Source organism: Acinetobacter sichuanensis (assembly GCF_003024515.2).
Lineage (GTDB): Bacteria > Pseudomonadota > Gammaproteobacteria > Pseudomonadales > Moraxellaceae > Acinetobacter > Acinetobacter sichuanensis.
In genome coordinates this window covers 1-55,173 of sequence record NZ_PYIX02000028.1, presented here as the reverse complement: position 1 = coordinate 55,173, position 55,173 = coordinate 1, and the positions used below count along the sequence as shown (strand labels likewise).

At 37.6% G+C, this 55,173-nt stretch carries 49 protein-coding genes; 16 read left to right on the top strand and 33 right to left on the bottom strand.

Going from position 1 to position 55,173, the window contains the following annotated elements; translation table 11 throughout:
- The first annotated feature begins 212 nt into the window (after positions 1-212).
- On the top strand, positions 213-1,562 hold the full coding sequence (locus C9E89_RS15240; protein ID WP_107009191.1) for an MFS transporter: 1,350 nt from the start codon (positions 213-215) through the stop codon (positions 1,560-1,562).
- Between the two features lie 62 nt (positions 1,563-1,624).
- Here C9E89_RS15240 and C9E89_RS15235 read toward each other — a convergent pair whose 3' ends face one another.
- The 6 genes from C9E89_RS15235 to ribF all read right to left on the bottom strand — a co-directional run bounded on the left by C9E89_RS15235 (position 1,625) and on the right by ribF (position 8,120).
- Positions 1,625-2,128, bottom strand: a complete 504-nt coding sequence (locus C9E89_RS15235) for a lytic transglycosylase domain-containing protein (protein ID WP_228199050.1) — start codon at positions 2,126-2,128, stop codon at positions 1,625-1,627.
- A 387-nt stretch (positions 2,129-2,515) separates the two neighbouring features.
- Positions 2,516-3,058, bottom strand: coding sequence for an NADPH-dependent FMN reductase (locus tag C9E89_RS15230; RefSeq protein ID WP_107009190.1), 543 nt, complete (start codon positions 3,056-3,058; stop codon positions 2,516-2,518).
- A 143-nt stretch (positions 3,059-3,201) separates the two neighbouring features.
- Positions 3,202-3,684, bottom strand: a complete 483-nt coding sequence (locus C9E89_RS15225) for an FKBP-type peptidyl-prolyl cis-trans isomerase (RefSeq protein ID WP_107009196.1) — start codon at positions 3,682-3,684, stop codon at positions 3,202-3,204.
- Positions 3,680-4,219, bottom strand: coding sequence for a signal peptidase II (gene lspA, locus C9E89_RS15220; protein ID WP_107009189.1), 540 nt, complete (start codon positions 4,217-4,219; stop codon positions 3,680-3,682). Before lspA ends, C9E89_RS15225 begins: the two co-directional genes overlap by 5 nt.
- Positions 4,212-7,055 carry an isoleucine--tRNA ligase gene (ileS, locus tag C9E89_RS15215; RefSeq protein ID WP_107009188.1) on the bottom strand — a complete coding sequence of 948 codons (2,844 nt, stop codon included), beginning with the start codon at positions 7,053-7,055 and terminating at the stop codon, positions 4,212-4,214. Before ileS ends, lspA begins: the two co-directional genes overlap by 8 nt.
- A 63-nt stretch (positions 7,056-7,118) precedes the next feature.
- On the bottom strand, positions 7,119-8,120 hold the full coding sequence (ribF, locus tag C9E89_RS15210) for a riboflavin biosynthesis protein RibF (RefSeq protein WP_107009187.1): 1,002 nt from the start codon (positions 8,118-8,120) through the stop codon (positions 7,119-7,121).
- A gap of 207 nt (positions 8,121-8,327) precedes the next feature.
- On the opposite strand from ribF, the gene C9E89_RS15205 reads away from it, so the two are divergent.
- The gene (locus C9E89_RS15205) at positions 8,328-9,464 is read left to right on the top strand and encodes a TDT family transporter (protein ID WP_107009186.1); all 1,137 of its coding nucleotides are present in this window, start codon (positions 8,328-8,330) and stop codon (positions 9,462-9,464) included.
- A gap of 116 nt (positions 9,465-9,580) precedes the next feature.
- On the opposite strand, the gene C9E89_RS23840 is transcribed toward C9E89_RS15205, so the two are convergent.
- The 4 genes from C9E89_RS23840 to C9E89_RS15180 form a co-directional block, all read right to left on the bottom strand.
- Complete coding sequence (locus tag C9E89_RS23840; RefSeq protein ID WP_228199049.1) at positions 9,581-11,263, bottom strand: amidohydrolase; 1,683 nt, start codon at positions 11,261-11,263, stop codon at positions 9,581-9,583.
- A 260-nt stretch (positions 11,264-11,523) separates the two neighbouring features.
- Positions 11,524-12,828, bottom strand: coding sequence for a solute carrier family 23 protein (locus C9E89_RS15190; RefSeq protein ID WP_107009184.1), 1,305 nt, complete (start codon positions 12,826-12,828; stop codon positions 11,524-11,526).
- A 326-nt stretch (positions 12,829-13,154) separates the two neighbouring features.
- A complete protein-coding gene (gene ppc / locus C9E89_RS15185) occupies positions 13,155-15,845 on the bottom strand; it encodes a phosphoenolpyruvate carboxylase (RefSeq protein ID WP_107009183.1) in 2,691 nt (896 codons plus the stop codon).
- A gap of 169 nt (positions 15,846-16,014) precedes the next feature.
- The gene (locus C9E89_RS15180; RefSeq protein ID WP_107009195.1) at positions 16,015-16,632 is read right to left on the bottom strand and encodes a TetR/AcrR family transcriptional regulator; all 618 of its coding nucleotides are present in this window, start codon (positions 16,630-16,632) and stop codon (positions 16,015-16,017) included.
- A 210-nt stretch (positions 16,633-16,842) separates the two neighbouring features.
- Here C9E89_RS15180 and C9E89_RS15175 point away from each other — a divergent pair, with 210 nt between their 5' ends.
- The 5 genes from C9E89_RS15175 (at position 16,843) to C9E89_RS15155 (ending at position 23,487) form a co-directional block, all read left to right on the top strand.
- Complete coding sequence (locus C9E89_RS15175) at positions 16,843-17,949, top strand: efflux RND transporter periplasmic adaptor subunit (protein WP_107009182.1); 1,107 nt, start codon at positions 16,843-16,845, stop codon at positions 17,947-17,949.
- A gap of 8 nt (positions 17,950-17,957) precedes the next feature.
- Complete coding sequence (locus C9E89_RS15170; RefSeq protein WP_107009194.1) at positions 17,958-21,092, top strand: efflux RND transporter permease subunit; 3,135 nt, start codon at positions 17,958-17,960, stop codon at positions 21,090-21,092.
- Positions 21,093-21,227: 135 nt separating this feature from the next.
- Positions 21,228-21,605, top strand: a complete 378-nt coding sequence (locus tag C9E89_RS15165; protein ID WP_107009181.1) for a hypothetical protein — start codon at positions 21,228-21,230, stop codon at positions 21,603-21,605.
- A 93-nt stretch (positions 21,606-21,698) separates the two neighbouring features.
- Positions 21,699-22,817, top strand: a complete 1,119-nt coding sequence (gene dnaJ / locus C9E89_RS15160) for a molecular chaperone DnaJ (protein ID WP_107009180.1) — start codon at positions 21,699-21,701, stop codon at positions 22,815-22,817.
- Positions 22,818-22,923: 106 nt separating this feature from the next.
- Complete coding sequence (locus tag C9E89_RS15155; RefSeq protein ID WP_107009179.1) at positions 22,924-23,487, top strand: 5'-methylthioadenosine/S-adenosylhomocysteine nucleosidase family protein; 564 nt, start codon at positions 22,924-22,926, stop codon at positions 23,485-23,487.
- An 80-nt stretch (positions 23,488-23,567) separates the two neighbouring features.
- Here C9E89_RS15155 and C9E89_RS15150 read toward each other — a convergent pair whose 3' ends face one another.
- From C9E89_RS15150 to C9E89_RS15110, 9 genes are all read right to left on the bottom strand, one after another.
- Positions 23,568-24,179 (bottom strand): TetR/AcrR family transcriptional regulator, encoded by a 612-nt coding sequence (locus tag C9E89_RS15150; RefSeq protein WP_107009193.1) that lies wholly within the window; start codon positions 24,177-24,179, stop codon positions 23,568-23,570.
- 342 nt (positions 24,180-24,521) lie between these two features.
- Positions 24,522-25,319: an ABC transporter ATP-binding protein gene (locus tag C9E89_RS15145; RefSeq protein ID WP_107009178.1), complete on the bottom strand. Its 798-nt coding sequence runs from the start codon at positions 25,317-25,319 to the stop codon at positions 24,522-24,524.
- A gap of 10 nt (positions 25,320-25,329) precedes the next feature.
- Positions 25,330-26,151, bottom strand: coding sequence for an aliphatic sulfonate ABC transporter permease SsuC (gene ssuC, locus C9E89_RS15140; RefSeq protein ID WP_107009177.1), 822 nt, complete (start codon positions 26,149-26,151; stop codon positions 25,330-25,332).
- Positions 26,148-27,317, bottom strand: a complete 1,170-nt coding sequence (gene ssuD / locus C9E89_RS15135) for an FMNH2-dependent alkanesulfonate monooxygenase (protein ID WP_107009176.1) — start codon at positions 27,315-27,317, stop codon at positions 26,148-26,150. Before ssuD ends, ssuC begins: the two co-directional genes overlap by 4 nt.
- A gap of 18 nt (positions 27,318-27,335) precedes the next feature.
- On the bottom strand, positions 27,336-28,268 hold the full coding sequence (locus tag C9E89_RS15130; protein ID WP_107009192.1) for a sulfonate ABC transporter substrate-binding protein: 933 nt from the start codon (positions 28,266-28,268) through the stop codon (positions 27,336-27,338).
- Positions 28,269-28,343: 75 nt separating this feature from the next.
- On the bottom strand, positions 28,344-29,303 hold the full coding sequence (locus C9E89_RS15125) for a sulfonate ABC transporter substrate-binding protein (protein ID WP_107009175.1): 960 nt from the start codon (positions 29,301-29,303) through the stop codon (positions 28,344-28,346).
- 324 nt (positions 29,304-29,627) lie between these two features.
- Positions 29,628-30,983: an amino-acid N-acetyltransferase gene (gene argA / locus C9E89_RS15120; RefSeq protein WP_107009174.1), complete on the bottom strand. Its 1,356-nt coding sequence runs from the start codon at positions 30,981-30,983 to the stop codon at positions 29,628-29,630.
- Positions 30,984-31,110: 127 nt separating this feature from the next.
- Positions 31,111-31,461 (bottom strand): RcnB family protein, encoded by a 351-nt coding sequence (locus C9E89_RS15115; RefSeq protein ID WP_107009173.1) that lies wholly within the window; start codon positions 31,459-31,461, stop codon positions 31,111-31,113.
- Positions 31,462-31,656: 195 nt separating this feature from the next.
- Entirely contained in the window at positions 31,657-32,043 is a 387-nt protein-coding gene (locus C9E89_RS15110; protein ID WP_107009172.1) for an RcnB family protein, read from the bottom strand.
- Between the two features lie 214 nt (positions 32,044-32,257).
- Between C9E89_RS15110 and C9E89_RS15105 the strand changes: the two genes are divergently transcribed.
- A complete protein-coding gene (locus C9E89_RS15105; RefSeq protein ID WP_107009171.1) occupies positions 32,258-32,767 on the top strand; it encodes a hypothetical protein in 510 nt (169 codons plus the stop codon).
- Positions 32,768-32,857: 90 nt separating this feature from the next.
- Here the strand turns inward: C9E89_RS15105 and C9E89_RS15100 are convergent, their stop codons facing one another.
- From C9E89_RS15100 to ubiG, 5 genes are all read right to left on the bottom strand, one after another.
- Positions 32,858-33,256, bottom strand: a complete 399-nt coding sequence (locus C9E89_RS15100; protein ID WP_107009170.1) for an RcnB family protein — start codon at positions 33,254-33,256, stop codon at positions 32,858-32,860.
- A 259-nt stretch (positions 33,257-33,515) separates the two neighbouring features.
- Complete coding sequence (locus C9E89_RS15095) at positions 33,516-33,695, bottom strand: hypothetical protein (protein ID WP_107009169.1); 180 nt, start codon at positions 33,693-33,695, stop codon at positions 33,516-33,518.
- 173 nt (positions 33,696-33,868) lie between these two features.
- A complete protein-coding gene (locus tag C9E89_RS15090) occupies positions 33,869-34,615 on the bottom strand; it encodes a YciK family oxidoreductase (RefSeq protein ID WP_107009168.1) in 747 nt (248 codons plus the stop codon).
- Between the two features lie 36 nt (positions 34,616-34,651).
- A complete protein-coding gene (locus C9E89_RS15085) occupies positions 34,652-35,341 on the bottom strand; it encodes an HAD family hydrolase (RefSeq protein WP_107009167.1) in 690 nt (229 codons plus the stop codon).
- Positions 35,341-36,054, bottom strand: a complete 714-nt coding sequence (ubiG, locus tag C9E89_RS15080; protein WP_107009166.1) for a bifunctional 2-polyprenyl-6-hydroxyphenol methylase/3-demethylubiquinol 3-O-methyltransferase UbiG — start codon at positions 36,052-36,054, stop codon at positions 35,341-35,343. The genes C9E89_RS15085 and ubiG overlap by 1 nt, the downstream gene beginning before the upstream one ends.
- Positions 36,055-36,237: 183 nt before the next feature.
- Here ubiG and C9E89_RS15075 point away from each other — a divergent pair, with 183 nt between their 5' ends.
- A complete protein-coding gene (locus tag C9E89_RS15075; protein ID WP_107009165.1) occupies positions 36,238-36,846 on the top strand; it encodes a thiol:disulfide interchange protein DsbA/DsbL in 609 nt (202 codons plus the stop codon).
- An 80-nt stretch (positions 36,847-36,926) separates the two neighbouring features.
- Here C9E89_RS15075 and C9E89_RS15070 read toward each other — a convergent pair whose 3' ends face one another.
- A complete protein-coding gene (locus C9E89_RS15070) occupies positions 36,927-37,571 on the bottom strand; it encodes a TetR family transcriptional regulator (RefSeq protein ID WP_107009164.1) in 645 nt (214 codons plus the stop codon).
- 172 nt (positions 37,572-37,743) lie between these two features.
- Between C9E89_RS15070 and C9E89_RS15065 the strand changes: the two genes are divergently transcribed.
- Positions 37,744-38,781: a flavin reductase family protein gene (locus C9E89_RS15065; RefSeq protein ID WP_107009163.1), complete on the top strand. Its 1,038-nt coding sequence runs from the start codon at positions 37,744-37,746 to the stop codon at positions 38,779-38,781.
- A gap of 147 nt (positions 38,782-38,928) precedes the next feature.
- Entirely contained in the window at positions 38,929-40,068 is a 1,140-nt protein-coding gene (locus tag C9E89_RS15060; RefSeq protein ID WP_107009162.1) for a fatty acid desaturase family protein, read from the top strand.
- A gap of 58 nt (positions 40,069-40,126) precedes the next feature.
- Here C9E89_RS15060 and C9E89_RS15055 read toward each other — a convergent pair whose 3' ends face one another.
- Positions 40,127-40,414 (bottom strand): hypothetical protein, encoded by a 288-nt coding sequence (locus tag C9E89_RS15055; protein WP_116746701.1) that lies wholly within the window; start codon positions 40,412-40,414, stop codon positions 40,127-40,129.
- Positions 40,415-40,883: 469 nt separating this feature from the next.
- Between C9E89_RS15055 and rph the strand changes: the two genes are divergently transcribed.
- The 3 genes from rph to C9E89_RS23320 all read left to right on the top strand — a co-directional run bounded on the left by rph (position 40,884) and on the right by C9E89_RS23320 (position 44,407).
- Entirely contained in the window at positions 40,884-41,600 is a 717-nt protein-coding gene (gene rph, locus C9E89_RS15050; RefSeq protein WP_107009160.1) for a ribonuclease PH, read from the top strand.
- Positions 41,601-41,903: 303 nt separating this feature from the next.
- Complete coding sequence (locus C9E89_RS15040) at positions 41,904-44,069, top strand: phosphocholine-specific phospholipase C (RefSeq protein ID WP_107009159.1); 2,166 nt, start codon at positions 41,904-41,906, stop codon at positions 44,067-44,069.
- A 188-nt stretch (positions 44,070-44,257) separates the two neighbouring features.
- Positions 44,258-44,407 (top strand): ABZJ_00068 family colistin stress protein, encoded by a 150-nt coding sequence (locus C9E89_RS23320; RefSeq protein ID WP_171405147.1) that lies wholly within the window; start codon positions 44,258-44,260, stop codon positions 44,405-44,407.
- Positions 44,408-44,437: 30 nt separating this feature from the next.
- On the opposite strand, the gene C9E89_RS15035 is transcribed toward C9E89_RS23320, so the two are convergent.
- Entirely contained in the window at positions 44,438-46,303 is a 1,866-nt protein-coding gene (locus C9E89_RS15035; protein WP_107009158.1) for an LTA synthase family protein, read from the bottom strand.
- Between the two features lie 158 nt (positions 46,304-46,461).
- Positions 46,462-47,307, bottom strand: coding sequence for a carboxylating nicotinate-nucleotide diphosphorylase (gene nadC / locus C9E89_RS15030; RefSeq protein ID WP_107009157.1), 846 nt, complete (start codon positions 47,305-47,307; stop codon positions 46,462-46,464).
- A gap of 145 nt (positions 47,308-47,452) precedes the next feature.
- On the opposite strand from nadC, the gene ampD reads away from it, so the two are divergent.
- Positions 47,453-48,019, top strand: coding sequence for a 1,6-anhydro-N-acetylmuramyl-L-alanine amidase AmpD (gene ampD, locus C9E89_RS15025; protein WP_107009156.1), 567 nt, complete (start codon positions 47,453-47,455; stop codon positions 48,017-48,019).
- Positions 48,020-48,086: 67 nt separating this feature from the next.
- Positions 48,087-49,637 (top strand): murein biosynthesis integral membrane protein MurJ, encoded by a 1,551-nt coding sequence (murJ, locus tag C9E89_RS15020; protein WP_171405146.1) that lies wholly within the window; start codon positions 48,087-48,089, stop codon positions 49,635-49,637.
- A 64-nt stretch (positions 49,638-49,701) separates the two neighbouring features.
- On the opposite strand, the gene C9E89_RS15015 is transcribed toward murJ, so the two are convergent.
- The 5 genes from C9E89_RS15015 to C9E89_RS14995 form a co-directional block, all read right to left on the bottom strand.
- The gene (locus tag C9E89_RS15015; protein ID WP_107009154.1) at positions 49,702-50,394 is read right to left on the bottom strand and encodes an FKBP-type peptidyl-prolyl cis-trans isomerase; all 693 of its coding nucleotides are present in this window, start codon (positions 50,392-50,394) and stop codon (positions 49,702-49,704) included.
- A 41-nt stretch (positions 50,395-50,435) separates the two neighbouring features.
- Positions 50,436-51,143: an FKBP-type peptidyl-prolyl cis-trans isomerase gene (locus tag C9E89_RS15010; protein WP_107009153.1), complete on the bottom strand. Its 708-nt coding sequence runs from the start codon at positions 51,141-51,143 to the stop codon at positions 50,436-50,438.
- 182 nt (positions 51,144-51,325) lie between these two features.
- Positions 51,326-53,506, bottom strand: coding sequence for a polysaccharide biosynthesis tyrosine autokinase (locus tag C9E89_RS15005; RefSeq protein ID WP_107009152.1), 2,181 nt, complete (start codon positions 53,504-53,506; stop codon positions 51,326-51,328).
- A gap of 21 nt (positions 53,507-53,527) precedes the next feature.
- On the bottom strand, positions 53,528-53,956 hold the full coding sequence (locus tag C9E89_RS15000) for a low molecular weight protein-tyrosine-phosphatase (protein WP_107009151.1): 429 nt from the start codon (positions 53,954-53,956) through the stop codon (positions 53,528-53,530).
- Positions 53,956-55,059 carry a polysaccharide biosynthesis/export family protein gene (locus tag C9E89_RS14995; protein WP_107009150.1) on the bottom strand — a complete coding sequence of 368 codons (1,104 nt, stop codon included), beginning with the start codon at positions 55,057-55,059 and terminating at the stop codon, positions 53,956-53,958. Before C9E89_RS14995 ends, C9E89_RS15000 begins: the two co-directional genes overlap by 1 nt.
- Positions 55,060-55,173: the final 114 nt, after the last annotated feature.

Genomic DNA, 55,173 nt, shown 5'->3' with positions numbered 1-55,173 from the left:
TTCTATTATCTTTTAAAAATCACTTAGTTACACTTTTCATATAAAACATCATTTTTATTGATAATGAATATAAGTTAGTGGTGGCATTTTATACCAAAAAATAAATTTAATACTATTTAGGTATATATTTATGTTTATAAGGTTTTAGACAAAAAATGAACAGCCATTCATTGTATGTTGAAATTAAGTCTCACAATTGGAGGTGAGTAAAAATGACAGCGCAAACAATGAATGTAAATGCTGTAGTGGATCATGCAAAGTTAAAGTCATTCCACATAAATATTATTCTTTGGTGTTTATTTATCGTCTTATTTGATGGTTATGACTTAGCAATTAATGGGGTAGTTTTGCCTTTATTAATGAAAGAATGGGGCATGACAGCCGTGCAAGCAGGAATGCTTGCGAGTACTGCATTAGCAGGAATGATGTTTGGTGCAATGTCATTTGGGATGTTAGCAGATAAGATCGGACGTAAAAAAGTGATCTTAATCTGTGTTTCATTATTTAGTGTATTTACTTTTGCAGGTGGATTTGCTTCAAATCCAACTGAATTTGCAATTTTACGTTTTATTGCAGGTTTAGGTATTGGTGGTGTTTTACCAAATTTAGTTGCTTTAACAGCAGAATATGCACCTCAGCGTTTAAAAAGTACTTTAGTTACAACAATGTTCAGTGGCTATGCTGTTGGTGGAATTATGGCTGCATTATGTGGTTCATGGTTTACAGCAGATTTTGGTTGGCAAATCATGTTTTATATAGCAGGTATTCCTCTATTATTTGTGCCTTTCTTTATAAAATTTTTGCCTGAATCTTTAACTTATTTAGTTAAAGCTCAAAAAAATGATCAAGCTCGTTATTTTTTAAAGAAAATTGAACCAAATATACAGCTTACAGAGAATACAAAATTAGTATTATCTGCAGATGACCAAACTCAAAGTGCGTCTGTTAAAGCATTATTTACAGAAAACCGTGCTAAAGGAACTTTATTATTTTGGGTTGCTTTTTTCATGTGTTTATTAATGCTTTATGCGTTAGGCAGTTGGTTACCAAAATTAATGATGGCAGCAGGTTACTCTTTAGGAAGTAGCTTGATGTTCTTACTTGCACTTAATATTGGTGCTGTAATTGGTACTATTGGTGGAGGGATTCTAGCAGATCGCTTTGATTTTAAACCAGTTTTAATTAGCATGTTGATCGTCGGTATTTTATCTTTAGTAGGTTTGGGCTTCAACTCACCTCAGCCAGTGATTTATTTATTGGTGAGTTTAGCTGGTGCCTCTTCAATTGGAACAAGTATTTTACTTTATAGTTATGTTGCACAATATTATCCTGTAGCTATTCGTTCGACTGGCATTGGCTGGGCATCTGCAATTGGTCGTACAGGTGCGATTGTTGGTCCAATTGTGATTGGTATGCTTTTAGGTATGGAATTACCACATAAATGGAATTTTATTGCAGTGGCTATTCCCGGCGTAATTGGTGTTTTAGCAATTTCATGTATTCGTTTACAGAAAGCTGAGCGTAAAATTGAAGTAAAAGCAGCCGCAATTTCAACAAATTAATTTATTCATGTGTAATAAAAAACCTTGGTACTGTCCAAGGTTTTTTATTGAAAATATTTGCTTTATAACTCATTTTTCAATTGTTTTTGATGTTCCTCTACTTGCTCTGCATAACGATTACCTTGTCTTTTCATTTTCCAACTTGAGTGGTAGCCTGTAGGTCCAACATTATAATAAGCAAGGGCTTTTTTCCAACTACCTGCAGATTTGTTGTACTTGGCTAAAATAAAAGTACCACATTGAATATTGGTATTTTCATCAAATAAGTCACCTTGACAAGTTTGTTGCCAATAACGCGGAATAACTTGGGTTAAACCGACAGCGCCTGCAGGTGAAATAACTCCACTGCGATAGCTAGATTCTTGTCGGATCATCGCAGCAAGTAGCAATGGATCTACATCATATTGTTCAGCATGTTGCAAAATCATAGGTGCGATACGTTGAGCCGTTGTTGTTTCTACAGAATAGGCTTTTTGGATACCCGTTGCGAGTAAGAGTGAACGTTTTTCAAGTGATCCATTATCAACGGAAGCACAGCCAGTAACAACAAGGCTTGTGCCAATGATAAAAAGTTTTGTACTTTCTAAGAAAGTCTTCGTAAAAGAATGATAAGATTTGGAAAAATAACAATAAATTGACAAAATACAACCAAAAGAAAAAATATTTATGCGGAATATTAGGTAGCTATGATCGCTCAGTCAATGATGAATTTTTTAAGATTTGCAAAGGAATGTGAGTGCTTAATAAAAAACAGCCCAATCATCCTGATTGAGCTGTTTTGTATCGGTTTATTAGGTATAACTCCTGTCCTACCTCACATCCTGATGCTAGAACTTGATTATTTTTGTTTTGTGTTCTGGAAACTTCCTGTTCCCTATGACTATAGAATAGGTGAAAGTTCCCATTAAGTATATTCGCAAATAGCCACATTTTTTGTACGTTATAGCGTACAACTAGACATTGCCATACTGAATTAATTTATCAAAAGCAGCTTTTAACGCTTTCTCATCAAAAGAATTACCTTCAAATTCCTCAGTTTGATTACGTGAGAAAATATCACGGATTTCAATGATGGCATTGCTATCAATTAAGCCAAGTTGAGTACCGACTTGTCGAAGTTGATCAACAGCTCGAGAACCATTGGTTGAACCATAACCGATATAAGCTGCTGGTTTAGCTTGCCATTCTTTACCTAGATAATCCAAAGCATTTTTCAGGGCAGGGCTATAACCATGGTTATATTCTGGACTGATAAAAATGAAAGCATCTGCTTCTGCAATTTTATCCGCCCATTCTTGTTGTTTGGGTTGATCATAAATACCTGAAAGTGGCGGATGTGCGCCTGCAAAAATAGGTAAATTCCATTCTTTTAAGTCAATAATTTCAGTTTGAACAGTGCTGTATTCAAAACTTTTGATGGTTTTTTCTGCCCAACGCGCGATTTTAATCGCTGTGCGCCCTTCACGGACACTACCGACTACAATATAGAGTTTCATAATTAAGCCTTTGTTTTTTAATTTTATTAAGTTAAAGCTTCCCTGTCTTTTTGCATAGGGGCAATTTGTATCTTTATCGCAGATCAAAAATTTAAGCAGCAAATAAAAAAAGCTCCCGAAGGAGCTTTTATAGGTCGATGATATTACATCAATTTTATGCCTTGCTGACCTGCAGGAGTCACCTTGAAAATTTCCACTTCAAAGGTAATATTTTTACCTGCTAAAGGGTGGTTAAAATCAACTTCGGTAATGTCATCACCAACAGTTTTAACCACGCCAAAGAGGCTTTGTTTGGCTTTGTCTTCAAACTCGATCATGTGACCTTCGACAGGGCGTTGTTCAAATTTAATTGTGTCAAATTTTTGAACATTTTCAGCATTCCACGGACCGAAAGCATCTTCAGGAGGAAGGCTAACCGTACGACGGTCACCTGCACGTAATCCAAAAAGTGCTTTTTCAAAACCAGGCAGCAAACTACCATCACCCATCACAAGACTAACAGGCTCTTCACGGCTGCGGGTATTGTCAATTTCTACGCCATTTTCAATAGCAACAGAAAAATGCAGGTCGACTTTAGAACCTTCTGCTACACGGGTTTCTTCATTTGGGTTAAGAATTTCATCAATCATTTTGCGCTTCCGCACGCTGGATACGTTGCTTTTCTAAAAAGAAGGTATCAATTAATAATAAAATAGTGCCTAAGGTAATGGCGCTGTCTGCAAGATTAAAGATTGGGAAATGGCTATTGTTATAATATACATGTATAAAATCAACAACATAACCTAATGAAACCCGATCAATCAGATTGCCAACAGCTCCACCTAAAATTAGAGCAATGGCAGCAGGTAGGATGATCAATTTTTTGGGCATACGCATGAGCCAAAATACAAAAATGACCGAAACAATGCCTGCTAAGCCTGTAAAGAAATATTTTTGCCATCCACCAGCATCGGACAAGAAACTAAAAGCTGCGCCATAGTTATGTGCCAATGTCCAATTTAAAAAGGGCATTACAGGATTTTGTTCACCATATTTTAAATGGCTAACTGCAATCCATTTGGTCCATTGATCCAATACAATGGCAAGGACTGAAAGTCCAAGCCAAAGTAAATTATGAGGATAAAACTGAAATAAACCCTTTTTATTTTGTGGATTAGGCATATTTTCTCTCTTCGCCCTGACCTGTAGGAAGGTTAATAATACAACGTGAACAAAGACCAGGATGTTCATGATGTGTATTTACATCAGGAAGAACATGCCAACAACGTGCACATTTTTCACCATCTGCGGCTGAAACTTTGACACGTAGACCGTCCAGATCAGTTGCCTCAGCTTGTGTTTCATCAAAAGCATTGACGATAACTTGAGAGGTAATCAAGACAAAACGAAGCTCATCACCTAGACGATCTAGAACTGTTTTGAGTTCAGTATTTGCCCAAAGTTCAACTTTTGCTGACAAGTTTGAACCGATCAGTTTGGCATTGCGTGCCGCTTCAATTTGCTTGTTCACCGCAGATTTTACAGTGATCAAAGTTTGCCAATCTGCTTCTGAAATCAAGTTTGCAGTTGATGCAACAGGGATGTCATACCATTCAGTTGTAAATACATATTTTTCAGACTGTTCAGGAATCAGTGGCCAAGCTTCTTGTGCTGTGAAGCTTAAGATTGGAGACATCCAACGTACAAATGCCTGTACCAAGTGATACAAAGCAGTTTGTGCAGAATGACGTGCCTGAGAATCTGCTTTGGTGGTGTACTGACGATCTTTGATGATGTCTAAGTAGAAACTACCTAAGTCATTAATACAGAAATTGGTCAACGCATTGGTGACGATATGGAAGTTCATATCTTCATAAGCTTGTTGAATGGTTTTCTGTACGTCTGCTGCACGTTGCAAGATGTATTGATCCAATGCGATCAATTGATCTACAGGCAGTGCATCCGTTGAAGGTTTGAAGCCATTCAAGTTTGCCAATAAGAAACGTAAAGTATTACGGATACGACGGTAACCGTCTGACGCACGGCTAAAGATTTCTTTACCTGCCGTCATTTCATAGCGATAGTCGGCAGAAGCGATCCAGAAACGTAAACCATCTGCACCCATATCTTTGATAATTTCTTGAGGGGTAATGATATTACCAATCGATTTTGACATCTTACGACCTTTCTCATCCACGACGAAACCGTGAGTGAGCAAGCCTTTGTATGGTGCACGTTTGTTGATGGCAATCGAAGTCAATAAAGACGATTGGAACCAACCACGATGTTGATCTGAACCTTCAAGATACAAGTCAGCAGGGTCAGTCAATTCTTCACGTTCACGAAGCACTGCATAGTGTGTTGTACCTGAGTCGAACCATACATCAAGTGTGTCACGAACAGCGTTGTACTGTTCAGCATCATCACCGATGAACTCAGCCGCATCACGGTTATACCAACCATCAATGCCTTCTTTTTCGATCAGTTTGGCAACTTCTTCGATCAGTTCAGGTGTGCGAGGGTGTAATTCATTGGTGTCTTTATGCACGAAGAATGGGATTGGCACACCCCATGTACGTTGACGTGAGATACACCAATCAGGGCGACCTTCGATCATCGACTCAATACGGTTTTTACCCCAGTCAGGCACAAAGCTGATGTCATTTTCAATGGCATTCAAGGCATCTTGACGTAAGCCTTTATTGTCCATGCTAATAAACCATTGTGGTGTTGCACGGAAAACGATCGGCGTTTTATGGCGCCAGCAATGTGGATAGCTGTGAACGATAGGCACATGCGCCCAAAGTTTGCCTGCTGTACCCAATGCTTCAATGATTTGTGGGTTGGCTTTATAGATGTGTTCACCTGCAAACAGTGCAGATGTTGGTAAATACACCCCATTACCACCGACAGGATTTTCAACTTTTAAGTTGTACTGTAAGCCAACTTTATAGTCGTCCACACCATGACCCGGCGCAGTATGTACTGCACCTGTACCACTTGTTGCGATGACGTGTTCACCTAAAATTACAGGCACTTGGCGATCCGTGATCAACGGATGTTGAAGTTTTAAATTCTCAAGTTTGCTACCTGTAAAATCAGCTAAAACTTTTGGATTTTCAAGCTTGTAACGTTCACATGCAGACTCAACTAAATCTTTTGCCAAGATGAGGTTTTGTGTGCCACGTTCAGATTGAACTTCGACCAATTGATATTCAATTTCAGCATGTAGCGCAACAGCTTGGTTAGCAGGCAACGTCCACGGGGTGGTTGTCCAGATCACGATATCCGTAGGATTGGAAACAGTAACACCCACTTTTGCAGATAAATCAGCAAGATCAACCACACCAAAACCGACATCAATGGCGTCAGATTTTTTATCTTTATAGTCGACTTCAGCTTCGGCAAGTGAAGAACCACAGTCCAAACACCAGTTCACTGGTTTAAGTCCTGGTTCAATATGACCCGCTTTGGCAATTTCACCCAATGAACGTACGATGTCGGCTTCTTGTTTGAAGTTCATGGTTAAGTAAGGATTGTCCCAATCGCCAAACACACCCATACGCACGAAATCTTTCTTTTGCAGTTCGATTTGCGTGTAGGCATATTCACGGCATGCTTTACGGAAAGTCGGAGCATCAACTTTTTGCCCAACTTTACCAACTTTTTCTTCGACTTTGAGTTCGATTGGTAGACCGTGACAGTCCCAGCCTGGCACATAAGGTGCGTCAAAACCGTCCATGACACGGCTTTTAATGATGATGTCTTTGAGGACTTTGTTTACAGCATGACCTAAATGGATTTGACCATTGGCATATGGAGGACCATCATGAAGCACATATTTTTTCTTGCCAATACGCGATGCACGAATCTGCTGATAAATGTTGTCGGCATACCACTCTTCCAACCATTTCGCTTCACGTACTGCGAGATTTGCTTTCATTGCAAATTCAGTACCTGGTAGATTCAGCGTAGATTTATAATCCACAGCATTTTCAGGAGTTTGCTTATCGCTCATGCAAGTTGTCATCCAATATTATCAGCCTGATTGCTGACGCGTTTTACAATAAAAAATTTGGGTTTAGAACGGAAAATGGGGTGTATTTTTGCGAAATTCAAGTAATCGCTCAACATCATTGTCAATTCCTGCCTGAAGTGCTTCAAGCGAAGGGTAATTCAGCTCGCCATGTAAATAGTCGAGGAAGGTCACCCGCATTAACAGACCATACAGATTAGCAGAAACATCGGGGAAATGTACCTCCAATCGCCATTCTGGATGATCCTGTTTGATGGCAGGACGGGTACCAACATGACCCGCACCATATAAGGCATTTTCTTGGTAGCCTAAAATGCCTGTTTTATCTGGATTGTCGGCTTTGACTTTTTCAGTTAAAGAAGTGGTTTCACACACCACTTCAACCCCATAAATACCATTTAAACATGGTCGATGGCGTCCCATACGAACATTGATGGTCGGGAAATTGATGGTGCGTCCAATCTGGTCACCATATTGGACTCGTCCAATCATGCTATAAGGACGTCCCAATAATTTGGCAGCCAAAGCCAAATCACCCGCTTGCAGCACCTGACGAATACGCGTTGAACTGACACGCTCACCATCAAATTCGATGGTGGTCAGATTGGTGACATCAAAGCCATATTTTTTTAAAAATTCGCTGTTGCCCTGACGGTCTTTACCAAAGTGAAAGTCATCACCTAAAATCAGGCTTTGTGCATTGAGTTTATCTTTTAAAACATCAGCAAAATTTTCAGCGCTCAGACTACGGAATTGGTTATCAAATTTAGCAATCGCAATGTAGTCCACACCCAATTCAGTTAAGTATTCTACTTTTTCTCTGAGTGAGGTAATGCGTGGCGGAGCCTCATAAGCTTTAAAAAATTCTAAAGGCTGTGGCTCAAAAATCATCACCAATGTTTTGAGGTTTTTGGTTTTGGCAACTTCTTGAAGTTGAGAAACCATGGCTTGATGTCCCAAATGGACACCATCAAAATTGCCAATCGTCACTGCGGTTTGGGGCAATTGTAAATTCGGTGCTAAGGCATTTAGACGTAACAGCTGCATGATTTCAAAATAAACTTAAAATTTGAAAGGATATATATTGCCATATTCTCACAGTTTCGTCTTTGTTGTTGTGTTTTTATCCAGAATTTTTTAATGTGCATGTAAATATATATCAATAAAATTGATTCATTTTATAAAAATAAATCAATTTTATTTATTAATAAGAGCTTTTATAATCAATTTATCTGCTGAAATGAGGAAAAAGCCATGAAAAAGCCATTTTATCAACTACAACACAGCCGCGATGTGATTCGACAGTTTACCCCGAACTGGTTCACCATGACCATGGGAACAGGTGTGGTGGCGTTGATTTTACCCGAATTTCCATTTGCACAAGAGATTTTATGGCAAGTGGCAACAGCTTTATGGCAATTCAACACACTTTTATTCATTGTATTTAGCTTAGTTTACGCATTACGTTGGTTGATCTATCCTCAAGAAGCAAAGCAGATTTTTTCCCATCCAAGCATGGCATTGTTTTTAGGTGCAATCCCGATGGGTTTAGCAACAGTACTCAATGGCTTTTTAAAATATGGCGTTGCATTGTATGGCGATATCGCGATTCAGATCGCGCAAGTCCTGTGGTTTGTGGATGCGATTTTAGCAGTGAGCATTGGGGTATTGGTTCCATTTTGTATGTTCTATAAGCAAGAGCATCAGTTACATACCATGACTGCAATGTGGTTACTGCCAATCGTGGCGTGTGAAGTCACAGCAACTTCAGGTGGTTTATTGTTGGCGCATTTGGCAGTAGGGCAACAGGCAGTCGGGATTTTATTTGCAAGTTATATGCTGTGGGGTATGTCTGTATTACCTGCTTTCGGAATTCTGACCATTTTAATGTTACGTCTAGCACTGCATAAACTACCAAGTAAAGAATTGGCAATCAGTGGTTGGTTGGCTTTGGGACCGATTGGTACAGGTGCATTGGCATTGTTGGTTTTAGGCGCACAAGCACCACAAGTCTTGGCTTATATTCAGTTAGAACAATTGGGTGTGTTCTTTCAAAATGCGGGCATTGTAGCGAGTTTTATTCTGCTTGGCTTTGGGGTGTGGTGGTTTGCCATAGCTGTATTGACCACACTGAAACATGCAGCCACAGACTTACCATTTAATCTTGGTTGGTGGGGACTGACATTTCCATTGGGTGTATTTACTTTGGCGGTGTTAAATCTGGGGCATCAGTTGCATGTGAGTTTTATTGTGAATACAGGTCTAGCATTTGCAGCAATTTTGATGATGTTTTGGGTCATGGTAATGGCGAAAACTTTAAAAGGCATGTATCAGGGGCATTTATTCTTTTCTCCTTGTCTAAAGGCGTTATTAGACAGTCAACAACGTTAATTTTTCAACGATAGAAATAAAAGCCCTTAACCAAGTTGAGTTAGGGGCTTTATTGTAGAAGCTATTTGAAAGTGAGAAGAAATTTATCTCACTGCATCAAAAATTAAACAGCAAAATTAGTGATCATGCCCATCTGCAACTTCTGTAACTTTTTCATTTTTTGTGGTGACTTTGCTTCGGTCATAAACAACTTTACCGTTGAAAACTGTCATGACAACTTGTGCATTTTCCAAAGCAGTCGGTGCAACTTTAAATAGATTTTGATCCATAATGACTAAGTCAGCAGCTTTACCTTTTTCGATAGAACCCGTTTCTTTTTCAGCAAAAATGGCTTCAGCACCATTGATGGTATGGCTCTGAATCATGTCCGCAAGTGGAATACCCGATTGCACACCTTGGGCAATACGTGTCATTGGGAAAAACTCACGCACAGGGTAGTCGCTTGATGATGTCAGCGCTACGCCCGCATCAAAAAATGCTTTTGGTAGAGGATGACCATCAGCGCGTACACCGAGTTTCAGGAAGCGTGGAATGGTTGGAATCGCCTCGTCACTCACATGGGTAATCATATGGCGCGCATCACGTTGACCATTTTGTTGTTGTGCATATTCATAAGCATCTAGCATTAGATTATAAGTGCTTGTTGGACCAATATCATGAATATAGATACGGAATTTTTCTTTATCCAATGCAGCAACCGTTTTCTTTAAAACTTCTTGATCCCAAACGACCGAACCATAAGTACTGCTTGCACCTGTACCAAAAATTTTGATGGAATCTGTCTTAAAGAACTGTCCTTTATATTTCGCACGACGCTCAATAAACCCAGCAATTTGTTCTGTACCTCGTGTTTCGTCTGCCCATTGTAAAAGGTCATAACGTACAGTGAGTTTAGATTCACTATCCAAAGCTTTCATTGCATCTAAGAAAGAATCTGTTGGATAATGTATTGGCACTAAAACAGAAGTAACACCACGCTGTGGAGCAAGATCTTGTTGGAAAGAGAGCACAGCATTTTTATATTCATCAACAGTAAAATCAGGCTGTGGTAAGACTTGAATCACTAAATTTTGTGCACCAAATTCACGTAAAATACCTGTAGGTTGACCATTTTTATCACGGTCAATAAAGCCGCCTGCTGGGTCTGGTGTCTGAGCGGTAATTCCTGCATTTTTTAAAGCACGAGTATTTGCCCAAACTTCATGATGACCATGGGTAATAAAGACCGCAGGAATATCTTTGCCAACAATTTCATCAAGTAGTTGAGCAGGGGATTTACCTGTACTTTCTGCTTGTTCTAAAACATATTTCAGATTCCAACCCACACCACGGACTTGTTTTGCATCAGCATGTTTAGAAAGAAAATCTTGAGTTGCCTGTTTGTAGCCATCTAAACTTTGTGTATCAAGATTGACCCAATACATAGACTCAGCACGTAAATAAGCATGGTTATGAGTATCAATAAAACCTGGTAGAAGCATTTTCCCGTTTAAATCGACGACCTGAGTTTTATCACCACGCCAATCTTTAAGTCCAGCACTCGTACCGACATAAACAATTTTTCCATCTTTCACCGCAACTGCTTCAGCCTCAGAATGTTTGGCATCTACGGTATAGACAGTACCATTTTCAAAGATAAGGTCAGCTTTTTGCGTTGTTGAAGTTTGATCATCATCGTCATCATCACTACAAGCACTCATTGAAAGTGCAAGCGTTGCAGCGATTGAGCTTAGACATATTTTTTTAAAAGTCGGTGATTTAAAAACAGGTACAGCGAATCCTTGCAAAAGTTGCTTCATGCGAATTTAATCCTTGTTCTTTAGATGATTATTGACTTGCGATCCATGTGCAAAGTGCTTTTAGCCAATATATTGACTTAAATTAAGGTAATCAGCTGTTCTCATGAAGTCAAAAACTTACTTGGTATGTTTTTATGTGATAAAGGTATTAAAGTTGAAGCATATTGCCCTTGTAAGAACAGATTAAATCAAGATGATTCCAAAAAAAAAAGCAGCCTTTTAAGCTGCTTAAAATGATTAATTTATTATTTTTTAAATGCTTATTCTGATTTATCTTTTAAACTAAAGAACCAGTTTAAAATCAATGCTGCAAATGTTGCAGTACCAATTCCGCCTAAGTTAAAGTCACCAAATTGCAGTGCAAAATCACCTGTACCTAAAATAATGGTGACTGATGCAACCATCAGATTTTTATTTTTGGAAAAATCAACTTTATTTTCAATCCAGATTTTTGCTCCTGCAATGGTAATTAAACCAAAAACCACAATAGAAGCACCTGTTAAAATAGCCGTTGGAATGGTGTGAATGACAGCACCAAACTTAGGTGAAAAACCTAAGAAAATGGCAAATACACCTGCAATGACGAAAACTACGGTTGAATAGACACGAGTCACCGCCATCACCCCGATATTTTCACCATAAGTGGTCATACCAGGTGCGCCTACGCCACCAGAAAGTGTCGTTGCAACACCATCAGCAAAAAAGGCTTTACCAATTTGTGGATCGAGGTTTTCGCCTGTCATTGCCCCAACTGCTTTGATATGACCTAAATTTTCAGCGACTAAAATTAAAGCAATCGGTGCAATGATTAAAATTGCATTCATATCAAATGTTGGTGAATGAAAGCTTGGCAGACCAAACCATGCAGCATCTTGAATCGGTTTAAAGTCAATTGCTGTGCCATAACCCATGACATTGGAAACAATGAAATAAATAAAATAAGATGAGACTAAACCAAGCAGCAATAATAGACGTTGCATTAAACCACGTGTAAAGACGGCAACGACACCCATACAAAGTACAGTGACTAATGCCATCCACATATTAAAGTTATTGCCTGCTACACTTTTGACTGTGACAGGAGCAAGGTTTAAACCGATGATCATGACCACCGCACCTGTGACGACAGGTGGCATGAGTTTCTCAATCCAACGAGTGCCCGTTACCATAACCAATAGACCAAAAATGGCATAGATAATGCCGCATGCCATGATGCCACTAGCAGCCGCAGCAATATTGGGATTGGCAGCACCTGTGCCAGAGGCTGCATAACCTGTTGCAGCAATCACCACGCCAATAAAACCAAAACTTGAACCAAGATAGCTTGGAACGCGACCACCTGTCATAAGAAAGAACAGAATGGTACAGATACCAGACATTAAAATAGCCAGATTGGGCTCAAACCCCATGAGGAAGGGTGCAAGTACGGTTGAGCCAAACATCGCAAAAGTATGTTGTATGCCTAAAACGGCACTTTGAGCAGGAGGTAAATACTCATTGGTACCGACAGGTTGCGAGTTAATATCACCTGTATAGGGACGCCATTTGGGGAACCAGTTGGACATAAATTGAGCGCTCAAAAAACAAATTGCGCACATGATACTCTTTCTTGTTTTGAGTTTTAATCATTTTAGTCAAACTAAAGGATTGCATTTATTAGAAATAATTTATTATTTTTACCATACGGTAAAACTATTGATAGATCTAACCAAATAAAATCAAAGTATTAAAAATAATACAAATAAAAAAATGCATAATTAAATATTGAATTACTGATTAAAAAAATTTATTTATTATTTATGAGAAATATAAAATGCTTGATCGGATTGGCATTTTTTATCAATAGAAGAGAAAATTTAGCTTTCTCTTCTATTGTGTTTCAACGTTTTATTTAACCTGTATTGCGTAAACCTGCGGCAATCCCAGCAATACTGACCATCAGAGCATGATCTACAGGAGTATGCTCAGCCTGACGTTCAGCCAAATAAGCACGACGACGTTTCATTAACTCTGCTTGTAATAAATGCAAAGGGAGCAAATACGGTTTTCGTACTTTCATGGCTTGATCAAGGACTTCATTTGAACTTAAAAGCTGAGATTCACCTTTCATTGCCAACAATGTTTGTACTGCATCATGTAAGCGTTGACGTAATTCAGCACCTAAAACTTTCAAGTCTTCATCATCGGTTAGATGCGATTCATAATATAGTGCAATGTTGGAATCTGCTTTGGATAAGACCATTTCCAGCATATCAATGAGGGTTTGGAAATAAGGCCATTCGGCAAGCATTTCATCTAATAAGGCTTTCTGACCTTGATCAATCACTTGATTGATTGCGGCACCAGTACCGAGCCATGCAGGCAGCATCAAACGAATTTGTGTCCATGCAAATACCCACGGAATCGCACGTAATGATTCGATCCCACCACTGACTTTACGCTTTGCAGGGCGTGAACCGAGCGGCAGCATTTGTAATTCAAGTTCAGGCGTTACGGTACGTAAATATTTCACAAAATGTGGGTTTTCGCGCACTGTTTGACGATAGACCTGAACCGATAAATCGGTCATGGTGTGCATCAAATCACGCCATTCCTGTTTCGGTTCAGGCGGTGGCAGTAGCGTTGCTTCAAGCGTCGCTGCGGTATAAATTTCCAGATTTTGTAGTGCGATTTCTTCCAAACCAAATTTAAAGCGAATCATTTCACCTTGTTCAGTCACGCGAATCGCACCTGAAATAGAACCCGGTGGTTGTGAGAATAGTGCTTGCTGAGTGGGTGCACCACCACGGCTGATGGAGCCACCACGACCATGGAATAATGTCAGTTGTACGCCATGTTGTTTTGCTACAGCAGTCAATTCTTCTTGCGCACGATACTGCGCCCAGTTAGCAGACATAAAACCTGCATCTTTGGCTGAGTCTGAGTAGCCGATCATGACTTCGTGTTTGCCCTGAATATGCTGTTTATACCAATGCATATTGAACAGCGTGTTCATGGTTGCTGCTGCACCATCTAAATCTTTCAGGGTTTCAAACAGTGGAACGACACGTAAAAAGTGTTCAATGCCTGCTTCTTTTTGCAAGAGTAAAACAGCTAAAACATCACTTGGGTATTCCGCCATAGAGATGATATAAGCCCCTAAACTTTCTTTTGGCTGTTCCGCCAAAGTACGCATAGTGGCAAACACTTCTTGTACATCAGGATGTTCAATCAAGCTATTGGCAGGTTCATTTAAATGTTTAGGCAAGAGCGGACGTTTACTTTGTAACTCTTGAATGAGGAAGTTTTGACGTGCTTGTTCTGTCCAAGTTTCAAAATTTCCCAAACCTAAATATTCAGTAATCGCTGAAATGGCTTGACGATGACGACCTGATTCTTGACGAATATCAAGTTTGAGTAATTCGATGCCAAAACAGTTGACTCGATAAATAAAGTCGAGCAATTTGCCATTGGCAATTTCAGGTAAATTACTGTCGATCAGCGAGCGATAGCACAGAAGAAGTGGCTGTAATAACTCATCTTTATGACGAATGATCAGACTGCGGTCAACATCGGAATGTTGTCCTTGTAATTTGCTCGCAAGCCATTGGCGAGTTGCTTTTAAGCGAGTGCGTGTTGTGCGTAGATATTCACGATAAGGTTCAGGATGCTGCCCACCTAAAGCTTGTTTGAGTTCATTTGAACATGCTTCGATAGAAAGTTCCCAGCGCAGATCTTCAATATCACGAACATATAAATCTGCTGCCTTCCAGCGTGATAACCATAAGACTTCTTGGGTAATATTATGCGTAACATTTGGATTACCATCACGATCTCCACCCATCCATGATGCAAAACGAATTGGGGAAATATCTAAAGGCAATGGTTTTTCACAATGTTCTTGAACCAAGTGGTCTAGTTCACGAATGAACTTAGGAACAGCATTCCATAATGTTTGTTCAATGGTGGTAAAGCCCCATTTTGCTTCGTCTACAGGTGTAGGTCGGTGTTGACGAATTTCATCCGTTTGCCATGCTGAACAAATTAATTGTTTTAAATCTGCTAAAACTTCAGCACGTTGTTTAGGGGTTAGTTTTTGTTGATCAAATTTTGATAGGCAATCATTAATGCCATCATATTTTTGAATCAGCGTACGGCGGCTTACTTCAGTCGGGTGCGCAGTTAGTACCAACTCAATACTGAGTTGACAAATTTGTTGGTAAAGCTGCTGTGTACTAATTTCTTGAGTTTTAAATTGTTCAAACAATGGTACAAGAACATTGGGTGAGGGTTGCGTTTCATCAAATTCACTTTGGCGACGACTACGCACCACATGATATTGTTCAGCAATATTAGAAAAATTCAAAAAATGTGAAAATGCACGAGTTAGTGGCAAAATTTCATCATCTTTTAAATGAAGAAACAATTGTTCGAGTTGTTTTTCTGCTTCGATTTGACCATCACGTGCACCTTTGGCTAAAGCACGAATTTGTTCAATTTGATTAAACAAATCTTGTCCAGCTTGTTCTTTTAAAGTTTCCCCTAAAAGATTTCCGAGCAAACGTACATCCTCACGTAGTGGAGCATTAATTTGTTGAATCATTGCTATTCTCCAGTTCTTATCCTTTTGACTATAACTCGCTATGTTGAGATTCCAAGTACACCCCTACAAAAGTAGAAAAGCAGTCGGTTATTTCAACAACAATTGTGCTTTTAAAAAATAGTATGCCGTAAAACCTGCATAATCTTTATTTAGAAACTTAATACATTGACTATAGGCTATAACGTAAAAGAAATAGATGAATACTATCCTGAATAATTTGATATTTTTCTTGTTCATCGGGTGGTTGACGAATACCAAGCAGAACTTCGTGATGACGAATGCCCAATAACAATGACAAAATTAAATTTGTTTGTTTTTCAATATCATCAGCTTGAATGAATTTTAATGCGATGGCTTGTTCAAAGAAATCTTGCCAGACTGTACACATTTTTTGGTGTGAAACATTATAAAACTGTAGTGCTAAAGGGTTCTTTTCAGCAGCAAGTTCTAAAAGTAAATGCTCAAGCTTAATGGCTTCAGGCAAAGAAATAATATTCAGTGCAAGTTCACATACTTGATAAAAACACATTTGAAAATTACTTTCAGCAGTCAAACCTAATGGTCTAGCATTAATTGAAGCTTCACAGGTTTGTTCAATTGCACAGGTAAATAAATTTTCTTTATCTTGAAAATGGTTATAGACCGTCAGTTTGGTTACACCTGCTGCTTTAGCAATTTGATTCATGCTTGAACCATGATAGCCATGTAATAAAAATAAGGCTTTAGCAGCTTCTAAAATCTGCTTTCGCTTTTCTAAGTCCTTAGGACGACCAACATGTGCTTGCACTAAATTTTCCAAAAAAAAGTCAAATAGGTCATTTACTTTTATGGTCATTTTTAATTAATGTACCTTGCGGTATATTAATTAAAAGTTGAACCTTTGTTAAAGTGATTGAACATGGATGAACATATGTGAGGAATCACATGATGGATAAAATATTCATTCACCTAACTGCTATTCTGCCCGAAAAAAAACGTTTCAATAAGAGCATTGTGTATGAGTATTTTAAAATCAACTGTGATCAGTTTAATGATGGTATGTGGTGTGATTTTAGTGGGGTGTCAAAAACAAGCGCCAGAAGCAGAAGAAATTCCTTTTGTGATGGTAACGCAACCTACAATGTCGCATGAAGAACAAAAAAGTTATGCTGGTGATGTACAAGCACGACAAACGACAGCTTTGGCTTTTCGTGTGGGTGGACAAATTACGGAACGTTATGTGGATGTTGGGGATCGGGTCAAAGTTGGGCAAACTCTTGCAAAGCTAGACATCAAAGATGCTCAGTTACAATTAAATTCAGCCAAAGCTCAGCTGGAAAATGCACAATCTGCATTAAAAATTGCAGAAGATGAATTTAAGCGTTTTCAACAACTTTTACCAAGCCATGCTGTGAGCCGCTCACAGTATGATGCTGTCAAAAATCAATATGAAGCAGCAGCCTCGACCTTAAAACAAGCACAAGCTCATTATGAAATAACAACCAATCAAACAACCTATAATCAACTCATTGCCAATAAAAATGGGGTAGTTACACAACGTAATATTGAAGTTGGGCAAGTCATCTCAGCAGGGCAAGCAGCATATCAATTGGCTATTGATGGTGAACGAGAAGTCGTCATCGGTGTTCCTGAGCAAGCCATTGGTCAGATTAAAGTAGGGCAAAATGCATGGGTCACATTGTGGTCAAAACCACAGGACAAATTTGCGGCTTATGTACGTGAAATCTCACCTGCGGCAGATCAATCCCGTACTTTTAGTGTGAAAGTTACATTAAGAGAAGGGCAGTCAGTGATTCAGTTGGGGCAAAGTGCTCGCGTGTTTTTTAGCCAAAATATTGACAATGTTTTAAGTGTGCCTTTGTCTAGTGTTTCAGCAAATAATAATCAAGCTTATGTTTGGGTGGTTAATCAAAATCAGACGATTCGAAAAGTTCCTGTCAGTTTAGGTGCTTATGGTCGTGATAGTGTGCCTATTTTAAATGGTTTAAATGCAACGGATTGGGTGGTGATTGGTGGTGTGCATTTATTGCGAGAAAAACAAAAAATCAAACCTGTAGACCGTGAAAATAGAGCAGTCACTTTATCAGCAGGAGTAAAACCATGAGTCATGACATGAAGTTTAACTTGTCAGAATGGGCACTCAAAAATAAAGGTTTAGTGCTTTATTTTATGATTTTACTCGGTATTGTGGGGATATTTTCCTATTCAAAATTATCACAAAGCGAAGACCCACCATTTACCTTTAAAGTGATGGTAGTACAGACCTATTGGCCAGGTGCAACCGCAGAAGAAGTTTCTCTACAAGTCACAGATCGTATTGAAAAACAATTGATGAGTACGGGCTTATATGATCGGATCGCAGCCTATTCACGCCCAGGTGAATCATTGGTGACATTTGTTGCCAAAGACTCCTTAAAATCTAATCAAATTCCTGATGTTTGGTATCAAGTTCGTAAAAAAATTGGGGATATTCAGCACCAATTACCCAGCGGTGTGCAAGGACCATTTTTCAATGATGAGTTTGGTGATACTTTTGGAAATATTTATGTTTTAACAGGCAAAGATTTTGATTATGCCACTTTAAAAGAATACGCTGACCGCTTACAACTCCAGTTACAGCGTGTTAAAGATGTAGGGAAAGTTGAGTTAGTTGGCTTACAAGACCAAAAAATTTGGATTGAACTTTCAAATACCAAAGCTGCTCAGTTAGGAATTCCTGTAACAGCAATTCAAGAAGCCTTACGTCAGCAAAATAGTGTCGCAAGTGCAGGTTTTTTTGAAACAACAACAGACCGTATTCAAGTTCGTGTAGGAGGGCAGTTACAGTCTGTCGATGACCTTAAAAAAATGCCTTTGTTAGTGGGCGATAAAACCATTCAACTGGGTGATGTTGCTGAGGTTTATCGAGGCTTTAGTGAGCCTGCGCAACCACGTATGCGTTTTAATGGTGATAATGGTATTGGTATTTCAGTATCTATGCGTAAAGGAGGCGACATTATTGCCTTGGGCAAAAACTTAGAAACCGAATTTACCCACCTACAAAAAACTTTGCCACTGGGTATGCAGCTACAAAAAGTTTCTGATCAGCCTGTTGCAGTGCAACGTAGTATTCATGAGTTTATTCAGGTTTTAGCAGAAGCTGTCATTATTGTTTTATTAGTGAGTTTCTTCTCACTCGGGTTTCGTACAGGTTTAGTCGTCGCATTTTCAATTCCTTTAGTTTTAGCAATGACTTTTGCAGGAATGAATTTATTTGATGTCGGGCTACATAAAATTTCCTTAGGTGCTTTAATTTTAGCACTCGGTCTTTTGGTCGATGACGCCATTATTGCTGTTGAAATGATGGCAATCAAAATGGAGCAAGGCTATAGCCGTATGAAAGCCGCAGGTTATGCATGGACAAGCACGGCTTTCCCTATGCTGACTGGGACATTAATTACCGCAGCAGGTTTTTTACCGATTGCAACCGCAGCATCGAGCACGGGTGAATATACACGTTCTATTTTCCAAGTCGTGACCATTGCTTTGGTGGTGTCTTGGGTGGCAGCCGTGGTTTTTGTGCCTTATTTAGGCGATAAACTTTTACCAGATTTTAATCAAACAGCCCAAAAAGCACCATGGTATCAACGTCTATGGGCGCGTTTACGTAAACAACCTGAACCACCCCCTATCGTGCATCATACGGGTGAACATTATGATCCATATCAAACTAAGTTTTATCAAAGCTTTCGAAAGTTGGTCAACTGGTGTGTAAATTATCGTAAGACCGTGATCACGCTGACTGTAGGTATATTTATTTTATCAGTGATGATGTTCAAGTTAGTACCACAACAGTTTTTTCCACCTTCCAATCGAGCTGAAATTTTAGTTGATCTTAAGCTTGAAGAAGGTGCTTCTCTGGCTGCAACCGAAAAAGCAGTCAAAAAAGTCGAGGCATTTTTATCCAAACAAAAAGGGATTGATAATTATGTTGCTTATGTCGGTACAGGTTCTCCTCGCTTTTATTTACCGCTTGATCAGCAATTACCACAAGCAAGTTTTGCCCAGTTTGTCGTTTTGGCATCTTCTTTAGATGATCGTGATGAAATTCGTAAATCTTTAGATACGCAAATTCGCCAACTATTGCCTGAGGTGCGTACTCGTGTGGCGTTACTAGAAAATGGTCCACCTGTAGGTTATCCAATTCAATATCGTATATCGGGAGAAGATTTAAATACAGTCCGTCAGTTAGCACATAAAGTTTCAGCATTGGTCAGTCAAAATTCAAATACGACTAACGTGCATTTAGACTGGGGTGAACCAAGCAAAATTATTTCTTTAGAAATTGATCAAGATCGTGCACGCCAAATGGGTGTGAGTAGTCTAGATGTTGCCAATTTTTTAAATAGTTCAATTTCAGGGGCAATGATTAATCAGTACCGTGAAAAAAGAGAGCTTATTGATATTCGTTTACGTGGTGAACAGGCTGAACGGCTTGAAGTCGGATCTTTAGAAAATTTGGCTGTGCCAACGAGTCAAGGCGGTTCAGTGCCATTATCTCAAATCGCCAATATTCAATATAAATTTGAAGATGGTTTAATTTGGCATCGTAATCGTTTACCAACAATCACAGTACGTGCAGATATTCGTAGTGCTTTACAACCAGCAACAGTAGTGGGTGAGCTAGCAGACAGTATTGAGCAATTACGTACTGAATTACCAAATGGTTATTTAGTTGAAGTCGGTGGCACAGTAGAAGAGTCAGCCAGAGGACAAAGTTCTGTCAATGCAGGAATGCCATTATTTTTAGCTGTCGTGTTTACACTCTTAATGATTCAATTAAAAAGTATTTCACGCTCCTTTATTGTATTTTTAACAGCACCTTTGGGTTTAATTGGTGTTGTTTTATTTTTATTAATCTTTAATAAGCCATTTGGTTTTGTTGCTATGCTCGGTACAATTGCATTGTCAGGCATGATTATGCGTAATTCATTGATTTTGATTGATCAAATTGAGCAAGATATTCAGTCTGGACAAGATCAATGGAATGCAATTTTAGATGCAACCGTTCGTCGTTTTAGACCGATTATTTTAACTGCACTGGCTGCGGTACTTGCAATGATTCCATTATCACGTAGTATTTTCTTTGGACCAATGGCAGTTGCCATCATGGGTGGTTTAATTATTGCAACACTTTTAACACTATTTTTTCTACCTGCACTTTATGCCGCGTGGTTTAAAGTTAAAAAACAAGTAAAAACTTCCTAGAAATATATGAATTGTAGGTGCGAAATTTTGAAAAATTCAATATAGTAGCACCTCATATTTTACAGCTAGTCGCATTAGAAGTTTCCACACAAAATATGTAAAATGATGTGATGGATTGAGGTATAAAAATCACCTATGGGGCAAGACAATCTCAAAGTACATCGTCGTTATATGACGATCTCGTATATTTTCCTATTTCTCGCATTATTTACGATTATCAGTGCTCTTATTTCGTACTTTTTAGCACGTAAAGTTGCGATGTCCGAACATGCAGAAGTATGGATTCATGCTCAAGCATTATGGGTGATGCGTAGTGTGGTCATTTTCTTAGTTTTGGCAGCATTTGCTGCATTGTGGTTTATTCCGCTCATTTTCTTTTATTGGGATTCGATGCTTTGGGTTAAGGCATGTACTGTGATTGGTGTAATTTTTAGTGCAATTTCATGGTTATACCTCTTAAATGCATGGTTTAAAGGTTTCAATAAATATCTTATTAGTAAAGCTGTATTTTAATTTTTTTACTGTGAACGCTTGTAAAAGCGACGGGTCGTCCCCATTTTAGTTGACAGTAAGAATTGATCAAAATTTTGTGGAGCATCGCCAATCATGGCTAAACGTGATTATTATGAGGTTTTAGGTGTTGCTAAAACCGCTAGTGATGATGAAATTAAAAAAGCCTACCGTAAGTTGGCGATGAAATATCATCCAGACCGTAACCCTGACAACCCTGAAGCTGAAGATAAATTTAAGGAAGCTGCTGAAGCTTATGAAGTTTTATCTGACAGCGAAAAACGCAGTATGTATGACCGTATGGGACATCAAGCGTTTGAAGGTGGCATGGGCGGTGGTGGCGGCTTTGGCGGTGGTGGCTTTAGCGCAGAAGATATTTTCAGCCAATTTGGTGATATCTTTGGTGGTGCTTTCGGTGGTGGCGGTCGTAGCCAACAACGAACCCGTCGTGGCTCAGACCTACGTTACGTCATGGAATTAACCTTAGAAGAAGCAGTTAAAGGCGTTAAAAAAACGGTGACTTTTACTGCACCAGCACCATGTGATGTATGTGATGGTAAAGGTTCTAAAAATCCAAATGATGTAGAAACGTGTAAGACTTGTCATGGTGCAGGTCAAGTGCGTATGCAACAAGGCTTTTTCTCGGTACAGCAGACATGTAGTACGTGCCGTGGGCAAGGGAAAATCATTAAGAACCCATGTAACACCTGTCATGGTACAGGCGTAAAAGACCGTCAGCAAACACTCGAAGTGACTATTCCTGCGGGTGTGGACAATGGCGATCGCGTGCGTTTGACAGGCAAAGGCGAAGCAATTCGTGATGGTCAAGCAGGTGATTTATACGTTGAAGTTGTTGTACGTGAACATGAAATCTTCCAACGTGATGGTGCAGACCTTTATATGGATGTTCCTGTTAGCATCGCTGATGCTGCTTTAGGTAAAGAAATAGAAATCCCGACTTTAGAAGGTCGTGTGAGCTTAAAAATTCCTGAAGGTACTCAAACAGGAAAAATGTTCCGCTTACGTGGTAAAGGTGTGACCCCTGTACGTAACAGTATGCAAGGTGATTTGCTGTGTCGTATTGTGGTAGAAACACCAGTCAACTTAACAGCACGTCAACGTGAATTGTTAAAAGAATTGCAAGCAACAATGGATGGTGATGACAGTACATCATCACCAAAGAAAAAATCATTCTTCGATCGTTTATTTGATTAACTGATCGTATGATGAAATGAAAAGCCAACTTTGATGCAGAAGTTGGCTTTTTTATTGAAAATAAACAACCTTATTCAAATCAAAAACATGAGATGCAAGTGCTTTTATGAAACAGGATTTAGCTTTAGTGATGGCATTGCCAAGTGAGTCAAAAGGCTTATTTGAACAAGAAAGTATTGCTGTGCATTATAGTGGTATCGGAAAAGTGAATGCTGCATTTAAAGCATTTGAAATTATCCAGAAAACGCAGTGTAAAACTTTATTAAATTTAGGTACTGCGGGAAGCTCAACGTTTAATGCGCATGAGTTGGTTGAGGTTACGACATTTGTACAGCGTGATATGGATGTATCACCTTTAGGGTTTGAGGTTGGAATTACCCCAATGGATGAGTATTTTCCAAGTGCTATTGAAATAGAGCCTTATTTTCAAGACTTGCCGAAGGGGATTTGTGGTACAGGTGATAATTTCGAAATTAGTTTACCTAAAGTAAAATGTAATTTAGTCGATATGGAAGGCTATGCATTAGCAAAAGTCTGTAAAAAATTGGGTGTGCGTTTAATTTCAGTAAAGTATATTACCGATGGTGCAAATGAAACCGCACATTTAGATTGGGAAGAAAATTTATTATTAGGCGCGCAAAAATTATTAGATTTATATAAGCGGTTTTAAATTTTTAAAATAAAATCTGGCGACCATAGCAAACTATGGTCGTATGCCAAAACAATGTTTGAGCTTTAAGAATGATCGATTTATCTTGGAATTACACCATATAAAATCATATGAATCGTGTGTTCAATTGCACGTTGATACATACTTTTATTTCTTAAAGTCTTGCCTGTAACCATTTCCATCTGTGTACTAAAATCGGCATAATTTTGTGTTAAGCCCCAGATATTAATAATCAGAAGTTCAGGGTCAATTTGCGTTGAAATTTTACCTTGCTCTTGCCAGTTTAAAATCACTTTTGCTTTACGCTTAAATAATTTTTTTAATGGACCTTTTAAGATCGGTAAAATATGAGGCGCACCCTGAATAATTTCTAAAGCAAACAGCTTAGAGGCTTTTGGTTGCGTTCTAGAAATTTCAATTTTTGTCATTAAATAATGACTTAACGCTTCAACAGGCTCTAATTCTGATTCAAGCATTTGTAAAGGCGCTAACCATTTTTGCATGACTGTTGTTAGCACTTCGACATACAAGGCTTCTTTATTTTCATAATAATAGAAAATATTTGATTTGTGCATTTCGGCAAGCTGAGCAATTTCCTCTAAACTCGCGCCATTAAATCCGTAGATTGAAAATACGTCTAAGGCTGCATTGAGTAACTGCTGTCTTTTCTGAGCACTCTTTTTTTGTTCCATCGCATCACTGGGTCTAAAAAATAACATTTAAATTGTACGGTAAAACGTTTGATTTGTGCACAGGTCTGCTCGACTATTTTAAAATATTATTGAGTTTTATTATGAAGTTTTATTATTTAATGTCGAATATGCATTTATTTAGTTTATATGCACAAAAATAATGCAATAATTATAAAAATATAAGAAAAAATAAATGGTTTTTTTTAAGCTTATTTTAATATTGAACATAATATAAAAAGTAAATTTGTTAAGAAATTTTAATAAATTTGTGATCACGTTAAAATAAAATGACAACAACTCTAAATTAACTTTAAAGTTGTTGTTTGAATTTTATACTATGAATTAAGTAGACAATACTGCTTGTAAAATTTGTTGTTCAAACTCGGCAAAAGCGATGCCTTTCTGACGAGGTCGTGCCAAATCAATATTAAATTGTTGAGCAATATGTCCCTTGTCTAACAAAATGATGCGATCGGCAAGTTGTACTGCCTCACTGACATCGTGAGTGACCAAAATAGTGGTAAAACCTTGTTCTAGCCATAATTTTTCAATCAAACTTTGCATTTCTAGTCGTGTTAAGGCATCTAAAGCACCTAATGGTTCATCCAAGAGCAGAACACGTGGTGTGTGAGATAAGGCACGTGCTAAAGCTGTACGTTGGCGTTGCCCACCTGAAAGTTGAGAGGGCCAGAGTTCCGACTTTTCTTTTAATCCGACTTTTTCCAGTAATTGTTCAGCTTTTGGATATTGGGCTTTATCTAAACCCAATTGAACATTTTTAAGAATACTTTTCCAAGGTAATAAACGTGGATCTTGGAACATGACACGAATATCATCTGCGGTAATTCCTTCACGAAAATTAATTTGCGATTTAAACTTAATTTCACCATAACTGGGTTGTTCTAAGTCGGCAATTAAACGCAATAGGGTGCTTTTACCACAACCACTGCGTCCTACAATGGCAATAAATTCTCCTGCTTTGATGTTTAAATCAAGATCTTCTAGAACTTTTACATCACCATAATATTTGTGTAATTCGGTGATATCGATTTCTGCACCAATTTTTTCATTATCTGCTGTAACATTTTCAGGTGTTACGACAAACTCGTGAGCATATTGGCTGATGCTTAAATCCGTCATAATCTCGCTCCTATTTTTGATAGCCTGAGTGCCAACGCAATAGATATTTTTCTAAATATTGTGCAAAAACATCGGCAAATTTACCTAATAGGGCATAGAGTAAAATCCCTACCAGTACGATATCCGTTTGTAAGAACTCTCGGGCATTCATGGTCATATAACCAATACCTGATTGCGCTGAAATAGTTTCAGCAACAATCAGTAAGACCCAAACCAGTCCAAGTGAAAAGCGTAAACCGACCAAGATCGAAGGCATTGCCCCTGGTAAAATAATGTCTTTGTACAGTTGCCAACGGCTTAAACCATAGCTTTTACCCATCTCAATCAATTGTGGATCTACAGAGCGGATACCATGATAAGTATTGATATACATCGGGAAAAATACGCCCACAGCAACCAAAAATAACTTGGCTGATTCATCGATACCAAACCATAAAATGACCAGTGGAATCAACGCGAGCGCTGGAATGTTTCGGATCATTTGTAAAGTGGTATCGAGTAAATTTGATGCAACTTTTGATGAACCATTGAGTAAGCCTAAAAATAGACCTAAACCACCACCCACCAATAACCCCATCAAAGCACGTCCTGCACTGACTTTGACATGTTGCCAAAGTTCACCACTGAGCAGTAACGTCCAAAATGCCGAAACTACAGCAGTAGGTGCAGGTAATACACGACTTTCAAGCAAACCTGTTTGAGAGGATATTTGCCAAATCAGAACCAAAGAAATAGGTACGATCCAAGGTAACAGGCGTTGTCCAATTTTTTTCGTTCCACGTGAAACGGAACTATTTTTTACTTGATGACTTGGTTTGGTCGTTGCATTCATGCTGACTCCTTTAAAGGAGTTTTATGTTCCTCTGCGGTATAGTTATTGGCAACGATTTCACCAAATGGACCTGTTAAATTCGGTTGTGTAAGTTTTTGGCGTGTTTCAATCGGCAGTAAAGGGAAGACCAATTCAGCAAAACGAATTGATTCTTCTAAGTGTGGATAGCCTGAGAAAATAAATGTGCTAATACCCAAATCAGCATATTCTTGAATACGGTCAGCAACTGTTTGTGCATCACCAACCAAAGCTGTACCCGCACCACCACGTACTAAACCGACACCTGCCCAAAGGTTAGGTGACACTTCGAGTTTACTTCGGTCTCCATTATGCAGTTCAGCCATACGGCGCTGACCAACAGAGTCCATTTGTTTAAATTTCTTTTGTGCTGCGGCAATCGTTGCATCATCGACGTATTGGATCAGCTCATTGGCTGCTTGCCATGCTTGTTCATTGGTTTCACGCACAATGACATGTAAACGAATGCCATAATTTAACTGACGACCTTTAGCTTCAGCTTTGGCTTTGACGACAGCTATTTTTTCTTTGACTGCGGCAGGTGGTTCGCCCCAAGTTAAATAGGTATCGACCTGATCGGCTGCCAATTCAATCGCATCTTCAGAAGAACCGCCAAACCAAAGTGGCGGATAAGGTTGCTGAATCGGTGGATAGAGTAACTTGGCATCTTCTACGCTTAAACGTTCACCTTGAAAACTAAAAGACTCGCCTGTGTGTGAGCGCTTTAAAATTTCACGCCAAATGGTGGTGTATTCTGCGGCAGTTTTATAACGTGTTGCATGGTCTTCATAGACACCGTCGCCTTTTAACTCTTGCTCATCGCCACCTGTCACAAGGTTGAGTAACACGCGACCATTGGATAAACGGTCAAAGGTTGCTGCCATACGTGCAGCAAGGGCAGGAGTGGTCACACCTGGACGTAAAGCCACAAGAAATTTTAAGTTTTGTGTCGCATCAATTAAGCTTGCCGCTGTAATCCACGGATCCTCACATGAACGCCCTGTTGGAATAAGAACACCTTCATAACCTAAGTTATCAACTGCAACCGCAATTTGCTTCATATAAGCATGATCGACTTGACGAGCGCCTTTACTCGTACCCAAATAACGACTATCACCGTGTGTTGGAATAAACCAAAAAATTTTCATCACTTGCATCCTTTTAAATTATTTGCCAGTCCAAACGGCTAGCTTGATATTGATCGGTTTAGGAATAATGTTGAGTTCAGCAAAACGATTTGCCAGTTGTTGCTGATCTGCAATGACTTTGGCGTTGAGTGGTGCTGCAAAAGAGGGTTTTGGGCGACGTTGAATAAATACCGTACTGATGTTTGGTTTTAAACCTGTGCTTTGAGCAATACTTTGCGCCGTCTCTTTTTGATGTGTTTGTACCCATTGATCAGCCAGATTGATTTGTTGAATAAAACCAGTCACTGCTTGAGGATGTTGTTTTACAAAATTTGGTGAAGCTAAATAAAATGTGTAGTTAGGGCTTAGACCTTTACCTGAAGCGAGTACACGTGCTTGGTCTTCAATTTGTGCAGAAGCAAAATAAGGATCCCAAATTGCCCATGCATCGACGGCACCTTTTTGAAATGCTGCACGAGCATCCGCAGGTGTAAGCCAAATGGGTTGAATGTCAGACCATTGCAAACCTGCTTTACGCACCGCTTGTACCAATAAATAATGTGCACTAGAGCCTTTTTGTAGCGCGATACGTTTCCCTTTGAGTTGACTGAGTTGCGTCAATTTTGAATCCTTAGGCACTAAAATCGCAGATGCCAAGGGTTTTGCCGCTTCATAGGCGATGTAATACAATGGTTTATTGGCTGCTTGAGCATAAACAGGCGGTGTATCGCCAGTTACGCCAACATCAATTGAACCCACTGCAAGTGCTTCTAAAATTTGTGGACCAGCAGGAAATTCATTCCAAGAGATTTTGGCATTGGGAAATTCTTTTTCATACAATTGTTGTTGCTTCGCGATTGCCAAGTTAATTGAGCTTTTTTGAAAGCCAATGCGTAACTCTTTGACGCTTGGGTCTACTGCCCAAACCACAGGTGAACCCAACATCGCACAAGCCACCAACATTGCAGTCATGCCATGCTGTGTGAACTGAGGCTGTAATGGTTTTGGTGTCTTGTTTTGCTGTTGAGTCATATTATTTTCCTCAAATTAATGGGCTAAAATAGCCGCTTGAATATTGATTTTGTTTGGAATAAGTTTTTGCTGATAAAAAGCATCTGCGACATATTGCTGTTCTTTCGCCACTTCATTTGAAATAGGTTTCACCCCAAATCCCATACGAGAGATAGACGTACTGAGTATTTCTGTCGATAACCCTGTTTGTTGTTCTAAAAGCTTTGCTGCATCTGTTTGATGCTGTGAGACCCATTGTGTTGTGGTGTTGAGTTCATTCACGACGGTTTTTAGGACATCAGGATGTTGTTCTGCAAACTCACGATCTGCCAAATAAAATTGGTGATTACTGACGAGGTTTTCTCCTGTTGCCAGAACTTTTGCACCAAGTTGTTGTTCTGCTGCGGCAAAGAATGGATCCCAAATCACCCATGCATCCACAGCACCTTTTTCAAATGCTGCACGGGCATCGGCTGGAGGTAAATACACCACATCAATGTCAGAAAGTTTTAAATGGTTGGCTTCAAGCAACTTGAGCAATAAATAATGGACATTTGAACCTTTATTTAAAACAACACGCTTACCTTTGAGTTCTTGAATAGATCGAATGTTTGAATCTTTCGGTACAATTAAAGCCTCTGCTTTCGGTGCAGCAGGCTGATTGGCGATATAGACCAGTTTCGAGTTCGCCGCTTGTGCAAAAATAGGCGGTGCTTCACCTGCTTCGCCAAACACTACACTGCCGACATTGAGACCTTCTAAAAGCTGTGGACCAGCAGGGAATTCTACCCATTTGATATTGATGCCTTTTTGTTTTAACGCTTTGTCTAGATCGCCACGTGCTTTAATAATTGGCAGTAGACCATATTTTTGATAACCAATATTTAAAGTGGTGCTTTCGGTTTTTTTTGAACATGCAGATAGCATCATAACGGTAGCAAGACTCGCACTGAGAATGGTAATTTTTTTCCATGTCGGTTGAAATGAACGAGTCATGAGTTATGTTGCCCCTACGTTAAAAATAAAGTGAATGAGCAACAGCTTAGAGAGCTTTGTATTTTCCAAAAAATAAGTTTTATGTGATTGCTAATGAAAAAAAAAGATAAAAAAATAAAAGCTAAACTTAGCAAAAAATAAGCAATTTAAAATGTATTCACTAGAAAGGAGGGTTAATTAAATATTTGAAAAATATAATTTATTTTTTAGTTATTTTTATAGATATAGATTGCATCAAAATGAATATAGGATTTGATGCAATCTATTGATATAAGCTTAGTGAGAATTGTGCTAATGCTCATTCAGATGTCATACCAAACGGAATTAAGAAATACGCTTTTTAAAAACCATAGAGTTACGTTGATAGTTATACAAAGCTTGGCGTGCTGAAGGTAGATCATCAACACTGGCTTTAGAGAAACCATGCTCAATAAACCAATGCGCAGTACGCGTAGTGAGTACAAACAGTTGTTGAATTCCAAGTTGTTGTGCTTTTTCTTCAAGAAAATGCAGAATTTGACTGCCACGATTGGACTTACGATAACTTGGATGCACAGCAACACAAGCAATTTCCGCAGATTGAATTTCATTTTCTGTTGCAGGAATTGGATAGAGCGCAGCACAAGCGAGAATCGTACCATCGCGTTCAATCACAGCAAATTGATCAATTTCATTTTCTAAAAGTTCACGTGAACGATAGACTAAAATGCCTTCTTCTTCGAGTGGACGCAAGAGGTTGATTAAACCACCAACATCACCAATATTTGCCATGCGCTCTTCTTCATAATGGGCATCAGTGATCATGGTACCGTGACCATCACGAGTGAATAATTCCTCGATTAATGCACCATCATAAGCATAAGACAGTAAGTGAACGCGATGTACGCCTTTGAGCGAAGCTTCCTTGGCATTATGTAAATGGAGTGCGATTTCAAAATTAGAATCTTGGAATTTTTCAATATGTTGATCGAGTTGATGCGGTGTGATCTCTCTTAATAATTGTCCGTGTTCATCTAATAAACCTTGTTGATTGCCTAAAAAAATCAATTTATCGGCTTTGATATGAATCGCTGTTTTGGTTGCGACTTCTTCTGCTAATAAGTTAAAGACTTCTCCTGTAGTGGAGTAGCCTGTAGGACCTAGTAAAACAATGTTTTGGCTGTCTAAATGCCGTTGGATAGCTTCGGTATCTAGGCTACGGACTTCACCTGTCAGTTGAAAGTCCACACCATCACGGATGCCATACGGTTTTGCAGTCACAAAGTTACCAGAAACGACATCTATACGTGCCCCAAACATCGGAGAGTTGGCTAAACCCATTGAAAGTAGCGCTTCGATTTGCAAACGAATAGAACCAACAGCGTTCATCACCGCAGGTAAAGACTCGCGTGTCGTCACACGTCGATTGATATGAATTGGGCTTTGAATATGCTTTTCTTTTAAATTTGCATTAATTTGTGGGCGCGCACCATAAACAAGAATCAGGCGAATTCCAAGTGAATGTAAGAGCGCAATATCATGAATAATATGCTGAAAATTCTCATGTAGAACAGCTTCACCAGCAAACATAAGCACAAATGTTTTGCCACGATGTGCATTGATATAAGGCGCAGAATGACGAAACCAATGCACATATTGTTGGGTGGTGCTTTGTGAAGTTTCTAAAATGTCAGTTTGCATGTAAGCCATCTCAATATGTCATATTCAATTTGTAATTCTAAACAAAAAAAATCACTTCGGTATATGAACCATAAAAAAACACCTTATGTCTTTTAAAAACATAAGGTGTTGGGAGAGATTTTTGAGTTTAACGAACAACTTTGACAATTTTATGATTTGTCGTATTCATTAATACATATTGACCATTCACTTTATACCATTGCTGATGTTTGGTCGGTTTGTTCAAGTTTTTATGTTGTTTATAATCAATTTTATAGCCAGCACTACGATATTGACTTGGGAAGGCATTGCCTGTTTTCCACGATTGTTGTTGTGATTGTGCATGCTGTGTATGGGTATTATGTTTTACAGTTTGTTGATGCGTTTGGCTGCTGTGAGATGTATGTGGAGCATGTGAATGATCTTGTGGTGCAGCCATTGCAGATGTTGCAACAAGTGCGCTTAATGATAATGTAATTGCGCTAACTAAACTTTTCATTGACTCTGCCTAACCTTATGTTTGTGCCTTTCGATGAGTTAAATTTACGTGAAAAATATAGAGAAACAATGAAGTAAATTTGAAAATATGTATTTAAAAAACGTTATATTTATCCATAAATATATTTAAATTATCAAAATAAGAAAAAGCCCAATATAAATTGGGCTATATGGGGTTTTCTAGAAATTCTAATTTTTAACCGATAATGCGAATAATACGATTATTTCGTTCATTCACTAATACATAGTCACCATTTACTTTATACCACTGTTGGTATTTGCTCGGTTTTGGCAATTGGCGATAATTTTTATAATTTACCTGATAACGTGATGAGCTAAATTGGCTTGGTAAATACTGCCCAGAACGCCATTCACGACTTGGATTTACACGATTATTATGCTGGTTGTTATGTTGATTGTTGTGACGATTATCGTTATTCCAACGGTGATCATTTTTATGATCCCAATGGTTTTGTTGGTAACGATTGTTATGGTCACGATGATAGTCATTTGGTGCAGCCATTGCAGATGTTGCAACGAGTGCGCTTAAAGATAATGCGATTGCTGTGAGTACACTTTTCATTTGATTCACCTGAATAGAGCTGATTTCCTTCGATAGAATCAATTTACTCAACAATTTGAGATAAATGGTGAGTGCTATTGAGTTGAATTGTGAAATGTATGAAGAATTGATGAAGAATAAAAAGCAAATATTGTTTTATGTTAAAAATAAGATCAGTATTTTCAACGCTTGATGTAAAATTTAAGACAGATAAAAAAATAAAGAGAAGACCATTATGACGATAAATTTTTTTTTGATTACTTTTTTCACAAGTCTCATCAGTATTTATCTCTTTCAAATCATGCGTCACTTGTTTCGTTATCAAATGCCCAGTCATAACCGCCTAGAAATAAGTCAACACACAACAGTCTTTTTCATCCTATTGGCAATAGCTGCAGGCGCAATTGCAATTTGGATTTTAACAGGGCATGTGGAAAAAAAGCAGCAGATTGCTGCATGGGTCATCTGTGGGCTATTTGCTTTTCTTGCCAATACTTTCTTATTTTTGGCACGTAATTGGTATATCGAATTGCATGAAAATTGTGTTGTTTATAATCGAGGTATTGGAAGGGATCGGACGATTTATTTTCATGAGATTACGAAATATCGTCATTTAGATATTTTAGGAAAACCCCATATGCGAATATATAATCAGCAAGGTTGGAAGATTGATATTCCTTTCGCTTTTATTGAACAGCATCCATTAATGTATTGGATCGACTTGCATAAACCGCAGAGGCACTGAGTCACATCTATGGCATTGAGCAACAGCGTACATGCAAAGTGTACGCTGTTTTATTATGGTAAGCATTGCGAGATGGTCAACAGATACTGATTACATCCCACGAATATTCACGATATTATTACTGTCTGAATCAACTAAAATATAGTCGTTATTAATTTTGTACCATTGTTGATTACGAGATGGCTTAGGTAGATTACTGTCTTTATAATCGACTTTATAACTATTACCACGATAATGTTGCGGCATGACATAACCTGTTTGCCATTTGTGTTGTTGCAAACGTTTTACACCACGTTCTTCACGTTCACGACGCTTTTCTTGAATATCATCGTCATCATAGTCACGTGCATTACGCCCACGATTTCCACGGTCGCCTTTTTCACCACGTTCATAACCACGATCATTGTCAAAATGAGGTCCTGCACTGGCGATTTGCATGTTCATCAGTGTTGATAAAGAAATGGCGATGATCGCTAAAATCTTTTTCATAGGAGCCCTCGCTTTTTTGAAGTGTTGTTTTTCACATCACTAATGTACTGTCAAATTGCAGAGAAACTGTGAAGAAAGTTCAGTTTTTCATTTAAAAATGCAGACATAATAAGAACATATTTCTGTTAATGATAAAAGCTCAAATTGGAAAGACTTGTTAAATAAGGGTTAAAAGCAAATTTAAAATTTGTGACGGAGTTCAATAAAGATGTAAGAAATTATGAAAATAAGTGAATTGATCACACTAAATTATCATTGCTTATCTTTTAAATGACAGAAAAATTAATGCCACTGCTGCGTTATATTTTTTTAAATAAGTTAAGGCAGTGCTGACATTTTCAGCCAGTTTTACATCATCTAAAGCATCAATGAGTTCATTTGGAAGTTGCAATTCTTCAATAGAACGAATCATTTCAACTTTAAGTTTTTGATCTGTCATGTGTAGTTCCTTGCCATAAAATTGAGCTTGGAAAAAGGATAAATCAGATCTTTTGATTTGGAAAACTGAATATTATTGTAATATTGATTGGGTAAAGCGATTTTAAATAATGTGCTGTAGAAAGACGTATTTGAATGAGTTTTAGCAACTCATTCAAAACTTAATACTAAATTTTAGTCTTGTGCATCAATACTTTGACCATTCATATCAAGACTGTCATCTCCCATTAAATAAAGATATGCAGGAAGAATCGCTTCTGGTGTAGGTAAAGTTTTTGGATCTTCAGCAGGGTAGGCTTTGGCACGCATTGCTGTACGTGTTCCACCTGGATTAATGCAGTTAAAACGAATATTTGGATAAGTACGTTCTTTAGCAAAAATTTGGCTGACAGCTTCTATGGCAATTTTAGAAACAGAATAAGCGCCCCATTCTGCACGTGCTTCACGACCAACACCTGAGCTTGCAAATACCACAGAAGCATGTTCAGATTTTTGTAATAGAGGTAATAACTCTTGAGTTAATATAAATGGCGCACGTAAATTAACAGCCATGACATCATCCCAAACTTCTTCAGGATAATGTGCCAATTCAACACGCTCCCCTAAGATACCTGCATTATGCAAAATCCCATCCAAACGACCAAATTGCTGTTCCAGTGTATCTACTAAAAGCTCATAGTCACGTGCTGAAGCTGAAGAAAGTTGTAAGGGTAAAATCGCAGGTTGTGGTGCTCCCAAAGCTTCAATTTCATCATAGATGACCTCAAGCTTATTCAGCGTACGACCATGCAAAACCACTGTAGCACCATGTAGTGCATAACTGATTGCAGCAGCACGCCCAATTCCGTCCCCTGCACCTGTGATCAAAATGATTTTGTCTTTGAGTAAGTCTGAACGAGGTTGATATTCTGAATATTTCATGGGAGACCTCCTAATCTTTGTTATTTATGATGATTTTTAAGTTACGCTGTGTTGTTTAATACCCACCAGTTTATTGAGCACTTGATGTAATTCAGAAACATTGCTGACAATATGGTCTGCTTGCCATGCTGCTAAATTATCTTTGTGTTGCAAGGGTAGATAACCATACGCTGCTAAAATGGTATACATTTTTGCATTGCGACCTGCGTCAATATCTCTTGGATGATCACCTACATAAATAATCTGTTTTTCATCAATCTTCAAGTGTTTTGCAGCAAGATACATCGGTTCAGGATCAGGTTTTGTTTGTTTGACATCTTCAGGACAAACGAGAACTGCACAGCGCTCAGTTAAATCAAGTGCTTTGAGTAAAGCTTCGCTTAATCCACGTGGTTTATTGGTGACAATACCCCATGGAATATGGTGACTTTCTAAATCTGCCAAAAGTGGATACATGCCTGTAAATAAATCTGTATCTACTGCAATATCAGCGCCATATAAATCTAAAAATCGTTGGCGATGCGCTAAAAAAATGGGATCATCCACTTCAAGTTCAGGATAAACCAATTTCACCATGGCACGAGCACCTTCAGATACCTGAGTACGAATCAGATCTGCATCAACAACAGCACGTCCTTCTGCACGGCACATCTCTTGAATGATGCGAATAAAGTCTGCTGCTGTATCAATCAATGTACCATCTAAATCAAATAGAACTGCTTGCATTAGACACCCTCATTGACTGTATAAACCATATAATTCACATCGACATTTGATGCAAGCCAGTAGTGTTTAGTCAATGGATTATAATGTAAGCCTGTCATATCTTTGAGTTTTAAACCTGAGGTACGGATGTCATGTGCAAGTTCAGAAGGCTTAATAAATTTATGATAATCATGTGTGCCTTTTTTCAAAAGACGAAGTACATATTCCGCACCAATGATGGCAAATAAATAGGCTTTTGGATTACGGTTAATCGTTGAGAAAAATACTTGCCCATTGGGTTTAACTAATTTTTGGCAGGCTTGAATAATAGATGCAGGGTTAGGTACATGTTCCAGCATTTCCATACAAGTCACAACGTCATATTGACCTGCTTGTTCTTCTGCGAGTTGTTCCACAGGGATTTGTTTATATTCAATATTTTGAACATTTTCTTGCTCAGCATGTAGACGTGCCACATTTAAAGGCGCAGCACCCATATCAATACCGAGTACATCTGCACCACGACGCGCCATGCTTTCAGCTAAAATTCCACCACCACAGCCAACATCAAGTACTTTTTTACCTGATAAACCGCCTACACGTTCATCGATCCAGTTTAAACGAAGTGGATTGATTTGATGTAAGGGTCTGAACTCAGAGTGCTGATCCCACCATAATGCAGCAAGCGCTTCAAATTTAGCAATTTCCTGTGGATCAACATTAAGTTGCGACATATCAGTCACCTCTGAATAAATTGTTTTAATCAAAAATTAAGTTCAATTATGCTAGTGTACCGTTAATTATGAAAAAAGCGATGAATCGTGTAAAAAACTTCACAGAAGGAAAACGATTTTCCCATAATTGTTTTATAGTGAGTGCATAAGCTATACAAAACGAGTTCGAGGACAATAAAGTCAATGAAAAAATTTATTTTAGGTGGCATGACTGCAATGGTTATGGCATTTTCTGCAAATGCAATGGCGGCTGATTTTGTTGCAGGTAAAGATTACACCGTAGTACAAAACCCTGGTAAACCTGAAGTTGCAGGTAAAATTGAAGTACGTGAATTTTTTTGGTATGGGTGTCCACACTGCTTTAAGCTAGAACCTCATATGCAAGCATGGCTAAGAAAAATTCCAAGTGATGTGAATTTTATTCGTACACCAGCAGCAATGAATAAACTTTGGGAACAAGGTGCACGTGCATATTATGTATCTGAAGCATTAGGTGTACGTAAACGTACACATTTACCGTTATTCCATGCGAATGGTACTGGTCAGCAAATTTTACAAAAAGATGAATTTGCTAAGTTCTTTACTAAATATGGTGTACCTGAAGCAAAATTTAATAGCATGTATAATTCATTTGCAATCACTGCCAAAGTTTCACAAGCCAATAAACTTGCTCAACAATATCAATTAAGTGGTGTTCCAGCAGTTGTGGTAAATGGCAAATATGTTGTACAAGGTGAAGATCAAAAAGTAGTTCAAGTTGTTGAATACTTAATTAATAAAGAACGTAAATAATTTAACGTGACAAAAAAAGACCTACATTATGTAGGTCTTTTTTTGTCAGAATTTTTCAGAAAATAATGCAAATTGAAGCTTTAAATACGGCTACTTTCCCAGTTTAAAATGCCTCTAAAAATTAAACGAATTTGTGTCACGGATTGTTTTTTAAAAATCATTTTTTGTGACTCTAATTCAAGATCTGAGTATTGGCGGCTCAGGCTAAGCCATGACATTGCCCAAGTAAATGATGAGTTAATCAATAAACTTGTTAAAACATGTAAGTCCTGACTATTTTGAAAATGTTCAAAAAATTCTAATTTTTTTAATTCGCTGGTTAAATCTTCAGTTAAATAATTAATTTCGCGATTAATGGCAAGGCGTACAGCTTTTGATCCTCCCCATCGTTCAGCGATCATGAAAATCCATTGTTGTGGATTTTGCTCTACAGCTTCGAAAAAAGAGTCCATTGTTGTTTGAGTTTTCGCTTCAGGCAAAGCCAGACCTTGTCCGAGTTGATGGAGAACATTTTTAAGGTAAAGAGCAACTTGATCAACTAACTCTTTGCCTAACTCTTCCATATCTTGGAAATGTCGATAAAAAGCGGTTGGAACCAAACCTACTTCTCGTGCAACTTCACGCAAACTAATACTCGAAAATGAACGACCTGATGTGCTGAGTGTCAAGGCAGCATCAAGTAAAGCCTGACGACTTTGTTGTTTGCGCTCATCCCGTATCGACATGCTGTTATCCGAAGAAATTGATTGTGATGAGTTTATCAAAAATAAAGGGAAATTAAACGACGAATGTCAGTAAACACTTGTTGACTGAAATTAAAAATAAGTATAGCTTACAAACGTTCACTAAAAGAACACTTGTTCACTCAATAAATAGCAAGCACAAAGAGGAACGTTTATGAGTTATATCGCAACAGTGAAAGACGAGCAGTATCATCCTGAATGGATCCATGAGGATTTTGTCGATTTTATCGTCGAAAAAATTAATCCTGTTTGGGCATGGAAAAAGATCAAAGCGACGATCATTAAAATTCGTATCTTAAGTATTGGTTTTTATCAAATCCAATTACGCCCAAATCGTAATTTTAAGCATCGACAATTTAAGGCAGGACAAAGCATATTGGTGACTGTGGAAATTGCAGGAGTACGAGAACAGCGTAGCTATTCTATAGTGAAGTTACTTGAAAATGGTGACATTATCATTGCAGTGAAACAACAAGGCAAAGTATCCAATGTTTTGACACAATTGGCTTATGGCAACATTGTTGAAGTATCACAACCGCAGGGTGATTTTGTTTTAGAAAATCATACTTCGCCATTGTTATTGATCGCTTCGGGAAGTGGCATTACCGCAATTTATTCTTTATTGCTTGAAGCTTTAAAAGACGAAAATCGTGCTGTAGATGTGATTTATTTTAGTCGTGATGAAGCATTTCATGCAGATTTAGAACAGCTTTATCAACAAAATTCACAGTTTAATTATCACTATATCAATACTCTACAGCAGAAAAAGCATTTAACCGTAGAGCTATTGGACAGTTTAGTACCTGACTTTCAACAACGTCAAAGCTATGTCTGTGGTTCTACAACCATGATGCAAAGTGCCAATGATATTTTTCAAGATTTGAATATCAGTGAGCGTTTAAAGCAAGAGTATTTTCAGATTGCTGTAGATGAAAGTTTGGAAGCGCAACCTGTGACTTTTATACGTTCTCAGCAAGAGTTTGAAGCGAAATCAAGTTTGCTTGAAAGTGCCGAAAAAGCAGGTTTAAGACCGACACATGGCTGTCGTATGGGCATGTGCAATACCTGTACCTGTACCAAAGTCAGTGGTTCAACCCAAAATATGCTGACAGGTGAGATCAATCATGATGCCAATACACAAATTAAGTTATGTATCAGCCAAGCAGTAAGTCCTGTGGTGATCAATCTCTAAGTTGCAGATATTTCTAAATCATCAATATCTTTAAACTCATTTAAAAGATGTAAACAATTTTTCGGCAGACCCAATCTTGCTAAAGGGAAATTGTTGCCGAAATTCAGTAACAGTCCTTAAAAATTGGACTGTTCAGGAGTAAAAATAATGAATATGTCAGTGAATTTTTCAAACAGTAAATCAAAACATTTAAACCCTGAACAAACAGCAGAATTTGGTCGCCGTGTGGATGAAATCCGTCGTGAAGTGATGGAAAATTTGGGCGAGCAAGATGCTAAATATATTTATAAAATCCGTAACTTTGTGCGTTATAGCGAGATCGCTTCTCGTGCTATGTTGATGTTTGGCGGTTGGATTCCACCTGTTTGGGTGATGGGTACAGGTTTATTGGGTATTTCCAAAATTGTGGAAAATATGGAACTCGGTCATAACGTGATGCACGGTCAGTTTGACTGGTTAAATGATCCAAGTTTAAATGGTGCAAATTATGACTGGGATACCATGGCAACGGGTGATGACTGGAAATATACCCATAACTATGTACATCACACCTATACCAATATTGTCGGGAAAGATCATGATGTCGGTTATGGTTTGCTTCGTGTGAGTGAGTCGCAAAAGTGGGAGCCTCGTTTCTTGTTCAATATTCCGTTGGCGATTCAGTTGATGGTGTTTTTTGAATGGTATGTGGGTGTGCAAAACCTGCATTTGGAAGATGCTTTGATTTATAAAACCAAGACTTGGCAGCAAGTTTGGGCAGATGCAAGCAAATTTCGTAAGAAAGCGCGTCGTCAGATTTTAAAAGATTATGTATTTTTTCCTGTGATTGCAGGTCCAAATGCTTTGCCTGTTTTTGCGGGCAATGCGATTGCCAATGTGATCCGTAGTTTGTGGTCTTCAGCGGTGATTTTTAATGGTCATTTCACTGAAGATGCAGAAACGTTCGAAGCGGACAATACTAAAAATGAAACGCGTGCTGAGTGGTATTTACGTCAGATTCGTGGCTCGAGTAATTTTACTGGAGCAGAATGGCTACATATTTTAAGTGGTAATTTGAGCCATCAAATTGAGCATCATTTATTCCCAGATATGCCTGCCAATCGTTATGCAGAAGTGGCACCGAAAATTCAGGCTTTATGTGCTGAGTATGGCATTAACTACAATGAAGCGAATTTTTTTCAGCAGTTTGGTAGTGTGTGGGTACGTTTAGCCAAATGTTCTCTACCGAATAATATGACCACTAAAATCACACAATCTTTGGCAAAGGTGAAAGGAATTTTTGCTTAAACATTTGCATGTTGGCGCTACTTTTATGGAATAGTGTAAAAAACTATTCCATCGTTATTTAAACTGTTTCGATATATCTTTCTTCAACATGTAAATAGTTTAATTCATATTCGGCAGTACCAGAAGAAATAAAACTATTTTGCATTTTTAATAATAAATTATAGCTTTCGCAATAAATATCATTATAGAAATTAATTAAATCTTGGTTTTTAAGATTTTTCAAACTTGACTTGAGTTCTTCAAAAATCATGATTTCGATTTTTTCAATAAAACTCTTTCGTGTATGTTCATTATTCTGAAAATAGAGATGTTTAATAGGCTCATCTATTCCTTGAATTAAGCTCATTTCAAAAACAATCATTTCAACTATTGGTTATATTTAATTGTTTGAAAATTTAATGTATTTAAACTTAAAATAAAAGATTGATTTTTTTAAAACAACGACTTCTATATCAAAAATATATAAATATTTGTAAAAAATAATATTCAATTTAAAATGCCTTAAACCTGAGTTTTGTTAAATTTAAATATAATTTTTTGTATAAATATATTTGAGTTTTCTGAATTTTTTTAATATTTTTTATTTTAAATTAAAATGTGATGTATTTAACATTTTATTATTTTAAAAATAATGATTATTCATGAAAAATAATAAAAAAGGTAAAATAAAAACAGCAAATTTGGTTGATTTACATCACAACAAACTGGCGCTATAACATCTTGTTTCGTTGAAAAACACTTACTTGTAACAAAACCATCTTGATTGCATCTGCTATACTTATGCACAATTATTTTAGTCAACATTAGGACGAATTATGCGTATCGACCAACGTACATTAGATCAATTACGTGATGTGAAAATTACCCGTAATTATACGCGTTATGCAGAAGGTTCTGTATTGGTTGAATTTGGTCATACAAAAGTGTTGTGTACTGCAAGTATTGATAACTCAGTACCACGTTTCTTAAAAGGAAAAGGGCAAGGCTGGGTGACTGCTGAGTATGGTATGTTGCCGCGTTCTACACATACACGTAGTGATCGTGAAGCAGCACGTGGTAAACAAAGTGGTCGTACTCAAGAAATTCAACGTTTAATTGGTCGTAGCTTACGTGCGATGGTTGACTTGAAAAAACTGGGTGAAAATACCATTACGATTGACTGTGATGTGATCCAAGCGGATGGCGGCACACGTACAGCATCGATTACTGGCGCAGCAGTTGCACTTATTGATGCGATGAATATTCTACTTGAACAGAAAAAAATTAAACAAGATCCATTAAAAGGGCTTGTTGCTGCAATTTCTGTTGGTATTTATAAAGATGAAGTTTTACTCGATCTTTGCTATGAAGAAGATTCAAACTGTCAAACCGACTTAAATGTTGTGATGACCCAAGCTGGTGAATTTATTGAAATTCAAGGTACAGCCGAAGACAAACCATTTACACGTGTACAGTGTAATGCAATGCTAGAAATGGCTGAAAAAGGTATCCAAGAGTTAGTGAAAAAACAACAAGAAGCTTTGGGCTGGTAAGCACTTTTTAGCCTAAATATATAACGCATCTTCGGATGCGTTTTTTATTGTTCATTCAAAAGCTTAATGGAATTGAAACCAAAGCATCACCAAACTGTCATGGGCTTTGTATTGACTAACAGCTTCTTTGAAATACGGAAATGGTCAATGAAAAGTTTATTTTTAATTTTAGCCACAAGCTGCTGTTTAATGCTCAGTGGATGTAATGACGATAATGACAGTGATTCAAGCCAAACGCCAAATCCACCTGTGTCAAATTGTAAAATGCACTGTGCACCATAATAAAAATTAAGGATATTGAAGATGAATCGTCGTGATTTTTTAATAAATACAAGTAAAACAATGTTTGGTGCGGCAGCTTTAGCAAGTTTCCCAATGAGTATTCAAAAGGCGCTCGCAATTGATGCCAAAGTAGAAACAGGCACAATTCAAGATGTCAAACATGTCGTTATTTTAACGCAAGAAAATCGTTCATTTGATAACTATTTTGGTACCTTAAAAGGTGTACGTGGCTTTGGTGATCGCTTTACTATTCCACTGTCAAATGAGCGTAAAGTTTGGCAGCAATATGATAAAGATCAGAATAAAGTATTGCCTTATCATTTAGATAGTCGTTTAGGCAATGCTCAACGTGTCAGTGGCACACCACATTCATGGAAAGATGGACAAGATGCGTGGGACGCTGGACGTATGAGCGATTGGGTGAAGCATAAACAACCTCAATCGATGGGGTATTTTAAAAAAGCTGAAGTCGAGTTTCAGTTTGCTTTAGCAAATGCTTTTACTTTGTGTGATGCGTATCATTGCGCGATGCATGCAGGAACAAACCCAAATCGAAAATTTATTTGGACAGGAACCAATGGACCTACAGGTGCAAATGTTGCGAGTGTGGTCAATGAATTTGATGGTCTTGGTCCTTCGAGTGTAGGTTATGATTGGGTGACTTATCCTGAACGTTTGCAACAGGCAGGTGTGTCATGGAAAGTTTATCAAGGCATGCCAGATAATTTTACCGATAATCCACTGGCGGGTTTTAAACAATATCGTCGTGCGAATGAATTATCAGGGCAACCTGTCAGTAATAGTGATGTCATTAGCCCAGCTTATGATGAAAAAATTGATGCAACACAGCCTTTATATAAAGGCATTGCCAATACCATGCCAGATGGTGGTTTTTTTGCGGCATTAAAAGAAGATATTGCACAAAAGAAATTACCACAAGTGAGTTGGGTGGTTGCGCCAGCGACATATAGTGAACACCCTGGACCTTCAAGTCCTGTACAAGGTGCATGGTATATTCAAGAGCTATTAAATGCATTAACTGAGAATCCAGACGTCTGGAGCCAAACTGTACTCTTGGTGAATTTTGATGAAAATGATGGTTACTTCGATCATATGCCATCACCAAGTGCGCCTTCTCGTAATGAAACAGGACAATTACAGGGTAAAACGACTCTGACCAATGCTCAGCTTTCGTATGAGTATTTTGACCATAAAGCAATTGCGGATTCAAAATCACAACCTCAACCTGATGGTCGTGTTTATGGACCGGGTGTTCGTGTTCCTATGTATGTCATTTCTCCATGGAGTCGTGGTGGATGGGTGAACTCTCAAGTCTTTGACCATACTTCTGTGATTCGTTTCTTAGAGGAACGTTTTGCCGTCAAAGAACCAAATATCAGCCCATATCGTCGCGCAGTCTGTGGCGATTTAACCAGCGCATTTAATTTTAAAACACCAAATATCTCGGCTCTACCTGAGTTAGCAGGCAAAAAGAGTAAAGAGCAAGCTGATGCGATTCGTCAGGCACAAGCTGCATTGCCTCAAGTGGTACGCCCAATAGATGCATTATTTCCTGTGCAAGAACAAGGTATTCGTCCTTCTAAAGCTTTACCCTATATTTTACATACCAGTGCAAAAGTAGATGTATTAGGACAAACTGTAAAATTAATGTTCTCTAACACAGGTACGCAAGCGGCAGTATTCCATGTTTATGATAAATTAAATTTAACTGCAATTCCAAAGCGTTATATGGTAGAAGCAGGCAAACAGTTAGAAGATGTTTGGCATACGCTAAATGGACAATATGATTTGTGGGTGTTAGGACCAAATGGTTTTCATCGTGCTTTTATTGGTGATTTAACTGAAACTGCTCAAACAGAAAGTTTGCCTGAAATACGTGTATGCGTAGAAGAATGTAGCTATAAGCTCTATTTAAAAGTCAGAAATGACGCTGCTAAAGCAACAAAATTGCGCGTCACAGCCAATGCCTATTTGCCCAATAAAACATGGGAAATTGAAACAAATGTGACAGAGCAAGAGTTAATTTTGGATATGACAGAATTTGGCGGATGGTATGATTTTACGGTAAGTACGCCAACAGATTCTCGTTATAGTCGTCGTTTTGCGGGACGTATTGAAAATAACAAAGATTCTATCTCTGATCCTTATATGGGGTTTAATGGGTAGTTTTGTATTTAAAAATAAGGCATTACATGGTTGAAAAATGCCTTATTTTTCTAACTTTGCTATAAAATAAAAACTTAAATTTACATTTTTCCTTATAGACCACCTTGAAGATACAACCGAATCTTTAAAAAAATGTCATGTTTATCTTTTAGTGTTGTAGATCATAAAAGATAAAGTTTTGAGGTTTTATGAATTTATTAATTATTGCTTTGATGGTCGTTACTTTTGTGTTGATGACAATTGCACCACAGGCAGAAAACTCAGATGACACATTACAAACCCAAAAAAACCAATCGACTCAACCCAACAAAAGCAAGCAGACTGATTTAGAGGGCTGAGTAGAAAAGTGCACTTTGCATAAACTCATTTTAATCCTGCCGTTGCAGGCTTGATTTTAAACTTTCATAACTAAAGTTTTTACCATCTAAAATATCTAGGTTTAAATCTTTATAATCTTGCAATTGCTGTACAGCATTATCACAATGTTGAGTGGTGTAATTGCCTGTTTTATGGATAGCACTATAGCAAGTATTCACTTTTTGGATAAACTTATAATAGGGTGACAGTGGAATGTTCGCTGCTGCTAAAACACGTGGTGCAAGAAAATGTGCAGGAATAAACGGTTCTGCCCATTGTTTTTTGTTGATTGGAAAGCTGCTCCAAATGGCTAAAGGTGTCTCATAAAAACGCACATCATTTTTCTCGGTTTTGGCTTGTTCTGAACCCCAAAAGCTATATTCATCATAAACATTTTGTAAGTTAGGCAAGTGATCACCAAAGAAAATTACAATACTTGGGCGTTCTAATTGTTTGGTATATTCAAGCAAAGTTTTTAAATGTTGATCGGCACGTTGCATACCAGACAAGTAGGTATTTAAAGCACGTTTGGAAGCATCTGAAATACCCGATTTGCTAATGTTAAAATTATTGGCTCCAAAACGATCATCATTATACATTGGATGATTTTCAACACTAATTGCATAAATAAATTGTGGTCGATCTTGTTGTTTGAGTTGTTGTTGAATACTGTTGTAAATTAAATCGTCATTTGCCCAACCTGCTTGATTAATATATTTACCACGATCAGCAGCACTCACCATATTTTCAATCGAAGTAAATTGGTTAAAACCTAAATTTTGATAAACACTGCTACGGTTATAAAAATATTTACCATTATTATGCATGGCTGTCGTGTTATAACCCAAGCTATTTAAATACATCGGTAATGAGTACGTTGGACGTTTTAGTTTTGCAACATAAGCCAACTGATTCTGATTTAAATAAGTATTTAAACTGGTTAAGACTTCAAATTCGACATTGGCTGTACCACCACCAAAACTAGGGGAGAGTAGTTTGCTGACCTGATTTTTTTGAATGGTGGGGGTAATATTTTTAGGAATACTCTTGTCGAGCTGAGTTGCATCCCAGTGAGATTCACTCATGACAAAAATAATATTCGGTAATAATTTTTCTGGGTCTGCTTGGTGTTGAGGTTTATTTTCAGCTAAAGCTTCTGATGTTGCTAAGATATTTTGAATTCTAGCTTCAGGAATTGTCGCAGTATTTGAAACTTTGGCTTTAATATCATCAACTGTTTTTGAAAAGAAAAAAGCACTAAAACCTAATTGTTTAATATTCATATGATCGCCTACCCAATCTCCACGTGTATTGGGTAAGTACATACGATATTTACATAAACTTGGTTTTTGCTCGCCTGAGCATACCTGACTAAAATTATTACTAAAATTTGCCGTAATAAAAAAGCTCAGAATTGAAATAGATAAAACTGCATTTGCCCAAAGTAGGGTATTTTTTTCAGTTTGCTCTTTACGATATAGCCAAAACATTAAGGCAATAAAAAGCAGTAAACCTGTAAAAAAAGTAATTTTTAATAAAAAAGGCGATGCAATTAATGTTTCTTTTGCTAATAAAAAATCACTAGGAATAAGACTTGCTGACAAATACTGTTCTTTTTTCACATTGATAAAGGTCAGCATAAAAATTAAAAACTGACTGACTAAAATTGTTGCAAAAGTTCGTCTAAAAACCAGATAAATCAGGCTAATCAGTGCGTAATTTAAAAAAACAGAAAAACCATATTTATAAAGGCGTAATTCTCGATAAGCTTCGGGTAAAGCCCAAAACCTTTGAATATTTTCTTGATAGAGAAAAAAAGCCAATACAGATACAAAAGCCACAATTAAAAAAAGGACTTGTTGTCTTAAAGTCTTCATTTGCAGAGATTAAGCTTAATAAGAGAAGGCTTGCAATTATAGGCTTGAGGGATAGGTTTTGAAAGTTTTTAGGTGCTTAAATTGTAATCAAAATACCATTTTATTCCCTCTTTTACTTTAAATAACTAAAAGAGGGAATATGTTCGAATTATTGTCTGTTAATCATTAAAACGCATAGATAAATCAACGGCTTTAACATCTTTGGTAAGTACGCCCATTGAAATATAATCTACACCTGAAGTTGCAACTTCACGTAAATTTTCAATGGTAATATTACCCGATGCTTCTAATTTACAGCGTCCTGCAACATGTTTAACGGCATCAATCATTTGCTGTTGGCTAAAATTATCTAACATGACAATATCGGCTTTGGCTTCAAGTGCTTGATTGAGTTCTTCCCATGTTTCAACTTCGACTTCGACAGGCTTGTTTGGCGCAATTTGATGTGCTTTAGCAATTGCTTGTGCAATGCCACCTGCTGCCATGATGTGATTTTCTTTAATTAAAAAGGCATCAAATAAACCCAAACGATGATTTTTCCCACCACCCACTGCAACCGCATATTTTTGTGCAATACGAAGACCCGGTAAGGTTTTACGTGTATCAAGTAATTGAGTGTTTAAGCCTTCGAGTTGTTTGACATAATCAGCAGTTTTAGTGGCTACTGCCGATAATGTTTGCACAAAGTTGAGCGCTGGACGTTCTACAGTAAGTAGGCTACGTGCTGAACCTGCCAGTTTAAATAATATTTCATTGGCTTGGACGAGATCGCCATCATTTTTAAGCCATGTAATTTGTACATTTGGATCATAAGCTTGAATCAGAGCATTTACCCAAGGTTGACCCGCTAAAACCATCGTTTCACGTGTGATGATCGTTGCAGTCGCTTGCTCATCTTCAGGTGTGAGTAGGGCAGTGATGTCTGCGTCGCCCACATCTTCTTGTAATGCTTGTTGTATATTGATGTGGATCGATTGATCAAGCAAAGACTGAGGTATACTCATAAATTCCCTATATTCGCTCTTAAAAATTGTGCAATATATTAGCACTGTCCTTTAACAATAGGATAAGTTTTTATTTGACCTTGTTCAGCGTAAACTATCGTACCAAATGCATCCAATGCTTGAATGATTGATAATAGGAATGTTTATGCAAGCAACACCATTTCAAGTGGTTGATGGGCAACTTTTGGGCGCTCGACAAGTGGCTTCTCCCAATTTTAATCAGCGCCCTGAACAGACAGAAATTCAACTGATTGTGATTCATAATATTAGTTTGCCACCTTCACAATTTGGTGGTGGGTATATTGAAAAATTTTTTCAAAATCAACTCGATTGGTCAGTTCATCCATATTTTCAAACCATTGAAGGTATGCAAGTTTCAGCACATTTACTGATTTTAAGAACAGGTGAAGTACTACAATTTGTTAATTTTAAAGATCGGGCTTGGCATGCAGGACGTTCAAGTTACTTGGGCAAAGTAGAGTGTAACGATTACTCTATTGGTATTGAACTTGAGGGAAGTGATGATCTAAATTTTGAGCAAAATCAATATAATGTGTTGGCTCAAGTCGTGGCAGTTTTACAACGGGCTTATCCTAAAACCGATCAGCATTTGGCTGGGCATTCTGATATTGCACCAAAGCGAAAAACGGATCCTGGTCCACATTTTCAATGGAATGAGTTTAGAACATTGCTACATAAGCAAAAACAATAAATCATTCATGATTTAACAACGATATTTATTTTGAGTTTCTTTACAATAACGACTTTATTTTAATTGGGTGAATGCAATGGCGCTGTGGCGATCCACCTTTATTGTCAGTTCGATGACAATGCTGTCCCGAGTATTAGGACTTGTCCGAGATATGGTTTTATTAAATGTCTTTGGTGCAGGTAAGGATTTTGACACCTTTGTGGTTGCATTCCGTATCCCCAATTTCTTTCGGCGGCTGTTTGCCGAAGGCGCATTTTCCCAAGCATTTATTCCAATTTTAACAGAATATAAAACTACAAAATTACATGCCGAAGTTCAGATCTTAATTAGTCGTGTTTTTGGCTGTTTACTGACGGTGATGTCATTGCTGACATTATTTTGTATGATTGCAGCGCCTGTGATTTTGTATGTTTATGCACCTGGTTTCCATGATGATCCTGCTAAATTTGATTTAGCTGTCGATATGTTTCGTTTAACCATTCCATATTTAATGTTTATGTCACTGACAGCATTTGCGAGCAGTATTTTAAATAGTTATGGCTCATTTTCGACACCTGCATTTGCACCTGTCTTGTTAAATGTTGCCATGATCACAGGGGCATGGTGGCTTGCTCCATATATGGCTGAACCGATTATGGCGTTGGGTTGGGCAGTGGTTGCGGCAGGAATTTTACAACTTGCGATTCAAATTCCTGAATTATGGCGCAAAAAACTACTGATTCCACCAAAAGTTGATTTTAAACATGAAGGTGTGGAACGCATTTTAAAATTAATGTTGCCTGCGCTTTTTGGTGTATCAGTCACACAAATTAATTTATTACTCAATACCATTTGGGCATCGTTCATGCAAGATGGCTCGGTATCTTGGTTATATAGTGCTGAGCGAATGACAGAGTTACCATTAGGCTTAATTGGTGTTGCCATTGGTACCGTCATTTTGCCTTCTTTGTCGATGAGCAAAGCACAGCAAGACCAAGAAAAATTTAGAAAAATGCTAGATTGGGCTGCACGTGTCATTGTATTGGTTGGTGTACCTGCAAGTATTGCACTATTTATGCTGTCTACTCCAATTATTCAAGCGCTTTTCCAACATGGTGCTTTTGATGTACGTGATACACAAATGACAGCTATGGCGTTGCAATGTATGAGCGCAGGGGTATTGGCATTTATGTTAATCAAAGTTTTTGCACCTGGTTTTTATGCGATTCAAGATACCAAAACACCTGTACGTGTTGGTTTAATGGCTGTTGCAGCCAACGCAATTTTAAACGTTGTTTTTATTGGAATTTTTAAAATTATAGACTGGCATGCTGAACATATGGCACTTGCCATTGCATCTTCAGGTTCTGCATTGGTGAATGCGGGTATGCTGTATTTTTATTTACATAAACGTAATATTTTCCGTTTTGGAGCGCATTGGAAAAAGCTATTTATTCAATTTCTTATTGCCAATATCAGTATGGTCGCTGTGCTTTGGTATGCTTTAACTTGGTATGATGACAGTGTTGCACAATGGATTCGCATCCTTGAAGTCGTAGGGCTTTGTGTAGCAGGTGTGTTGGCTTATGCGATTGGTTTATTTGCAAGTGGTTTTAGACCACGTCATCTGAAACACTAACGAAAGAGAATAGACAATAAAAAACATCGCAATTTGGCGATGTTTTTTTTATTTAAATCATTTTTTACGGTAAAACTTTTAATAATTCTACATCAAAAATCAGTGTGCTATTTGGACCAATGGCATCGCCTGAACCAATTTCGCCATATGCTAATTTTGCAGGAATGAAAAAGCGATATTTGGCACCTTCTTGCATGAGTTGTAAGCCTTCTGTCCAACCTGCAATGACTTGGCTGACTTGAAATTCAACAGACTGGTTACGTGCAATTGAGCTATCAAAAACAGTACCATCTAATAAACGACCTTCATAATTGACGGATACTTTAGAATTCGCCGAAGGTTTTTTGCCCTGACCTGCTTGTAAAACTTGATATTGCAAACCTGATTTTGTGCTGATAACACCTGATTTTTTTGCATTTTCAGCTAAAAAGGTTTCACCTAATTTGGCATTATTCTGAGCGACTTGTTGAAACTCAATCAGTTGTTTCGCTTCGCTTTGCTGTTTGTATTGGGCTAATGCTTTTGCCATTTCCTCATCAGTTAAACTGGCTTTTTGCCCAATAGAGCCTTGTTTTAAACCTTGAATGAATGCATCTAAATTAATATCTTTAAGTGTATCTGCATTTGTTCTACCCATGACATAGCCGTAGCTATAACCAAGTTGGTCTTTTTGAGAACTTTTGTTGTTAATATTTGCAGCATGACCTGCATGATACGTCATGAGTAAACCGATTAATACAATACTTTTTTTCATCATATCTATCCAAAAAAGGAGAGCAAATGCTCTCCTTTACTGATTTATTTTACTTTAATTAATTCAACATCAAAAATTAAGGTACTGTTTGGTGGAATGGTACCAGGAACACCTTGTTCACCATAAGCCAGTTTAGATGGAATATATAATGTGGCTTTTCCACCTTCTTTCATTAATTGTAATCCTTCAGTCCAACCAGGAATGACTTGATTTAAAGGAAACTCAATCGGTTCGCCACGATCATACGAACTATCAAATACTTTTCCATCAAGTAATTGACCTTTGTAGTGTACGGTCACCACGGATTCTGCAGTTGGTGCTTTACCATCACCTTGTTTAGTGATTTTGTATTGCAGCCCCGAAGCTGTGGTTTTTACACCTTCTTTTTTAGCATTTTCAGCTAAGAAATTATCACTTTGAGAAACGCTTGCTTTCGCATCAGCAAGTTGCTTTGCCTGCACTTCTTTTTGGAATTCAGTATAGGCAACTTGTAATTCTTCATCTGTAAATAAGCGTTCTTTTTTCGCATGTGCATCACGAATACCGCTGATAAATGTATCAACATCAACTTCAGCAGGTGTTTGACTTGCAACTTCATAACCTAAAGCATAGCTAATTTTTTCTACAGGTTTTGCAGTTTTAGAAATGCTACTTTTATTTACATCAACAGGGTGTTGAGTTGCATAATACACAGGAACAAGTGCAGCACCGCCTAATAATACAGCAACAGCGATGGGTAAGGCTTTACTCATGATATTTCCTAAAAATTTTTATCTTACAAGAGCTAATCATATAAATTATAGCTTGAACTACCAAAGCATATAATGTCTTACACTAAAACGGTATCTATATTCGTATAAATCAACCAAAAATATACAGGGTTTTTAAATTAAAAATCCAGATCAAAAGATCTGGATTTTCATTATTTTATAGATTAATCATCTTTTTGTGCTGTATAGCTATAAGCATAATTATAACCATAACTGTAGCCACCTGAAGCTCGATTAATATCATTTAGAATAATACCATTTACTTTACTGCCTGCTTGCTCAAAGCGATTTACAGTCAGTTCAAGCTCTTTAATTTGAGTTTTTGCATAACGTGCAACCACTAAATTTACGCCTGCATATTGTGAAATAATAATACCATCTGTAACGGCTAAAACAGGTGGTGTATCTAAAATAATATGATCATATTGCTGAGAAAGTTGCTCTAACAATTCTTTAAATTGTGTAGAACTCAGCATTTCAGATGGATTATTTTGGTTTTTACCACGTGCAATAAAATCCAAATTATCGACTTGGGTTTTAAAGACTGTTTGTGCCAGTGTACTTTGACCACTGAGGAGTTCTGTTAAGCCAGGTGTGGTATCACGATTAAAATATTTATGTAAATAACCACGACGGATATCAGCATCAATTAATAAAACACGTTTATTACCTTGAGCAAAAATAGTTGCAAGGTTTGCCGAAATAAATGATTTACCGACTTCAGGTGCAGGACCTGAAATTGCAATGACATTATTTTTAGCATTTGCTAATGAAAAATGAATCGTGGTACGGATGCTACGTAAACTTTCAATGGCAATGTCATTGGTATTTTTAACCGCAAGAATAGGAATAGATTTCTTTTTCTTTAAAATTTGAATCCGACTTTCTTGTACAGGAGAACGAGGCACAGTAGCATAAACAGGTAAATCTAATTCATTTTCAATTTGAGTTGAATCTTTAATTCCTGTGTGCATTAAGTTACGTAATAATGCTATGAGTACCCCAACAAAACCACCCACAAAAATAGATAGAATCAGAATCACTAATTTACGAGGCGCAATAGGTTTAATGGGCTCAGCAGCCGTATCAATAATACGGACATTACCAATTTCACCCGCTTCAGCAATTTTTAATTGTTGATAGCTATTGAGTAAAGAAGTATATAGTTCACTATTTACTTTTACATCACGATAAAGTTGTAAATATAAGCGTTGAGTTTCAGGTAGACGTTTTAAAGCCTGATTGAGCTCATTGGCTTTTTTATCAATAGTGGCTAACTGAGCATTAATTTCAGCCATTAATGGATGGCTAGCGGTATATTTTGCAGAAAGTTCAGCTTGTTTCTGTTTTAACTCAATACGGGTTTTTTCTAATTCAACATTTTGTTTGAGCATTAACTCAGATTCTTGTGTGACATCAATAGTATTATATTGTTCACGGAATTTATTGAACTTAATTTCAGATTCTTCAAGCTGTTTTTTAAGTTCAGGTAACTGTTTATCTAAGAATTTGAGTGTTTGTTTTGACTCTAAAGTTTTACGTTCAATATTTTGTGCATGATATACATGTAAAATATTATTTAAAACCTCAGTAATATGTTGTTTGTCTTGACCTTGGTAATTCAGTCCAATGACACCCGTTAATTTACCTTTTTCAGCAACAGAATAATCATCATTTAAAGAAGTTACGGCAGCAGGTAAAGATTGTTTAACCAATGTAAATGTTTGCTTAAATGGAGCTTTACTGTCAATGTTGATATTCCAGCCATTTGACTGATTGGGTTGATTTAATTTACCTGTAAAAAGAACTTTTTCTTTTTCAATATCAATTAACTTAAACTGTTGAGGTACTGTCAAATCTAAAGTTAGGGCTTTATTTTGATAAGCCAGTGGCACATCAAATTGCTTAATTAAAAAATTGGACTGATTTTTTTGGTAAAATACGCCGTCTTTACGATAATCTAATAAGATGTCATCTTGTGTGAGTAAGCGATGTAATTTGCTGTCTTCGTCATCATGGATTCGAATATTGAGATTCAAGTCTTGAATAACTTGTCCTAATACCATACGAGATTTTAAGATTTCAATTTCAGCTTGTGCTGGAGATTTTTGATCGACAACAGAAGATAAATCACCTAAAAGTGCAGCAGCACCTGCTCCTTTACTGTCCTCAACTTGAACTAAAGCATCTGTTGAATATGTATTTGGAGTAACACGTAGGTAGAGTAATGCACAAATCAAACTTAAAATTACACAAAGGGCAATCACTTTCCATTGAGCAATTAATGAAAAAAATAACTCTTTTAAGTCGATCGTATCATCATTCGTTTTTGAATTTTGGTTCATATGACTACAACTAATTTAAATTTAAAGATGTGATTGCCAATCAGTGACATAACGTTGAATATTATTACATGTCTCAATAAAAAATGCTTGATCATGCTTATATGGGTCAGGCACATTAATATTCTGCCAATGCCCTAACATAAACACTTTACCTTTAGCAAAAGGCCAAGTTTGTTCAATATGTTTTTGCTGATTATGACTCATGACTAAAATTAAATCGGATTTTTTGATTAATTGTGCATTAATTTGCTTGGCAATATGTCCACGCATATCGATGCTTTGATCATCCATGCAAGCGATTGCTTTCTCATCTGCAGGATGCCCAACCATCGCAGATAAGCCAGCAGATTCGATATGTAGGTCAGGATGAGCATTTTTTAAAAAATACTCAGCCATGGGGCTACGACAAATATTACCCACACAAACGACAAGAATATTTTGAATTTTCATTATTGCCCTAAACGATCAATGTTATATAAAGCATTAGAGAAAGGAATAATTTGGTTAATGACACGTTGCCAACGTGTTAATCCAGTCGCATCTACATAAACGATATCATTTTTTTGCATTGCAAATTGGTTCGCTAAAGCAAAATTACCAAAACTACTCAGATTTAATTGATAGACTGTAGATGCTTTAGTATTTAAATCTGTACGCATTACATAAATGCGTGCTGCACTTGCAGAGTTTGGATTAATACCGCCACTTTCACCTAGAACATCGCTTAAAGTCATACCTTGATCACGTAAATTCACAGCTTGAGTACGACTAGACTCACCTAATACATAAAGCTTTTGATCTTGTTTAGCATTCACAAAAATAGTGTCATTTGGCTGAATGAGAAGATTATGTAAAGATAAACCCTGCTTTTCTAAAGTAATGGTATTTAAATTATAAGTTTGCCCATTACGAATTAATTGAATATTAGTATTATCACCTGTTTGGGAATTTATACCACCTGCTTGTCCTAAAGCAGTATAAATACTAATGGGTTGATCATTTAAAGTGTATTGTCCACTTTTCATCACCTGACCATTTACAAAATAGCGTTTTCCTTCATAAGCTAAAACACGCACGACAACATCTGGTGTTTTAAGATAACGAGCAAATAAACTACGCATCTCTTTATTGATTTGTGAAAGAGTTTTGCCTGATGCGCGGTATGAACCAATTAAAGGCGCTTGAATATAACCGTTTTGATCAATACGATAACCATTTGCAAGTACAGAAGTATCATTGGTCATTTGGGTTACAGGAGGGGTAATTTCTGGGTAAGCCCAGAGCTGAATAGATAAAATATCCCCTGAGCTTAAGCGATAAATTGTATTTTGATGATGAAATAATGACGCTACATTTTGAACCGATTGGTCAAGACTACCTATTTGACTTGGCAAAGTATTTTGAGTGAGCTGAACGACATTGAGTTCTGCACCTTGATCAGTTTGATATTGTCCTTGGTCTGGAACATCATAGGTTTGTAAACCAGAAGTCATTGCACAGCCAGTAAATAAAAATGAAACTGCTAAAAAAAGTGAGGTGCGTGGATACTTCACATTCAAAACCCTTAATTGTATTAAATTGTAACTTAGAATTACCTTATGCCTTAAATTGTATGCTATTACGAATAAAATTCCTACTAGACTTAATTATCATAAATATAATTAATA

Excerpts from the sequence above, each read along its gene's own strand:
- C9E89_RS15240 (WP_107009191.1), top strand. The coding sequence starts at position 213 with ATGACAGCGCAAACAATGAATGTAAATGCTGTAGTGGATCATGCAAAG.
- dnaJ (WP_107009180.1), top strand. The coding sequence starts at position 21,699 with ATGGCTAAACGTGATTATTATGAGGTTTTAGGTGTTGCTAAAACCGCT.
- ubiG (WP_107009166.1), bottom strand. The coding sequence starts at position 36,054 with ATGTCGCAACTTAATGTTGATCCACAGGAAATTGCTAAATTTGAAGCG.
- nadC (WP_107009157.1), bottom strand. The coding sequence starts at position 47,307 with ATGAGTATACCTCAGTCTTTGCTTGATCAATCGATCCACATCAATATA.
- argA (WP_107009174.1), bottom strand. The coding sequence starts at position 30,983 with ATGCAAACTGACATTTTAGAAACTTCACAAAGCACCACCCAACAATAT.
- C9E89_RS15110 (WP_107009172.1), bottom strand. The coding sequence starts at position 32,043 with ATGAAAAGTGTACTCACAGCAATCGCATTATCTTTAAGCGCACTCGTT.
- C9E89_RS15055 (WP_116746701.1), bottom strand. The coding sequence starts at position 40,414 with ATGAGCTTAATTCAAGGAATAGATGAGCCTATTAAACATCTCTATTTT.
- C9E89_RS15035 (WP_107009158.1), bottom strand. The coding sequence starts at position 46,303 with ATGAAGACTTTAAGACAACAAGTCCTTTTTTTAATTGTGGCTTTTGTA.
- C9E89_RS23320 (WP_171405147.1), top strand. The coding sequence starts at position 44,258 with ATGAATTTATTAATTATTGCTTTGATGGTCGTTACTTTTGTGTTGATG.
- C9E89_RS15230 (WP_107009190.1), bottom strand. The coding sequence starts at position 3,058 with ATGAAACTCTATATTGTAGTCGGTAGTGTCCGTGAAGGGCGCACAGCG.
- C9E89_RS15010 (WP_107009153.1), bottom strand. The coding sequence starts at position 51,143 with ATGAGTAAAGCCTTACCCATCGCTGTTGCTGTATTATTAGGCGGTGCT.
- C9E89_RS15015 (WP_107009154.1), bottom strand. The coding sequence starts at position 50,394 with ATGATGAAAAAAAGTATTGTATTAATCGGTTTACTCATGACGTATCAT.
- C9E89_RS15190 (WP_107009184.1), bottom strand. The coding sequence starts at position 12,828 with ATGTCCAACTGGTTCCCCAAATGGCGTCCCTATACAGGTGATATTAAC.
- C9E89_RS15085 (WP_107009167.1), bottom strand. The coding sequence starts at position 35,341 with ATGCAAGCAGTTCTATTTGATTTAGATGGTACATTGATTGATACAGCA.
- C9E89_RS15060 (WP_107009162.1), top strand. The coding sequence starts at position 38,929 with ATGAATATGTCAGTGAATTTTTCAAACAGTAAATCAAAACATTTAAAC.
- lspA (WP_107009189.1), bottom strand. The coding sequence starts at position 4,219 with ATGCCTAATCCACAAAATAAAAAGGGTTTATTTCAGTTTTATCCTCAT.
- C9E89_RS15150 (WP_107009193.1), bottom strand. The coding sequence starts at position 24,179 with ATGGAACAAAAAAAGAGTGCTCAGAAAAGACAGCAGTTACTCAATGCA.
- C9E89_RS15125 (WP_107009175.1), bottom strand. The coding sequence starts at position 29,303 with ATGACTCGTTCATTTCAACCGACATGGAAAAAAATTACCATTCTCAGT.
- C9E89_RS15065 (WP_107009163.1), top strand. The coding sequence starts at position 37,744 with ATGAGTTATATCGCAACAGTGAAAGACGAGCAGTATCATCCTGAATGG.
- C9E89_RS15155 (WP_107009179.1), top strand. The coding sequence starts at position 22,924 with ATGAAACAGGATTTAGCTTTAGTGATGGCATTGCCAAGTGAGTCAAAA.
- ribF (WP_107009187.1), bottom strand. The coding sequence starts at position 8,120 with ATGCAGCTGTTACGTCTAAATGCCTTAGCACCGAATTTACAATTGCCC.
- ampD (WP_107009156.1), top strand. The coding sequence starts at position 47,453 with ATGCAAGCAACACCATTTCAAGTGGTTGATGGGCAACTTTTGGGCGCT.
- C9E89_RS15100 (WP_107009170.1), bottom strand. The coding sequence starts at position 33,256 with ATGAAAAAGATTTTAGCGATCATCGCCATTTCTTTATCAACACTGATG.
- C9E89_RS15005 (WP_107009152.1), bottom strand. The coding sequence starts at position 53,506 with ATGAACCAAAATTCAAAAACGAATGATGATACGATCGACTTAAAAGAG.
- C9E89_RS15170 (WP_107009194.1), top strand. The coding sequence starts at position 17,958 with ATGAAGTTTAACTTGTCAGAATGGGCACTCAAAAATAAAGGTTTAGTG.
- ppc (WP_107009183.1), bottom strand. The coding sequence starts at position 15,845 with ATGATTCAACAAATTAATGCTCCACTACGTGAGGATGTACGTTTGCTC.
- ssuC (WP_107009177.1), bottom strand. The coding sequence starts at position 26,151 with ATGAATGCAACGACCAAACCAAGTCATCAAGTAAAAAATAGTTCCGTT.
- C9E89_RS15075 (WP_107009165.1), top strand. The coding sequence starts at position 36,238 with ATGAAAAAATTTATTTTAGGTGGCATGACTGCAATGGTTATGGCATTT.
- C9E89_RS15130 (WP_107009192.1), bottom strand. The coding sequence starts at position 28,268 with ATGACTGCAATGTTGGTGGCTTGTGCGATGTTGGGTTCACCTGTGGTT.
- C9E89_RS15145 (WP_107009178.1), bottom strand. The coding sequence starts at position 25,319 with ATGACGGATTTAAGCATCAGCCAATATGCTCACGAGTTTGTCGTAACA.
- C9E89_RS15000 (WP_107009151.1), bottom strand. The coding sequence starts at position 53,956 with ATGAAAATTCAAAATATTCTTGTCGTTTGTGTGGGTAATATTTGTCGT.
- C9E89_RS15095 (WP_107009169.1), bottom strand. The coding sequence starts at position 33,695 with ATGACAGATCAAAAACTTAAAGTTGAAATGATTCGTTCTATTGAAGAA.
- C9E89_RS15115 (WP_107009173.1), bottom strand. The coding sequence starts at position 31,461 with ATGAAAAGTTTAGTTAGCGCAATTACATTATCATTAAGCGCACTTGTT.
- C9E89_RS15090 (WP_107009168.1), bottom strand. The coding sequence starts at position 34,615 with ATGAAATATTCAGAATATCAACCTCGTTCAGACTTACTCAAAGACAAA.
- ileS (WP_107009188.1), bottom strand. The coding sequence starts at position 7,055 with ATGAGCGATAAGCAAACTCCTGAAAATGCTGTGGATTATAAATCTACG.
- C9E89_RS15165 (WP_107009181.1), top strand. The coding sequence starts at position 21,228 with ATGGGGCAAGACAATCTCAAAGTACATCGTCGTTATATGACGATCTCG.
- C9E89_RS15105 (WP_107009171.1), top strand. The coding sequence starts at position 32,258 with ATGACGATAAATTTTTTTTTGATTACTTTTTTCACAAGTCTCATCAGT.
- rph (WP_107009160.1), top strand. The coding sequence starts at position 40,884 with ATGCGTATCGACCAACGTACATTAGATCAATTACGTGATGTGAAAATT.
- C9E89_RS15070 (WP_107009164.1), bottom strand. The coding sequence starts at position 37,571 with ATGTCGATACGGGATGAGCGCAAACAACAAAGTCGTCAGGCTTTACTT.
- C9E89_RS15175 (WP_107009182.1), top strand. The coding sequence starts at position 16,843 with ATGAGTATTTTAAAATCAACTGTGATCAGTTTAATGATGGTATGTGGT.
- ssuD (WP_107009176.1), bottom strand. The coding sequence starts at position 27,317 with ATGAAAATTTTTTGGTTTATTCCAACACACGGTGATAGTCGTTATTTG.
- C9E89_RS15040 (WP_107009159.1), top strand. The coding sequence starts at position 41,904 with ATGAATCGTCGTGATTTTTTAATAAATACAAGTAAAACAATGTTTGGT.
- C9E89_RS15205 (WP_107009186.1), top strand. The coding sequence starts at position 8,328 with ATGAAAAAGCCATTTTATCAACTACAACACAGCCGCGATGTGATTCGA.
- C9E89_RS23840 (WP_228199049.1), bottom strand. The coding sequence starts at position 11,263 with ATGAAGCAACTTTTGCAAGGATTCGCTGTACCTGTTTTTAAATCACCG.